The following is a 55,959-nucleotide window of genomic DNA, read 5'->3' on the forward strand; positions in this document are numbered from 1 at the left end:
GAGGAAGTCTTGCGGGCGGGTGACAAAGCGCCGGAGGGTCATCCACACCAGTGTTCGGCCTTGCGCGAAGGTGATGCGTCGCGCGCGCATCGCAACGTACAGCGTCAGCGAGAAGCTCACGGCGAGGTTGGTCAGGCCGATGAGCGCGACGCCGGTGGCGGCGAGGGCCGCGGCTTTCCATCCGAGGGCGAAGTCCAGCCCGACGCCGGCATAGCCCACGTAGGCCGAGGAGAAGGCGATATGGCGGATGTCGAGGGGCAGGCCCAGGAGTACGCCCAGGGCCGTGACGCCGCCGAGGAGGAAGCCGAAGAAGAAGTTGCCCGCGAGGGCACCGAGATTGTTCTCCACATAGGCGGCGATGCGCTCCATGCGCCTGGAGCCCAGGATGCGACGTGCCCAGCGCAGTTGCAGGAGGCGTTCCGGAATGCGGCCGTACGCGCAGAGATTGTCGTAGTACCCGGAGATGAGTCCTGACAGGAAGAGGCAGACCCCGGCGATGGCCGCAAAGATGACGGCGCCGCCGGCGGGGTCGATCTCGTCGAGCAGCGCGCGTGCCTTTTCCGGGGTGACGAAATGCGTCCCGGTGGTGGCGTACACGATCACGCCGAGCGCCGTCGCCACGGGGATCGCGATGCCGATGTTGCCGACGATGGCGGCCAGTTGGCTGCGAATCGTTCGCGCAATCAGTTCGACGAGGTTGTCGAGATCGCGCGTCTTGCCGCGGGTTTCCCCGATCGAGGCGGCGATCGCGTTGGCGGTCATCGCCGGCTGCTTGGTCGCGACCGTGCCGCCGATGACGTGGATGATGACGAATCCGATGCCGTAGTTCAGGCAGAAGGTCAGCGCGGCCGTGAGCGGCGCATGGCCCTGTTTCGCGAGCACGAGCTTGAAGGCGGCCATCAGCGCGATGATGAATCCGCCGAGTGCGGCCGAGCCCAGGATGCCGAAATACTCGCGGCGCGTCGAGGTGATGTAGTGCTCGCCGGTCTTGCTGGCGCTTTCGGTCATGCGCCGCGACAGCAGTTCGACATTTTTGCCGAGGTAGTCGGAAAGCCGGTGCTTGCGACATTCCGCGCGCACCAGTTCCTTGAACAGATCGACGATCTGCGGGGCGACGTCCGCGAGCATGCGGCGTTTGCGCAGGCCGGCAAGCAGTTGTACCAGGCGGCCCATGCGGCGCAGGTGCTGTAGCAGGCGTTCGAGCTTGAACGTCAGGGTGAGGCTGGTACCGAGCTTGGCGGCGCGGCGCCGGATGCGCTGCAGGACTTCCTCGCACTGGTCGAGCATGACCTGGACGTGTTTCTCGTCTTCCACGAGCGTCGACGAGGTTGCCCACCACTGTGCGTAGTGCCTGATGTACGCCACCAGTTCGGCGTTCTGCGCGAGAAAGGCCGATTCGTGCTCCTCGAGGTCGGGATCGATGCGGATGAACTCGGGGTCGAGGCCGATCGCGCTGGCGTGGTAGGAGAGCACGCGCAGAGCCTCCAGGATTTCGGCAATGGCGCCGGGCAGTTCACGGCCGTCGATTTCCGAGACGGGCGTTTCGTCGCCGAGAAGCGTGCGGATCAGCTCGCACCACAGCTCGTCGGAAACGGCGTTGACCCACACTTCGTCGTCGGGCCGCCAGAACAGGACGGCGAGCACGTCCTTCATGTATGCGGTGTCGATGTAGTCGGGCAATAGCCGGCCGGAGATGCGCCGCGCCGTCTCGGAGAAGAATCCCGTCGACGGCAGCAGGCCGGACGACGCGTACAGCGAGACCTGCTTGCGCTCGCGGAACATCCGGCGGAGCGCGTCCGACAGGCGTTGCCGCAGCTCCGGACGCGACTTGAGCGTATCGATCAGTCGCAGCAGCCGGGTTTCCGCGCCCGCCGCGTCGTTCGCCCTGGGCGGGCGCAAGTGTCCGATGAGGGCTTTCCACTGCGCGAGTTCGTCGTATTCCGGGTTCCCCAGTTGTTCAAGCAGTCGATCCATGCAGTTTCGTTTTCCTGTCGCTTTCGTCATGTCATGCTGCGCTGCGCAAGAATCAGCGCGCCCGCCATCTTATCAGCCCGCTAAAATGCGGATCCCGCTTCGCGAGTAACAGTCCAATGCCGCTTCTGTCTGTCGAAAATGCCTGCCTAGCCTTCGGCCACGTCGATCTGCTCGATCACGCCGAATTCCAGCTCGATGGCGGGGAGCGGGTGGCCTTGATCGGACGCAACGGTTCGGGCAAGTCCAGCCTGCTGAAGGCGCTGGCCGGGCAGGCCGCGCTCGATGACGGGTCGGTGTGGCGCCAGTCCGGCCTCAAGGTCGCGTACGTGCCGCAGGAGGCGGATTTCCCGCTCGATCGCGACGTCTTCGCGACGATTGCCGATGGTCTGGGAGACGCTGCGCGCCTGCTCGTCGATTATCACGATGCGATGCATGCGGTGGCCGAGTCCGCGAGCGCGGAGGCGCTGGCACGGCTGGACGCCTTGCAGCATGCGGTCGATGCGGCCGACGCGTGGCGGCTCAACCAGCGCGTGGACGAGGTCATCGTCCGCCTCGCGCTGCCGGGCGAGGCGCTGGTTTCGAGCCTGTCGGGCGGCGGGGTGAAGCGCGTGGCGCTCGCGCGGGCGCTCGTCTCGGAGCCCGATCTGCTGCTGCTCGACGAACCGACCAACCACCTCGACCTCGACGGCATCCTCTGGCTCGAATCGCTGATCCGCGACTTTCGCGGCGCGGTGGTCGTGATCACGCACGACCGGGTGTTTCTCGACAACGTCGCGACGCGCATCGTCGAGCTCGACCGCGGCCGCCTGAGCAGCTACCCGGGCAGATTCAGCGATTACCAGCGCCGCAAGGCGGAGGAGCTCGAGGCCGAGGCCAAGGCCAACGCACGCTTCGACAAGGTCCTCGCGCAGGAGGAAGTGTGGATCCGCAAGGGCGTCGAGGCGCGCCGGACCCGCAACGAGGGGCGCGTCCGGCGGCTCGAGGCGCTGCGGCGCGATCGTGCCGCCCGGCGCGATCGCCTGGGCAACGTGAAGCTTGCGGTGGACAAGGGCGAGCAGAGCGGCCAGATGGTCGCCGAACTGACCGACGTCACCAAGCGTTTCGGCGACCGCGCGGTGGTGCGCGATTTTTCCACCCGCATCATGCGCGGCGACCGCGTCGGCCTGATCGGGCCGAACGGTGCGGGCAAGACCACGCTGCTCAAGCTCATCCTCGGCGAGATCGCGCCCGACGGCGGCACCGTGCGCCGCGGCACGCGCCAGACCGTCGCCTATTTCGATCAGCTGCGTGCCCAACTCGACCCGGAACTGCCGCTGACCGAAGTCATCAGCCCGGGCTCGGATTACGTCGAGATCGGCGGCGAGCGCAAGCATGTCATCGGCTACCTGGGCGACTTCCTGTTCGCCCCGCAGCGCGCGCGTTCGCCGGTGAAATCCCTGTCGGGCGGGGAGCGCAACCGGCTCCTGCTCGCACGCCTGTTTGCGCGGCCGGCGAACGTCATGGTGCTCGACGAGCCGACCAACGACCTCGACATCGAAACGCTCGACCTGCTCGAGGAGTTGCTCGCCGCATACGACGGCACGCTTTTCCTCGTCAGCCACGACCGCGCCTTCCTCGACAACGTCGTGACCCAGGTGATCGCGGCCGAGGGCGACGGGCGCTGGGGCGAGTATGCCGGCGGCTATGCGGACTGGCAGCGGGTGAGGCAGGCCGCCGCCGAACGCGAGGCGGAGGAAACGAAGGTCGCGACGCCGAAGCCCGCCCCCGCCGCCGCCAAGCCCGCGGCGGCGAAAAGCGGGAAGCTCACGTTCAACGAGAAGCGCGAACTCGATGCCTTGCCCGATCGCATTGCCGCGCTCGAGGCCGAACAGACGTCATTGCACGCACGCATGGCCGACCCCGCGTTGTACCAGCAGGCGCCGCAGGAAGTCGCCCGCATCAAGGCGCGCCTGGACGAACTCGAAGGCGAGATCGAAGCGGCGCTTGTCCGCTGGGAGGCACTGGAAAGTCGCGCCGGCTGATGCGACCGCTCAGCCGGTGACGCCGACGATGCCGCCGAGCCAGGACGCCGCGGCGGCGGAGGCGAAGAATACGGCGACGTGATAGGCCGACCACCAGCGGTAGCGCGCCGCGAGGCGGTCGGGATCGAGGTCGGAGATCAGGAACAGCGACTTCGATGCGGGTTTGCGCACGACATGCGCCTCGGGTGCGGACAGGATCTCGTCCCGCAGCTGCGTGACTTCCCGCCGGGCCTGGCTGCGCGCCAGTTCCCATTCGCGCAGGTCGATTTCGCCGTCGCCGTCGAGGTCGAAGCGTTCCAGCAGGGCCTTGCGGTCCGATTTCCAATGGTCGAGCAGTTCGCGCGTCTGTCGCCCGATGTCGAACTCGGGTGCGACGCTGCCGAGCGTCGCAAAGTCGCCCAGCACGTAGAGGCGGTCGCGGTCGATCAGGCACCACTGGGTGTGGCGCGTGTCGCCCCGGGTGTAGGTTTCCTGCCGGCGCACCATCATGTCCGCGCCTTCGGGATCCACCGCGCACGCGCCGCTGCCGTCATCGAGGAGGAAGGAGGCGTCGCTCTCGTCCGTCGCCTCGTGACGCCACTTGCCGTCGCTGTCACGGCGTTCGGTACGCACGCGGTACCACAGCACGGGCAGGCCATTGACCGGTGACAGCAGCGGCGTGCCGTCGAGCGGGCGACCGCGTCCGCGCAGCTCGACGTAGCCCTGCGCGGCGGAGGCGATGCGCGACGTCGGCGTATCGGCGATCACGCGTGCCGCGCGGACCGAGCGCTGCCAGCCGTACAGGCTGCTGGCAGCCAGGAAACCGATACCGAGCCCCCATCCCTTGCCGGGGGCGGTCTTGAACACGAGCGCGATGGTCAGGAGGTGCAGCGTCGGCAGCGTGAGGTTTGCGACGTCGCGGCGCAGGCGGGTCAGCATGCGGCGGTCGGGGGCGCGCCGTGGGACGACGGTGCGATCACGTGCCGAACAGGGCCTTCAGATCGACGTCGGCTTTTTCCGCGCTTGCGAATACGAGCAGCGGCTTCGATTCGAACTGGAACATCTGCGCGACGAAGGCATCGGGGAACTGCTCGATGCGGACGTTGTGCAGATTGACCGATTCGTTGTACCACTCGCGACGGTCCGCGATGCCGTTTTCCAGCGCCGTGATGCGCGTCTGCAACTGCATGAAGTGCTCGTTGGCGCGCAGCTCGGGATACGCCTCGGCAACGGCGAAAATCTGTCCGAGCCCGGTGCGCAGCATTCCTTCCGCCCTGCCCAGCGCGGCGACGTCCTGCTGCTCGCGCGCACTGGCAATCCGTGCGCGTGCTTCCGTCACCCGCTGCAGGGTTTCCTGTTCGAACTGCTTGTATTGCCGGCACACTTCGACCAGCTTGGGCAATTCGTCGTGGCGCTGCTTGAGCAGGACGTCGATGTTCGCCCACGCCTTGGCGACGTTGTGCTTGAGCTGGATCAGGCCGTTGTAGACGACAATCGCATACAGCAGGGCGAGGACCAGTGCCCCGAGCGCGATGGCTGCGGACATGCTCATTGTGATTTCTCCCCTTGTTGCGACGGCATGATATACGCAATCCGGGTCCGTCGAGGACGGACGCGCGGGACTCAGGTCGCGGGCGGGAAGAAGCGGTGGAGTTCTTCGGCCGGGGCGCCGAGTCGCGCAAGCAGCAGCTCGGGGCTCAGATGCACCAGCTCGCTCAGTTCGGCGATGTCGTCGGGGAGGGCGTCGTTGTCCCAGCCCGATTGCAGGTGACGTGCAACAGCGTTCGCGAGCAGCACGTTGCGCACGCGCGGATTGCCCGCCTGGTCCGCATCCATCAGCGTGACGAGCAGCTCGGGCAGCTTCCAGGCGCGTACCAGCCCTGCCTGGATCTCGTGGGCCGTGACGCCGAAGACCGCCCGCTGCGCGTCGGCACGGCGCAACCAGCGGTTCGCGCGCTGCATTTCGAACACCCGCTGCGTCATCGCCGGGGCAAACGTCCAGCACATGATCTCGACGGCGTCCTTCAACAGGGCCGCGACGGTGATCTCGTCCACGTCGAGGTCATGGCGCAGGATCGCCCAGTCGCGCGCGAGGTGGGCGGCACGTCGCGCCCGGCCTATCGTTCCCAGCACCCCGACCAGCGCCTGGGGGTGGGCGGCCAGGCGCTCCTCCACCGTGCCCAGCCCGGAAAAGATCGCGAAGAACGGCGTGACGCCCATCATCATGATGGCCCGTTCTATCGTCGTGATGTCGTGATTCTGCTTCGGTCCGCGTCTGGCCTGAAGCGTGGTCAGCACCTTCAGGGTCATCAGCGGGTCCGCAATCACGACCGCCGCGACCTGCCTGCCGCCGGTCGAGTCGCTGGCGGCAAGCGTCCCGAATTCCTGCACGGTCCGGCGCAGCACGGGTACATCCTGTGCCGACAGGAAATCCACATACGCGTCGGCCGATGCGAACGGGGTATCGATGAAGGTCATGGGCGTCCCCGGGGGGCAGGTATGTCCATTATCGGCAGGAGCAAGGGGGAAATGAAGGGCGGGCAGCGATTGCCGCGGGCGCCCTCGGCTAATTGGCTATAATCGGCGCGAAAAACGCGGCATCGTGCTGCGGACCGGAGAGGAGTAGAGCGCAAGTGAATACACCCTTCAAGGCTTTCCTGATCGACCAGGACGAGAACAAGCAGATCGTCAGCCGCCTGGCCACCCTCGACGCGGCACAACTGGATGCAGGCGAGGTCCTCATCCGCGTTCATTACTCCAGCATCAACTACAAGGACGCGCTCGCGGCGACCGGCGCCGGCAAGATCATCCGCCGCTTCCCGTGTGTCGGCGGCATCGACATGAGCGGCGAGGTCGTCGAGAGCGCCGATGCGCGCTTCAAGCCCGGCGACAAGGTCATTGCGACCAGCTTCGACATCGGCGTGGCGCATCACGGCGGTTACGCCGAGTATGCGCGCGTGCCGGCGGGCTGGGTCGTGCCCTTGCCGCAGGGGCTGGACCTGCTCGACGCGATGGCCCTGGGCACCGCCGGCTTCACGGCGGCGCTGGGCATCGTGCGCATGGAAGACAACGGCCTCGCGCCCGCGAACGGGCCGGTCGTCGTGACCGGTGCCACCGGCGGCGTCGGCGGCCTGGCAATCGACATGCTCGCGCGTCTCGGGTATCACGTGGTCGCCCTCACCGGCAAGGAGGCGGAAGGCGATTACCTCACGATGCTCGGGGCGGCGGAGATCAAGCTGCGCAGCACGATCGACCTCGACAAGGTGCGCCCGCTCGAGGCCGCGCAGTGGGCCGGCGCGGTCGACAACGTTGGCGGGCCGATCCTCCACTGGGTCCTCGCCACGATGAAGCAGGCCGGCACCGTCGCCAGCATCGGCAACGCCGCGAGCTTCAAGCTCGACACCACGGTGTTCCCGTTCATCCTGCGTGGCGTCAGCCTGCTGGGCATCGATTCCGGCTACATGGGCTTCCCCACCCGCCAGCGGGTGTGGGACCGCCTCGCCACCGATCTCAAGCCGCGCCACCTCGCTGCCGTTACCCGGACCATTGCACTCGATGACCTGCCCGAGGCGTTCGACGCCTACATCAAGGGCGCGGTCAAGGGACGTACGGTCGTACGGATCGGCGCCTGAAGCGGGAAAGGATTCATTATGAGCGAGCAGGGTAATCAGCCGCTGCCCAAGGTGTTGATCGTCGACGACTCGCGGATGGTGCGCGCCTCGATCGTCAAGCTGATCAGGGGGCGCTTCGAGTTCCGCGAAGAGGCTGACGGCGAGGCCGGGTGGCAAGCCCTGCTCGTCGATCCGTCGATCCATCTGGTGCTGACCGACATCGGCATGCCCCAGCTCGACGGCTACGGCTTCCTGGAGCGCATCCGCTCTTCGAAGCTGTCGCGCGTCCAGGAGCTTCCCGTCATCGTCATCTCGGGCGAGGAAGACGACGCGGTGCGCGAACGCGCCCGCCAGCTCGGGGCCAACGATTTCATCACCAAGGGCATCGGCGCGGCCGAGCTGCTGGCGCGCCTCGACTCGCTGACGCGGCTGGCCCAGACACGGCGCGAGCTCGAGGAGAGCCGGGCCGCGCTCGCGAAGCAGAGCCCCGTCGATCCCGTCTCGGGCCTCGCGACCGAGTCCTACATGACGTGGCGCGGCGAGCAGGACCTGGCGCTGGCCCGTCGCCATCAGGCCGACTTCAGCACGATGGTCGTCGAGATCGATCGCTACGACCAGCTCATCACCGCCTACGGCGCGCACGTCGCGCAGCTGGTCACGCGCAAGCTGTCCGGCATCCTTGCGACCAAGGTGCGCAAGGAAGACACCGTCACCCAGATTGCGCCGTCGCAGTTCGTGGTCCTGACGCCCGGCACCGATCTCGGCGGCGTCTGTGCGTTCGCCCTGCGCATGCAGCAGACGCTGGAAAAGCTCGTGATGACCTATCGCGAGGACCGCATCCGCATCAGCGTGACCATCGGCGTCGCCAGCTCGTCCGTTGACGGCGCGCAAAGCGTCAGCGAACTGATCGGCGTGGCGATGAAGCGCACGCAGGCCGGCCGGCAGGCGGGTGGCAATCGCGTCGTGAGCGATCAGGGGGAAGTCACGCAGGAAGCGGTCGATCGCCTGGTCAAACAGGTCGTCAGCATCGACCAGGTGCTCGGCCGGATCCGGGAAGGCGCAGGTGCTGCCGAACTCGATGCCCAGCTTCCGGCCGTGGTCGCCGCGCTGATGCCGCTGCTCCAGTTGATGGAAGCGCGTCTCGGCTGCGGGATTCCGCTGGACCGTCTTAGTCACTACAATTTCGGCCCTGGGGCTGGCGCGGAAGGCACGAAGAAGGCCTGAATCGCTGTCCCGACAAACAATAACAACAAATAACAACAAAGCAGTGCAAGGTGGTGCCGTCGTTCCCGTGAGGAAAGGGCGGCGGTGCCGGAACGCTTATTAAAAAGCTGGCAGTACAGGGATACTAGAAGGGAGAGGAAGCTTATGACGATGTACAAGGAGTTTCACCGCCGTTCCATCGACAAGCGCGATGAGTTCTGGGCCGAGCAGGCCGGGCTCATCGACTGGAACAAGCCCGCGGAGCAGATCTGCGACTTTTCCAATCCGCCGTTCGTGAAATGGTTCAAGGGTGGCGAAACCAACCTTTGCTTCAACGCGGTGGACCGTCACGCCGCGCAGCGGCCGAACGACCGCGCGCTGGTCTACATTTCCACCGAGACCGACGAAGAGAAGGTCTACACGTTCGCCGAACTGCAGCGCGAAGTGGAGCGCATGGCGGCGATCTACCAGGACCTCGGCGTCCGGAAGGGTGACCGCGTCCTGATCTACATGCCGATGATCGCCGAGGCGGCCTTCGCGATGCTCGCCTGCGCGCGCATCGGCGCCATCCACTCGGTGGTATTCGGCGGTTTTGCCGCCGGTTCGCTGGCCACCCGCATCGACGATGCCAAGCCCGTCCTGATGGTGAGCTCGGATGCCGGCATGCGCAACGGCAAGCCGGTGCCGTACAAGCACCTCGTCGACGAAGCGTGCAAGCTCGCCGAATTCCCGCCGCAGAAGGTGCTGATCGTCGATCGCGGTCTCGACAAGGGCTTCCCAAAGGTCGCAGGCCGTGACATCGACTACGCCGAGCTGCGCGCGAGGCACATGGACGCCAAGGTGCCGGTGACCTGGCTCGAGTCGTCCGAACCCAGCTACATCCTGTACACGTCGGGCACCACCGGCAAGCCGAAGGGCGTGCAGCGCGACACCGGCGGCTATGCGGTCGCGCTCGCCGCGTCGATGAAGCACATCTTCACCGGCGACGCCGGCGAGACGATGTTCTCGACTTCCGACATCGGCTGGGTGGTCGGCCACAGCTACATCATCTACGGCCCGCTGCTCGCCGGCATGGCGACGGTGATGTACGAAGGCACGCCGCTGCGCCCGGATGCCGGCATCTGGTGGCAGATCGTCGAGAAGTACAAGGTCACGGTGATGTTCTCGGCGCCGACCGCGGTGCGCGTGCTGAAGAAGCAGGATCCGGCCTTCCTCAAGAAGTACGACCTGTCCTCGCTCAAGCACCTGTTCCTCGCCGGCGAGCCGCTCGACGAGACCACGCACAAGTGGATCATGGACGAGCTGGGCATCCCGGTCATCGACAACTACTGGCAGACCGAAACGGGCTGGCCGATGCTCTCGGCGATCCGCGGCATCGAGAAGACGCCGATCAAGTACGGTTCGCCGAGCTTCCCGGTGTATGGCTACGACCTGCGCATCTTCCGCGAGGACGGCACCGAGTGCGGCCCCGACGAGAAGGGCATCGTCGGCGTCGTGCCGCCGCTGCCGCCGGGCTGCCTGTCGACGGTGTGGGGGCAGGACGACCGCTTCGTCAGCACCTATTTCACGCTGTTCAAGGATCCGGTGATCTTCTCGTCGTCCGACTGGGGCATCAAGGATGCGGACGGGTACCACACGATCCTCGGCCGCATGGATGACGTCATCAACGTCGCCGGCCACCGCCTCGGCACGCGTGAAATCGAGGAAGCGATCCAGGCACACGCGGCGATCGCCGAAGTCGCCGTCGTCGGCGTCGCCGACCAGCTCAAGGGCCAGATGCCGATGGCCTTCGCGGTGGTCAAGGACGCCTCGCGCGTCGACAGCGCCGAGAAGCGCATCGAGCTCGAGAAGGAAGTCATGAAGACCGTCGACAACCTCCTCGGCGCGATCGCCCGTCCGGCGCGCGTGCACTTCATCTCGGGCCTGCCGAAGACGCGTTCGGGCAAGATGCTGCGCCGCTCGATCCAGGCACTGGCAGAAGGCCGCGACGCAGGTGACCTGACGACGATCGACGATCCGAGCACGCTGGAGCAGATCCGCAGCGCGCTCGCGAGCTGACGAGAAGTCTCTGTAGGCAGAAAACCGCGCCACGGCGCGGTTTTTTTTGAGCGCGACGAGGAGATCTCCCCGACGGGGCGTCAAGCTTCAGCCACGCCCTCGCATGCGGACTCCATGTCTTCCTGAATCGCCCGCCACATCGGCCTCAGCAGAAAGCGCATGCCCTTGATGATGCCCTGCACGTCCATCATCGACGGAATACGGGTTCCGCGGTGTTCGACCGGACCGCCGATCTGCCGGACATCGACCCCCAGTTTTGCGAAATGCGAGGCGAGGCGGGGTTCGGTCAGCACGAAAAGCGTTTCGATGCCGGCGCGTTCGGCAAGGGCGATCGCCCCCAGATACAGGCCTATGGGAATGTACGGGAAGCGCGGCTGTTGCGTCGTGCCGAAATCCTCGTCGCGGATCGGCGCGACGGCAAGCGACTCGCCGCGACGACGCCTGTAGGCGGCGCGCACGGCCAGCCGGGACACTTCGGCGATCCGGTCGCGGGGCAGGCGCGACGGGTCGACGATCGAGCGGTCCAGGGTCGCCGCGCAGGTCCGCTCGAAGGGAAGGGGGGCGTCGGGCTCGTCCGAACTCGTGAGCACAACGCGGGTGCATCCGACCGGTCTGGCTGGCTCGGAACTCGTGCGCAGCAGGCAATGCATGCTGTGCGCATCGTACTCGTCGGTTTCCCGCCGATCCGGACGCACCGGTTCGAAACCGAGGTCCTCGCAGTACACCTCATGCCGAATGCGGAAGACGGCCTCGCGCAGCGGGTCGTCGGTCGCCGGATGGATCTGGAAATACTTCCTGAAACCGTGGCCGAGATTGAAGCGGTCGAACAGATGCATCTTGCCCCCTGGAGTTCGTTGTCCTTGAAACAAGTAGCGTTGCATTCTATGCAGGCGTTGCCGCCTGCGCAGTGAAGCACTTCCTCTTTTATCGCTATCGAGCGTTTGCGCGGGCATCCGCGCCGGCGCGTGCGAGCCCCGATCGGTCGCGGGGAGTCAGCAGCACGAGGACGCCCGCCGTGGCACCCCCGGCAGGGCGTCGTCGGAGGGAGCCTGGCGGCGAAACGCGCTGTAGTGGTTCAGCACCATCGGCACGTAGGTGACGGTCTCGGCGAATGGCGGTATGGCGTTGCCGTAGCGCTCGACCGCCCCCTCACCCGCGTTGTAGGCGGCCAGCGCCAGCGGCAGCGAGTCGAAGCGGTCGATCAGCTCGCGAAGGTAGCGGGCTCCCCCGGCGAGATTCTGGCGGGGGTCCAGCGGGTCGGTGACGCCGAAGCGTGCGGCCGTCGCCGGCATCAGCTGCATGAGGCCCAGCGCGCCTTTGGGGGAACGCGCCTGGTGGTCGAAGCGGCTTTCGACAAAGGCGACGGCTTTGACCAGCTCGGGGTCCAGCCGATTCTGTCGGGCGACATCGTGAATAAGAGGCGTGAACCGCTCCGGGGGGCGCGGCGGGATCCTTGCCGGCGGTGCGGTGCTGCGCCTGGGCGTGTCGAGGTTGAGAAGCAGGCGGTGGCGCGAGTCGCTGGCTGCGTCGCTGAAGTTGAAGACGCCGCGCTCGTCGGCGAAGCCATACAGCCGATCAGCCCACGACGGGCTGGCGGCCGAGGCGGCGATTGCCGCCACGAGCCACACCGTACCCCGAAAAACGGCACGACGTGCGAGGCACGGCGCGGGCAAGCGGGGAGTGGGGAGCACACCCGGGATTGTCGGCCTTCTCATTGGCCCTCCGTTTGACAGTGCCCGTCGTCTGAGGTCGTATATGACCAGTGTGGCACTTCTGCCGCGAACGCGCCTCAGTATGTAGGAATTTGGTTGCACTTTGTGTGCTAACGTTGGCGTCAATTTCGTGCGAGCAGGACTTTTCACGCTGGGCGGGCATTCTCTGCGCTGCGCTCGAGTATCTCCGGCGGGGGACGCCCGGGGGCTACGATCGATGCCGCGTCGCAGGGCTATACAGGTGATGCATGCGTTATCGCGTCAGGGCGGTGGGATCTGCCGGAGCGGTCGTCGAAACCGAGCTCGAGGCGGGATGTGAGGCGGACGTGCGGGCGCTGGCCGAGGCGCGGGGCCTGTCCGTTCTCTCGCTGAAGGCGCTGGAGCGCAGCGGGGGGCGCAGCCGTTTTCCGCTGCTGCTTTTCAACCAGCAGTTGCTGGCGTTGCTGCATGCCGGCATTCCCCTTGCCGAGGCGATTTCGGCGCTGGTCGAGAAGGAGCGTTGGCCGGCGATCCGGTCCGTGCTCCAGAGCTTGCGCGACGCGCTGCGCGAGGGGCGCAGCCTGTCGAGCGCGTTGGAGTCGGCACCGCAGGTGTTTCCGAACCTTTACGTCGCGCTGATCCGCGCGGCCGAGCGCACCAGCGATCTGGAGCGCGCGATTGCGCGCTTCATCGCCTACCAGGAGGACGGCGAGCGCCTGCGCGACAAGCTGCTCAGCGCGGCCATCTACCCCTTGCTGCTGGTCGGCGTGGGTGGTCTGGTGGTGCTGTTCCTGCTCGGCTACGTCGTGCCGCGCTTCTCGCACATTTACCAGAACGTGGGCAGCAATCTGCCCTGGATGTCGCTGCTGCTGCTCGAGTGGGGGCAGTTCGTGGAGAAACACGCCTTGCTGCTGGGCGTGATCATGCTGGCGATCCTGGGTGGGGGGGCGCTGGTGGTGCGCAATCCGGCCTTGTGGGCGACGGTCGGACGCTACATGTGGAGGATGCCCTTCGTCGGTGAGCGCATGCGGGTGTTCCAGCTCGCACGTTTCTACCGCACGGTGGGAATGCTGCTGTCGGGCGGCATCCCGGTCGTGACGGCGCTCGGGATGGTGTCGGGGCTGCTTTCGCCGCCGCTGCAGGTGAGTCTGGCTGCGGCGATTGCGGCGATTCGCGAGGGGCGCAGTTTCTCGTCTACGCTGGCAATGCGCGGCCTGACGACGCCGGTGGCGCTGCGCATGCTGGAGGTCGGCGAACATGCCGGGAATCTGGGCGAGATGCTGACGCGCGCGGCCGAATTTCACGAAGAGGATACGGCGCGGCAGGTAGAGTGGCTCACACGCCTGTTCGGTCCTCTGCTGATGTTGCTGATCGGTTGTGCGATCGGCCTGATCGTGGTGCTCATGTACATTCCAATCTTCCTGCTGGCAGAGAGCATTCGATGAGCGAATCGCTGACGGCGAAGCTTGCTCCCGCCCCCTTTACCGCGACGGAACTGGCGGCCGCGTCGGCGGGCGGCGAGCGTGTGATCGACGGGCTTGCGAAGCTCGAGCCCGATCCCGCGCTGCGCGTCGTGCGGCTGGCGTGCGCGCTCGGGCTGACGTCCATCGGGCATGGGCGTCTGATGGCGCTCGAGCCGGATTTTTCCGCGATTCCGTTCGAGATGGCGCTGAGTCGCGAGTGCGTCGCGCTGCGGGGCGAGGACGGCGGCTTGCTCGTCGCGATCGCGGATCCCTTCAACTCCGATCTGCTCGATGGCCTGGGAGCCCGCCTCGGCGAGCCCTACGAGCTGGTTCTGGCGGATCGCGACGATCTCGCGGCCTGCCTCGCACGCCACGAGGACGAGGTTCGCCGCGCGGCCGGCGTGATCGAGGCGCAGGACGAGGGGCGTGAGGGCGACGGCGTCGAGGACCTTTCGCTCAAGCGCATCAGCGCCGACGCGAGTCCGGTCGTCAAGCTCGTCAATTCGACGCTTTACGATGCGCTGAAGCAGCTCGCGAGCGACATTCACCTGGAATCGGTGCCGGGCGGACTGGTGATCAAGTACCGTCTCGACGGGGTGCTGGTGCGTGTGGGCGGGGCGCAGGGCGTCGAGCTCGCGGAGCAGGTCATCTCCCGCATCAAGGTCATGGCGGAGCTCGACATTGCCGAGCGCCGGGTGCCGCAGGACGGGCGCTTCAAGGTGCGTTCGGGCGGGCGCGAGATCGATTTCCGCGTGTCGATCATGCCGAGCATCCATGGCGAGGATGCGGTGCTGCGGATTCTCGACAAGGAGCATCTCAGCCGCGAAATGAGCGGATTGACGCTCGAGACTCTGGGGTTCGACGACGACGCGCGGGCGGCGCTGCGCCATCTCGCGAGCGAGCCGTACGGGATGCTGCTGGTCACGGGACCGACCGGATCGGGCAAGACCACGACGCTGTACGCCACCCTGGCGGAGACCAATCAGGGGCTGGACAAGATCGTGACCATCGAGGATCCGGTCGAGTACCAGTTGAACGGGGTGCTGCAGATCCCGGTGAATGAGAAGAAGGGGCTGACGTTTGCGCGCGGCTTGAGGTCGATCCTGCGGCACGACCCGGACAAGATCATGGTGGGCGAGATCCGCGACGGCGAAACGGCCGAAATCGCCGTGCAGGCCGCGCTCACCGGACACCTGGTGTTCACCACCGTGCACGCGAACAATGTCTTCGATGTCATGGGGCGCTTCACCCACATGGGCATCGATCCGTTCAACCTCGTCGCCGCGCTGAACGGCATCGTGGCCCAGCGCCTGTTGCGCATCAACTGCCCGTACTGCACGGAGGATGTGCGGCCGGATGCGCAGCTGATCGCCCGGTCGCGCATCGGCGACGCGAGCGGATACCGGTTCCGGGCGGGGCATGGCTGCGGTCAGTGTCGCGGATCGGGGTTCCGCGGACGGCGGGCGGTGGCCGAGGTCTTGCTCCTCGATGACGAAATCCGCGAACTGATCGTCGCGCGCGCGTCGATCCGCATGGTCAAGGAGGCGGCCCGCCAGAGCGGTTTCCGGGGGCTGCGGGAGGCAGCGCTGGCGCTGGTTGCCGCGGGGGAGACGACGCTGCAGGAGGTGAACCGTGTCACGCTTCTCGGCTGAGTCGCCCCGGGTGTTGATCGAGAAGGACGAGATCCGCGTCGGGCACGGCGCGGCGCAGAAACGGTTCGCCTACGAGTGGTCCCCGGATACTGCGCTGGCGGCTTGGGCGTCGGACCCGCAAGGGGGCGTGCAGCGCGGATCGCGCTGGGACGTGGTGTTCGCCGACGTGCTGGTGCGTTATCTGGTCGTCCAGTGGCCGGCGGGCCTGCGCGGCGGGGCGGAGCGCGAGGCTTACCTCGCACACCGCTTCCGCGAAGTGCATGGGGTGGCGGCGCCTGACTGGCGTATCGTCGTCGAACGCAGCGTGACTGCGGTCCCGGCGATTGCCTGTGCCGTCCCGGCCGTACACGTCGAGGCCGTCGCGGCGTGGGGCCGCGAGCGCCGTCTGCGGCTCGGCAGCGTTACCGGCGAGTTCCTGGCTGTCTACAACCGCGTGCGCCCGGCGTTGGAGCATCCCTTCGGTGCGCTCGCGGTGCAACGCAACGGGCGCATCACGCTGGGGCTGTGGGGGGACGCCCGATGGCAGGCCCTGCGCAGCCAGCCGCTCGGCCCGGCGGGGGATGCCTCGCTCGCCCTGTATCTCGAATCGCTGGCCGTGAGTGCGGAGCGGCAGGGTGAGCCGGGGGTTCTCTACTGCGTGGGCGAGGGGCCGGCCGTGCCGGCCGGATGGCGGAAGGTGGTTCTGGACGCTGAGGGGTGGGTGTGATGCGGCGGGTTCCCCTTCCGGTCGATCTCGACCTGCTGCAGACGCGCCGTCGCGTGAGCATGGCGGGGTGGGGATTGCTCGTGGCCGGGCTCGTGGCATGTGCGGTCGGGATTACGGCCTTCCGCCAGGCGAGTGCCGAAATCGACGAGCGCGAGGTCGCGATGCTGCACGCCCGCGACGCGGCTCGGCGCGCCACCCCCGCGGCGGCCGGCGCAAAGGACCAGGTCGGCGCCGACGAGGCCAAGGCGGCCCTGGGGGTCGCGGCGCGCCTGAATGCCGACTGGGGCGGCATGATCGGGGGTGTTGCGGCGGCGCAGGGTGACGGAGTAACGTGGGTGAGCCTGCAGGCCGATCAGGCGCGCGACGGACTCAATGTCACTGGTGTGGCGCGTTCGCTGGCGGAAGTGTTCGAGTTTCTTGCCAGGCTCGGCGAGGTGCCGGGGGTTCGCGATGCGCGACTCGCGAACTACGAATGGGTGCAGGTCGGCAGCCGGAATGCAGTGCAGTTCACCGCGAACGCGAAATGGAGTGCTCGTCCATGATCGGCGTGAGAGGACTGTGTGCGCGCTTTCGTCCAGTGGGGCCGTCTGCCGTCGTGCCGGCGGACGGGGGGATGTTCGCCACGGACAAGGCTCCGCGGGCTGCGGCGCGGGACCGCTCGGGCGTCGTGCTCGTGAAGGAATACGCCGGGCGTTTCGCCATGAATGCGGGCCTTCCCGGCGCGCTGGGCGTGTTCCTGCTGGTGGCGGCGGTGCTGGGCGCCTACGTCGGGCAGGTGGTGAACGACGGCCGTGCGGCGGCGCTTGACGAGGAGCGGCTTCGACTGGCGCGCAGCGCGAGCGCCCCCGCCGCCGGGCCGGATGAGCGGGCGCAACTGGCTGCGTTCCTCGAACGATTCCCGCCTGCGACGGCACTTCCCGAGAGCCTGCGTCGCCTGAACGAGCACGCCGCCGCGCACGGGATCAACCTGCAGCGCACCGATTACAACAGCAGCGCCGTCGCCGGCACATCGCTGACGCAGGTCAGTCTCGCCATTCCGGTGCAGGCCGACGCGGACGCGATTTACGCGTGGCTGGGGGCGCTGTTGCGGGAGATGCCGGAGATTGCGCTGGATTCGGTGAGCCTCAAGCGCGACTCGACCGAGACCGCGCGCGTCGAGGCCGAGATCCGCCTGCAGCTCTACCTGCGGGGGCGTTCATGAACATGCGCCAGGCGCTGCTCGCAGTCGTGCTCCTGGCGACGCTGGCTGCCAGCTGGTGGGCGCTCGAAGAGGATGGGAGGGATCGCGCCGTCGTGCAGCCCGTCGAACGCGCCACCCGGCAGCCGGCCGGGACTGCGCGGGGCGAGGGCGCCGATGCGCGGTCAACGGTATCGGGGAACGGTCTGGCGCCCCTCGCAGGCGAACGGGCGCCGTGGCCGGAACTGACCGACCGGCTGGCGCGCATCGTGAGCTTTGCGCCCCCACCGCCGCCGGCGTCGACGGTGCGTGCCGAGCCGCAGGCCCCGCCGTTGCCGTTCCGCTACGTCGGGATCATCGAGGATGCGCAGGGCACGGCCGTATTTCTTCTCGATGGCACGCAAGTGCGCATGGCGCGTCCCGGCGAGGAGGTCGCCAGTCGTTACAGGCTCGAACGCATCACTCCCGCTGCCGTTGAATTCACCTATCTGCCGCTCAAGAAAGTGCAGACCCTCGATCGCCTGAACCCATGACCCTCAAGACCTCGATCTTTTCGCGCTCCCTGCTGCCCGTGCTTGCGGCTGTCCTGCTCGCCGGCTGTGCGACGAATGCCGCGCTCGACGAGAGCCGCCGTGATTTTGCGGCCGGTGACCGGGTGGGCGCCCTGCTGCGGCTCGAGCAGGCGGTGAAGAAGGACCCCGAAAACCTCGAACTGCGCAGTTACTTCGTGCGCCAGCGCGAACTGGTCGTGATGGAGCGGCTCGGCGCGGCGGAGAAGGCGCACGGCGTGGGGAAACTGGACGAAGCGGCCGTGCTGTACCGCGACGTGGAGAAGCTGGATCCCGAGAACGCCCGGGCCCGGCTCGGACTCGAGGCCATCGAACGGGCACGCCGCCGCGCGGAACGTCTGGGGCAGGCGAGGGCCGCGCTGGCGGCCGGCGACGCGACCGCGGCCGGGCGCATCGCGCGCGGCGTGTATGCCGAGGCGCCCGACGACCGGGCTGCGCGCCAGCTGGTGATGGACCTGGAGGAGCGTGCCGCGCGCTCCACCAAGCCGCGCGCCGACGCCCTGCAGGGGCCGCTGGCCAAGCCGGTGACGCTGGAGTTTCGCGACTCGCAGCTGCGCGTCGTGTTCGAGGCCCTGTCGCGGGCGAGCGGACTGAATTTCGTTTTCGACCGGGACGTCCGCGCGGATAGCCGCGTCACGCTGTTCGTGCGCGAGAACTCCGTCGATGAGGTGCTGCGCCTGTTGTCGGCGACACAGGGCATCGAGCGCAAGCTGCTCAACGCCAATACGGTCCTCATCTACCCGGCCACGGCCGCCAAGCAGCGCGAGCACCTGGAGCTCGTGACACGCAGCTTCTACCTCGCGAATGCCGACGCCAAGGCGGCACAGACGCTGATCAAGCAGCTGGTGAAGAGTCGCGACGTGTTCATCGACGAGAAGCTGAACCTGCTTGTCATGAAGGACACTCCCGAGGCGGTGCGCATGGCCGAACGGTTGGTGGCGACGCTCGACGTACCCGAGCCGGAAGTGATGCTCGAGCTGGAGGTGCTGGAGGTGAGCCGCAGCAAGCTGCTGGACCTCGGCATCGACTTCCCGGACCAGATCGGCTACGGGCTGCTGACGCCAACCCTCCAGGGGTCGAGCCAGATCATCAACGGGGTGACCATCACCGCCCCGCAGCAACTCGGCGGCAAGCTGCTCGACGGCAACATCGACCTGCGCAACAACCGCGGCGATCTCGTGCCCTTCATCAGCAATCCGGGGGCGGTGTTGCGCTTGAAGAGCGAGGACGGCGATTCGCGCATCCTGGCGAATCCGCGCATCCGCGTGCGCAACCGCGACAAGGCGCGCGTGCATATCGGCGACAAGCTGCCGGTGTTCACGACGACGTCGACGGCGAACGTGGGCGTGTCGGCGTCCGTCTCGTATCTCGACGTCGGCCTCAAGCTCGAGGTCGAGCCCGCCGTGTATCGCGACGACGAGGTCGGCATCAAGCTCAACCTCGAGGTCAGCAGCATCGTCAAGGAAGTACCGGGGCCGTCCAGCTCCCTGGCCTATCAGGTCGGTTCGCGCAGCACCTCGACTTCGCTGCGCCTCAAGAACGGCGAAACGCAGGTGCTCGCCGGGCTGATCAACGACGAGGACCGGTCGGCCGCGCAGCGCCTGCCGGGGCTCGGCAACCTGCCGGTGCTCGGGAGGCTGTTCTCGGCCCAGCGGGACAGCAACAACAAGACCGAGATCGCACTGCTGATCACGCCGCGCATCGTCCGCAACATCCTGCCGCCCGTGTCGTTGCTTGCCGAGACGCCGGCGGGCACCGAGTCGAACGTCGGCGCGGAGCCCTTGCGCATCGGTACCACCGCGCCGCGGAGCCTCGGGCTGACGGGTGACGGACGCGGTGCGGTCGCGGCTCCCGCGGTCGCGAGACCCGTGCCGGAGGAGCGCCCGGCAGGCGCGGAAGCGGCGGAGCCGAAGGAAATGCCGGTGCAGGAGTCGCCCGATGCGGCCCTGATCCTTCCCGATGCGATCCGGCGTGGCGAACCGCTGAATGCCGTCGTGCGTCTGAGCGGCGCCACGGGGGCAAACTCGGCCGATGTCACGATTGCCTACGACGCCGGCCGGCTCGAGGCGGACGGCGCGGTAACGCCCGGCACGCTGGTGCTGCCGGTGACCGTGAACGACGGCAGCGCCGATCTGGCCGTGCGCCTGCGCACCAAGGCCGACGCGTCCGGCGTCGCGACCCTGGCCGTCACCGGCATGCGGCTGCATCGCGAAACGGGTGACCAGGACGTCGCGCTGTCGGCCGGAGGCACGGTGCGGATCGAATGAGGGCAGCGGTGGCGCGCGGATTCACGCTGATCGAGCTGGTCGTGACGGTGGCCATCATCGGCATCCTTGCCGCCGGAGCCATGCCGCTCGCCGAACTGGCGGCCCAGCGCGAGCGGGAATCCGAGCTGCGCACCGCAGTGTGGCAGATTCGCGCCGCCATCGACGCCTACAAGGCGGCCTATGTCGACCAGCGCATCGAGCAGCGCGTCGGCGCATCGGGTTACCCCCCGGATCTGGAAAGCCTCGTGAAGGGGGTCCCGGACGTGCGCGACCCCGAGGGCAAGCGCATGTATTTCCTGCGGCGGCTGCCACGCGACCCCTTCAGTACCGATCCGGGCGTTCCCGCCGAAAAGACCTGGGGTAAGCGCAGCTATGCGAGCCCCCCCGACGAGCCGGCAGAGGGCAAGGACGTGTTCGACATCTACTCGAAATCGCCCGCTACGGGGCTCAATGGCGTGCCGTATCGTGAATGGTAGCGGGGGCATGAGCGCGGGGAGATCCGCGGCGACGCGCGGCTTCACGCTGGTCGAGCTGCTGGTGGTGCTCGCCATCATCGCCACCTTGATGTCGATCGCCGCGCCGCGCTATTTCGAACATCTCGATCGCAGCCGCGAGGCCTCCCTGCGACAGACGCTCGTTGTCGTGCGCGATGCGATCGACAAGTACCACGCGGACATCGGCGCGTGGCCGCCGGACCTCGATGCCCTCGTGACGAAGCGTTATCTGCGCAAGCTGCCGTTCGATCCGATCACCGAGCGCAGTGATTCGTGGCAGTACGTGGCGCCGCCGGGCGGAGACGGCACCGGGGTGTGGGATCTGCACAGCGGTGCCGAAGGAACTGCGAAGGACGGTACGCGCTATGCGGACTGGTGAAATCCGGCGCGGGTGCCGGAGGCTCTCGACCGCGGGCAGGGCGCAGGCGGGCTACACCTACCTGCTGGTGCTGTTCATCGTTGCCGGGCTCGGGCTGCTGGCGGCGCAGACCGGCGTGGTCTGGTATCAGGCCGCACAGCGCGACCGCGAGGCGGACCTGCTGGCGATCGGCGCGGAGTTCGCGCGGGCGCTGGCAAGTTACGCCAAGGCGTCGCACGACCATGCCTTGCCCCAGAACCTGCAACAGCTGGTCGAGGACAAACGTGGTCCGGTGATGGTCAGGCATCTGCGGCGGATCTACCGCGATCCGTTCACCGGGAAGCCCGAATGGGGCCTGGAGAAGGCCGGCGGGCGCATTGCCGGCGTCTATAGCCTGGGCAAGGGGGGGCCGATCCGGCAGCATGACTTGCCCAAGGAGCTGGGGGGCATCACCGGCGAGGTCAAGAGTTATGCTGAATGGATATTCCGGCCGCCGGAAACGGAAGGCGAGGCGGCAGTGACTCCCGCGGCGGCAGGTGCCGCTCCCGCCGCCGGGCTCCCGGCGGGCAATTCCCCGGCGGCCGGGACCGCGCCGGCACCGGCGCGCTAAGCGTCCGCGTTGCCTAGCGCAGCACCATGTTGTCGCGGTGGATCAGCTCCGGCTCGTCGATGTAGCCCAGCAGCTGTTCGATCTCGCTGCTGGGCTTGCGGGCCACGCGGCGGCATTCGGTGCTGCTGTAATTGACCAGGCCGCGGCCGACTTCTTCTCCCGATTGCGTACGGCAGGCGACGGCGGAGCCGCGCTCGAAGTCGCCGCGCACTTCCGTCACGCCCACCGGGAGCAGGCTGCGGCCGCCGCGCAGGGCGGCGACGGCGCCTTCGTCGATGACGAGGTCGCCCGCGAGCTGCAGATGGTCGGCGAGCCATTGCTTGCGCGCCTGCAGCGGCGAACTGGTGGCGTAGAGCAGGGTACCGAGCGCTTCACCCTTGCCGAGGCGCACCAGCGCGTCGGGTTCTTGGCCGCTGGCGATGCAGGTGTGGGCGCCGCTGCGCGCCGCGCGCTGGGCGGCGCGGATCTTGGTGATCATGCCGCCCTTGCTGATGCCGGTGCCGGCGCCGCCCGCCATCGCCTCGTAGGCACGATCCTCGGCCCGTCCTTCGGACACCAGCGTCGCCGTCGGGTCCTGGCGCGGATCGGCGGTGTAGAGGCCCTTCTGGTCGGTGAGGATGATCAGGGCTTCCGCTTCGATCAGGTTGGCGACGAGGGCGCCGAGGGTGTCGTTGTCGCCGAACTTGATCTCGTCGGTGACGATGGTGTCGTTCTCGTTGATGATTGGCACCACCCCGAGTTCGAGCAGCGTCGTCAGGGTCGAGCGCGCGTTGAGGTAGCGCTTGCGGTCGGCGAGGTCGTCGTGGGTCAGCAGGATCTGCGCGGTGCGGATGCCGTGGCCCGAGAACGCATCCTCGTAGGCTTGCACCAGCACCATCTGTCCGACCGCCGCGGCGGCCTGCAGCTTGTGCATCTCGTGCGGGCGCTTCGTCCAGCCCAGCCGCTGGATGCCGGCGGCGATGGCGCCCGACGACACGAGCACGACCTGCTTGCCGGATTCGCGCAGGGCCGCGAACTGCCGGGCCCAGTCCGCCATCGCGGCCTTGTCGAGGCCGCTGCCGTTGTTGGTGACGAGGGCGCTGCCGACCTTGACCACCAGGCGGCGCGCGTTGCGGATCTTGTTTCTCATGATCGGTGACGGCAAGCGTGGGCTAAACGGGGAGAGTTCCGGCGCCTGGCCGGAGCGTGCTTCAACGTCCGGTGTGTTCCGGGCTTTCGTCCTCGTCGAGGTCGTCGTCGGCATCGTCCTCTTCGGCGAGGATGGCCTGCAGGCGCACCTGATAGGCCGCTTCCGCACGGGCTTCGGCTTCCGCGGCGAGGCGGGCTTCCTCGGCGGCGCGGGCGGCGCGCTCGGCTTCGGCCTGCGCACGGTCCGCGTCGAGGAAGTCCTGGATCGCGAAGATCAGCGGGCGGCAGCCATCGCCGGTCAGCGCGGAAATCTCGAAGTGGCGATCCACCGGGCCGTAGGCGTCGAGGAAGGCGGCGACGCGTTCCGCACGTTCGTCCTCGGGGATCAGGTCGAGCTTGTTCAGCGCGAGCCAGCGCGGCTTGACGTAGAGCGACTCGTCGTACTTGCGCAGCTCTTCGACGATCGCCTTCGCGTCATGCACGGGGTCGGCGTCGGGGTCGAAGGGGGCGAGGTCGACGAGGTGCAGCAGCACGCGCGTGCGCTGCAGGTGGCGCAGGAACTGGTGGCCGAGTCCGTGGCCTTCGGCTGCGCCCTCGATCAGGCCGGGGATGTCGGCGATGACGAAGCTGCGGTTCTCGTCGGTGCGCACGACGCCCAGATTGGGCGCGAGCGTCGTGAACGGGTAGTCGGCGACTTTCGGTTTCGCCGCGGAAACGGAGCGGATGAAGGTCGATTTGCCGGCGTTGGGCATGCCCAGCAGGCCGACGTCGGCCAGCACCTTGAGTTCGAGGCGCAGCATGCGGCGTTCGCCTTCCTCGCCGAGCGTGCGTTTGCGCGGGGCGCGGTTCACGCTGGACTTGAAGTGCAGGTTGCCGAGGCCGCCCTTGCCGCCGCGGGCGATCAGCGCGCGCTTGCCATCGACGTCGAGGTCGGCGATGAGCTCGCCCGTCTCGTAGTCGGTGATGATGGTGCCGACCGGCATGCGCAGCGTGATGTCTTCGCCGCTCTTGCCGTAGCAGTCCTTGTTGCCGCCGTTCTCGCCGCGCTGGGCACGATGCATGCGCGTGTAGCGGAAGTCGATCAGCGTGTTGAGGTTGCGGTCGGCGACCGCGAAGATGCTGCCGCCGCGTCCGCCGTCGCCGCCGTCGGGGCCGCCGCGCGGGATGAATTTTTCGCGGCGGAAGGAGGCCGACCCGTTGCCGCCGTCGCCGGCCATGACCTCGATACGCGCTTCGTCAATGAACTTCATGGGTGCTTGTGCTGTGCCTGTGGCTGAAACAAAAAAGCCCTACCGCAAGGATAGGGCTTTTCGAACCTTGACGCCGGAAATCAGGCGGCTTCGGGCACGATCACGACCGTGCGGCGGCGCTGCGCGCCCTTCACGGTGAATTGCACGGTGCCGTCCTTCAGCGCGAACAGGGTGTGGTCCTTGCCGATGCCGACGTTCTCGCCCGGGTGGTATTCGGTGCCGCGCTGGCGAACGATGATGTTGCCGGCGAGCACGAACTGGCCGCCGTAGCGCTTGACGCCGAGTCGTTTCGATTCCGAGTCGCGGCCGTTACGGGAACTACCGCCAGCTTTTTTGTGTGCCATGACGAATTACCTCCTTGGCTAATCAGGCCGAGATCGCTTCGATGCGAAGCTCGGTGTAGTTCTGGCGATGGCCCTGGTGCTTCTGGTAGTGCTTGCGGCGGCGCATCTTGAAAATCTTGACCTTCTCGTGGCGGCCGTGGGAAACCACGGTCGCCTTCACTGCGGCGCCGGAAACCACCGGGGTGCCGATCTTGACCGACTCGCCCTCGCCGACCATGAGAACCTGGTCGATAGTGATTTCGGAGCCCACGTCTGCCGGTATCTGTTCTACCTTGATCTTTTCGCCGGCGACGACGCGATACTGCTTGCCGCCGGTTTTTATCACCGCGTACATGGTGTTGCTCCAGTTGATGGGTTTGCAAAGGAATCGCGCACTTTATATGAAGAGCGCCGGAATAGTCAAGGAAATCAGCGCTTAGGCGAAAGCGCGCTTCCCCCGCCGCGGGGCCGGTGCGGGTATTCCCCAATGCTGACAGCGCACGCAACTGAGCCTATGATTGAAATGTTGTCAGACAAATTGCGGGGCAGGCTGAGTCATATGGTAAACGAAAGGTCACGCCGCGCGCCGCGCCTGAGCGATGTCGTCGCGCGTCAGCTCGAAGCGTGGATCAGCGAGCAGGGGTTGAAGCCCGGAGCCCAGTTGCCGACGGAGAAGGTGTTGTGCGAGCGCTTCGGCGTGAGCCGGGCGGTGATCCGCGAGGCGGTTTCGCGCCTGAAGGCCGACGGCTGCGTGATGACGCGGCAGGGGTCGGGGGCCTACGTGGCGGCGCGACCGGGCCAGGCGAGCTTCCGCCTGCTGCGGGCCTCGGCCGGCGGCGAGGCCCCGGCCGATGGCGCGGTCTCGGATCGCGAGGTGTCGGATATTTTCGAGCTGCGCTACCTCGTCGAGGTCGGTGCGGCGGAGCTAGCGGCCATGCGGCGGTCGCCGGCCGAGCTGGAGCGCATGCGGGCGGCGCTGGACCGGATGGCAGCGGCGCTCGCGACCGGCGCCGACGCGCATACCGACGACGACGCGTTTCACGTCGCCGTCGCGGCCGCGACGCACAACCCGCAGATCGAGCGCTTCCAGGCTTTCATGGGGCAGCAGTTTTCGGATTCGCGCGCGCCGACCTGGAACGCCGAGGGGCACCATTCCGGCCGCGCGCGCGATTCGCAGGCCGAGCACGTGCGCATCTTCGAGGCCATCGCCGCGGGTGACGCGGCGGCGGCGCGCGCGGCGGCGACCGCGCACCTCGCGGGCGCGGTGCAGCGCCTGGGGCTGCACGAGCGGCGCTGGGCCGGCGTGGGGAAGAAGGCTGACGCGCGTGCGACGGACGCGCGCAACGAGGAGCGGCACGAAGTGGAGAACGAACAATGAACATTGCGGCGGACCCGGTGGTCCTGGGCGAGCAGGAGGCGGACTTTTCGTCGATCGACAAAGTCCGCGTGGTCGAGGCGTTGGCGCGGGTGCTGCCGGCGGGGGCGCTGATGTACGACGCGGAGGACCTGCGTCCGTATGAATGCGACGGGCTGTCGGCCTACCGGCAGCTGCCGATGGTCGTGGCGCTGCCGACGACCGAGGCGCAGGTCGTGGCCGTGCTGAAGGTGTGCAGCGAGATGGGGGTGCCCGTCGTCGCGCGCGGTGCCGGCACCGGCCTGTCGGGCGGCGCGCTGCCGCACGAGTTCGGCGTCGTGCTGTCGCTCGCGCGCTTCAACCGCATCCTGCACCTCGATCCCCACGCGCGCACCGCGGTCGTGCAGCCGGGCGTGCGCAACCTCGCGATCTCCGAGGCCGCCGCGCCGCATGGGCTGTATTACGCACCGGATCCGTCGTCGCAGATCGCGTGCACGATCGGTGGCAACGTCGCCGAGAACTCGGGCGGCGTGCATTGCCTGAAATACGGCCTCACCGTGCATAACGTGTTGCGCGTGCGCGGCGTGACCATCGATGGCGAGATCGTCGAGATCGGCAACCACGGCCTGGATGCGCCGGGCTACGACCTGTTGGCGCTGGTGATCGGCTCGGAAGGCATGCTCGCGGTGGTCACCGAAGTGACGGTCAGGCTCACGCCCAAGCCGCAGCTTGCGCAGTGCGTGCTCGCGGCCTTCGACGATGTCATCAAGGCGGGCGAGGCGGTCGCGGAGATCATCGCCGCCGGCATCATCCCGGCCGGTCTCGAGATGATGGACCAGCCCGCCACGGCGGCGGTCGAGCAGTTCGTCCATGCGGGCTACCCGCTGGACGCGAAGGCGATCCTGCTGTGCGAATCGGACGGCACGCCCGAGGAAGTCGCCGAGGAGATCGAACGCGTGCGGGCGGTGCTGGAGGCGAGCGGCGCGACGGAGATCCGCGTCTCGCGCGACGAAACCGAGCGCATGAAGTTCTGGGCCGGGCGCAAGGCCGCCTTCCCCGCGGCGGGGCGCATCTCGCCCGACTACTACTGCATGGACGGCACGATCCCGCGGAAGCGCCTGGGCGAGATGCTCGAGGCCATCCAGCAGATGGAAGGCAAGCACGGGCTGCGCTGCATCAACGTGTTCCATGCCGGCGACGGCAACCTGCATCCGCTGATCCTGTTCGACGCCAACCAGGCAGGCGAGCTCGAACGGGCGGAAGCCTTCGGTGCGGACATCCTGGAGCTGTCGGTGGCGCTGGGCGGCACGATCACCGGCGAGCACGGTGTCGGCATCGAGAAGATCAACCAGATGTGCAGCCAGTTCACGCGGCCCGAGCTGGCGATGTTCTTCCGCGTCAAGGGCGCCTTCGATCCGCGCGGGCTGCTCAACCCGGGCAAGGCGATCCCGACGCTCAACCGCTGCGCCGAATACGGTCGCATGCGCGTGAGCAACGGGCATATCCCGTATCCGGACATCCCCCGCTTCTGATGGACCGGGGCTGGATCCAGTTTCTACTCGTGGTCGTGCCGGTGATGTCGCTGATCGGCTCGTGGCTGGCGCTGCGGGCGATCGCCGAGCGGCGCGACGGCAAGCCGGACGCTCATCGGGCGCCGGACAAGGCAAGGAATAAGGCGGAGAGCGAATGAGCGATTTGACTGAACAGTGGCGCGAGCGGGTGCGCGCCGCGGCGGCGTCGGGTACGGCGCTGCAGGTGCGGGGCGGCGGGACGAAGGCGTTCTACGGCCGCGAGCCCGTCGGCGAGGTGTTCGACACGCGCGGCCATGCGGGCGTCGTCAGCTACGAGCCGACCGAGCTGGTCGTGACCGCTCGTGCGGGCACGCCGCTCGCGGAGCTCGAGGCGCTGGTCGCCGAACGCGGGCAGATGCTGGCCTTCGAGCCGCCGCATTTCGGCGCGGGAGCGACGGTCGGTGGCTGCGTCGCGGCCGGACTGTCGGGGCCACGGCGGGCGACGGCGGGGGCGCTGCGCGACTTCGTGCTCGGCGTGCGCATCCTGGACGGCCGCGGCGAGGCGCTGTCCTTCGGCGGCCAGGTGATGAAGAACGTCGCCGGCTACGACCTGTCGCGCGCGATCGCCGGCAGCCTTGGCACGCTGGGGCTGATCCTCGACGTGTCCCTGAAAGTCCTGCCACGCCCGGTCGCGGAGACCACGCTGCGCTTTGCGATCGACGAGAAGGAGGCGATCGACCGCGTCAACGACTGGGGCGGCCAGCCGCTGCCGATCTCGGCGTCGGCGTGGTGCGACGGGGCGCTGCACCTGCGCCTTTCCGGCGCGGAGGCCGCGGTGCGCGCGGCGGAGCGCAGGCTCGGCGGCGACCTCGTGGAGGCAGTCGGGGCGTCCGCGTTCTGGGCGGGCGTGCGCGAGCAGACAGATGCGTATTTCGCCGACCTGGGGGCGGGCGAGGTCCTGTGGCGCCTGTCGCTGCCGAGTTCGGCGGCGCCGGTGAAGCTGCCCGGGACGCAGTTCATCGAGTGGGGCGGCGCGTTGCGCTGGCTGCGCTCCGATGCGCCGGCCGCGACGATCCGCGAGCGTGTCGCCGCGTTGGGCGGCCACGCGACGGCCTTCCGCGGCTTCGACCGCAGCAGCGACGTCTTCCATCCGCTCGCCGCGCCGGTCATGGCGATCCAGCGCCGGCTCAAGCAGGCCTTCGATCCCGCAGGAATCTTCAATCCCGGTCGTTTCTACGACGGACTCTGAACATGCAGACCCAACTTGCCGATTTCATCAAGAACACGCCCGAAGGGCGCGAGGCCGAAGCGATCCTGCGCAACTGCGTGCACTGTGGTTTCTGCACCGCGACCTGCCCGACCTACCAGCTGCTCGGCGACGAGCTGGACGGGCCGCGCGGCCGCATCTACCTGATCAAGCAGCTGCTCGAAGGCCACGACGTCACCGAGAAGACGCGCCTGCACCTCGACCGCTGCCTGACCTGCCGTTCCTGCGAGTCGACCTGTCCGTCGGGCGTGCATTACAGCCGCCTCGCCGACATCGGCCGCAACATCGTCGAACAGCGCGTGCCGCGGCGCGGTGCCGAGGCGGCGAAACGCTGGGCGCTGCGCGAATTCGTGCCGCGCACGGATGTGTTCGGCATCGCGATGAAGGCGGGGCGCGCCGTGCGCGGGCTGCTGCCCGAGGCGCTGAAGGAAAAGGTGCCCGCCCTGCGCCCCGCCGGCCCGTGGCCCAAGCCGCACCACGCGCGGCGCATGATCGCGCTGGCCGGTTGTGCGCAACCGGCGATGGCGCCGTCGATCAACGCGGCGACCGCGCGCGTGCTCGACGCCGTCGGCATTTCGCTGGTCGAGCAGCCGGGGGCGGGGTGCTGCGGCGCGGTGCGCTTCCATCTGAACGACCAGGAAGGCGGCCGCGACGATGCCCGGCGCAACATCGACGCCTGGTGGCCGGCGGTCGAACGCGGCGAGATCGAGGCCATCGTCATGACCGCCTCGGGCTGCGGCGTGCAGGTGAAGGACTACGGCCACCTGCTCGCGCAGGATCCCGCTTATGCGGAAAAGGCCGCGCGCATTGCGGAGATGACCCGCGACGTCAGCGAGATCGTCGCCGCGGAGGGCTGGAAGCTGCAGGAGCTGCTGAAGACCCGTCGTGGCGACGCCGTCGCGGTGGCGTTCCAGTCTCCCTGCACCTTGCAGCACGGTCAGAAGATCCGCGGCGTCGTCGAGAACCTCCTCACGACCGCGGGCTTCGAGCTCACACCGGTGCGTGACGGCCATCTGTGCTGCGGTTCGGCCGGCACTTACTCGATCCTGCAGCCGGAGCTCTCGAAGCAGCTGCGCACGAACAAGCTGGCGGCGCTGGCCGAGGGCGGGGCGGCGATCATCGCATCGGCCAATATCGGGTGCATGACGCACCTGCAGGGCGGCACCGAGACGCCCGTGCGCCATTGGGTGGAGCTGGTCGACAGCCGCCTCAACGGCCTTCCCCTGTGAGGAATGGGGTGCGGCGTACGTCCGGCCACGGACGCGCGCCGCGCCCTGCACGGGGCCCCATCGGCAAGCGTGAATGACGTCACGACGGGGAAACGGCTGCCCGCCGCATCTCTATCCCAAACTGGGTAGCCGCGGTAATATCGGCGAAAAATTCCATTCCATCGCCAATGGCCATTACCGTCGAAACCTGCGTTGCAAGCCACATCGGCGACCGGCACGAGCAGCAGGACCGCGTGGGCGTGTTCGCGCATCCGCACCAGCCCGGAACGCTCATGGCCGTTCTTGCCGATGGCATGGGCGGGCACACCGGCGGCGCCATGGCCGCCGAGCAGGTGCTTCTGAAAGCGCGGCAGAACTTCGAAGACTACTCCCCGCGCAAGGAGGAGGTCGCCGACCTGCTGCACGGCATCGTCGACGAGGCGCATCTGATCATCCGCCTGACGCGGCTGACCAGCGAAAAGGAGCCTCACAGCACCGCCGTGGTATTCGTGCTGCAACCCGGACAGATACGCTGGGCGCATTGCGGCGATTCGCGCCTATATCACTTTCGTGATAACCGCCTGATCAGCCGCAGCGAAGATCATTCGCTCGTCGGCGACCTGCAGCGCAAGGGGCAACTCAACGATGCCGGCGCACGCGTGCATCCCCAGCGCAACGTCCTGCTGTCCTGCCTCGGCGCCGCGCAGGCGCCCGAGGTGTGCGTCGGCGAGGCGGTTCGTCCTCAGGCGGGGGACAGCTTCCTGCTGTGTTCGGACGGCCTGTGGGGGCTGCTGTCGGATGCGGAGATCGCGGCCGAGGTGTCCGGCCGCCGCGCCCGCGACGCGGCCGAAGCGCTGGTCGACCGGGCGCGCAAGCGCGGCGCGGGGAGCGGCGACAACATCTCGCTGGCACTGATCAAGCTCGTCGACGTCCCCGCGCCCGAGTCAGAGTCTTAGCCAGTTCCGCCGCCAGAACGCGGCCGCCATGGCTCCCGCGACCCCTGCCATCATCGCCAGCGCGATATAGAAGCCTTGGGCGTCGCCCAGCAGCGGCATGTGGCTGAAGTTCATGCCGAAGATGCCGGTGATCAGCGTGGCGGGCAGGAACAGCGTGGTGAGCACCGTGAGGATGCGCACTTCGACGTTCAGCCGGTTGCTGACCGACGAGAGGTACATGTCCATCAGGTCGCCGAGCAGTTCGCGCACGGCGTCGAGCGTCTCGATCACGTGGATGGTGTGGTCGTAGATGTCGCGCAGGTATAGCCGCGTTTCGGGCTGGAAGAAGCGGCTCTCGCCGCGGAGCAGGCCGTTGAGCACTTCGCGCAGCGGCCAGATCGCGCGGCGCAGCAGCTGGGTGTCGTGCTTGACGAGGTTGATCATGCGCAGCAGCGCGGGCGTCGGGCTGGCCAGCGCCTCGTCCTCGAGCTGCTCCGCGGTGTCGCCCAACTGGTCGACGACGACGAAGTACTGGTCGATGACCGTATCGAGCAGCGTGTAGGCGAGATAGTCGGTGCCGTGTTTCAGCAGCGGCGACCCGGCAGCCCGCATGCGCTCGCGGACGGGCTCGAAGAGGCCGGCGCGGCGTTCCTGAAAGGTCAGGATGAAGTTTTCCCCGAGAACGATGCTGAGCTGATCCGAGCTCAGGGTCCGCGATTCGGCGTCGTACGCGAACACGCGCAGGACGCAGAACAGATAGTCGCCGTAGTCCTCGATCTTCGCCCGCTGGTGGGTGTTGAGGATGTCCTCGAGGACCAGCGGATGCAGGCGGAAGCGCCGCCCGATCTCGCCGAGGATCGCTGCATCCTGCAGGCCATGCACATTGAGCCAGAGGCGGCCTCGCGCCGGCACGTACTCGCGCGATTCGGCGATGCTCCCGAAGCGTTTTTCCTCGATGCCGCCGTCGTCGTAGGCGATGAGCGAGATCTGCGGGCGATCGGTTTTCACCGTGCCGACATGGACCAGCGACCCCGGCGGCAGGCCGGCTTTTGCCGCGGTGAGGGCCTTCGTCTTGTGTCGTTTGGTGCCGCTGCGTGCTGTCTTCATCGGAAATTTCTTGCAGGAACAGGTTGCGCTGTCATTGGCAATCGGTATTATCCGTCAAGCGCCCCCTGCAAATTGCATGGATTTGCAGGATGCATGAACACATTAGAACAGGTGGGGGCGCATCCACCTGCAGATTAAATCGCGGATCATCGGAGAGTCGAAAACGGAATAGGCGCTGCGGAGCGTTCGGCCGCGGCTTTGCCCTGTCCGCCGTCGGAGTTGGTCTGCGCAAGCGTTCCCGTTACCAACCCAGTCTGGGAGGACAGCCAATGGCTCTGTTGATCGGAGTGCCAGCGGAAGCAATTGCGGGCGAGCGACGTCTGTCGGTCGTGCCCGACGTAGTGAAGAAATACCTGGGCCTGGGCGCCAAGGTTGTGATGCAGACCGGCGCGGGCAAGCCCGCGCACCTGCGCGATGACATGTTCGCCGACATCGAGGTGGCGGCGAGCGCGATGGAAGTGTGCGCCGCGGCCGACCTCGTGCTGTGCGTGCAGCCGCCGTCGGCCGAGCTGATCGCGGCGATGAAACCGGGCGCGGTGCTGCTCGGGATGCTGCAACCGTGGTCCAGCGCCGAGCGCGCGCAGCAGTTGATGGAAAAGCAGATCACCAGCTTTGCGCTGGAACTCCTGCCGCGCATCACGCGCTCGCAGAGCATGGACGTGCTGTCGAGCCAGGGTGCGGTCGCCGGATACGAGTGCGCACTGATCGCCGCCGACCACAGCCCGAAGTTCTTCCCGATGCTGACCTATGCCGCCGGCACGATCCGTCCGGCCAAGGTGCTCGTGATCGGCGCGGGCGTTGCGGGCCTGCAGGCGATCGCGACCGCACGCCGCATCGGCGCGATGGTCGAGGCCTACGACGTGCGTCCCGAGACGCGCGAGCAGATCGAGTCGCTGGGCGCGAAGTTCGTCGACACCGGCGTGTCGGCAGCAGGCACGGGCGGTTACGCGCGCGAGCTCACCGACGAGGAGAAGGCGAAGCAGGCCGAACGCCTCGCGAAGGCGGTCGCGCAGGCCGACGCCCTGATCACCACCGCGGCGATCCCCGGCAAGAAAGCGCCGAGGATCATCAGCGCCGACATGATCGCGCGCATGAAGCCGGGTGCGGTCGTCGTCGACATGGCGGCCGAATCCGGTGGCAACGTCGAGGGCACGGTCGCCGGCGAGAAGACCTGGATCAACGATGTGCTCCTGATCGGCCCCACCCACATCGCCAGCCGCATGCCGGTGCATGCCTCGGAGATGTACGCCAAGAATCTCTTCAATTTCATTTCGCCCTTCATCAAGGACGGCGCGCTCGCGCTCGACTGGGAAGACGAAGTGGTGGCCGGCTGCTGCCTCACCCATGCGGGCGAGCTGCGGCACGCGGGCGTGAAGCAGGTTCTGGGACTGTAAGGGGGACGCAAACGTGGAAGGCATAACCGCGCTGTACATATTCATGCTGGCCGCATTCACGGGATACGAGGTGATCTCGCGCGTGCCGGTGATCCTGCATACCCCGCTGATGTCGGGGTCGAACTTCGTGCATGGCGTCGTGCTCGTGGGCGCGATGGTCGTGCTCGGCCACGCCGATCCGGCCGACCCGACGCAGCTGGCCATCGGCTTCGTCGCGGTGTTCCTCGGCGCGGCCAACGCCGCCGGCGGCTACGTCGTGACCGAACGCATGCTCGCGATGTTCAAGTCGAAGTCGGGAGGTGCGCAATGAACGGCGTCATCCAGCTGGCGTATTTCGGCGTCGCCGTGGTGTTCATCCTCGGCCTGAAGGCGATGAGCTCGCCGGTCACGGCGCGCAAGGGCATCGTGTGGGCGGGCTACGCGATGATCGCGGCCACCCTTATCACCTTCTACACGCCGGGCATGCAGAACTACGGCCTGATGATCACCGCCATCGTGCTGGGCGGCGGAGTCGCGTGGTGGAGCGGGCGCGTCGTCAAGATGACCGACATGCCGCAGATGGTCGCCATCTACAACGGCATGGGCGGCGGCGCCGCGGCGGCGATCGCGGCGCTCGAGTTCGCGCGCGGCGGCGCGCACGGCGTCACCGCGACGACCCTCGCGGTGCTCGGCGCGCTGATCGGCTCGGTGGCGTTCTCCGGCTCGTGCATCGCCTTCGCCAAGCTGCAGGGCATCATGACCAAGGCATGGCGCCTGCCGCAGCAGAACCTGGTGAACATCGTGCTCGCCGCGGTCGCGGTGCTGCTGGGCCTGGCGATCATCGTCACCGAGACCCCGCCCTCGGCCATCGTCATCGCGTTCTTCGTCGTCGCGCTGGCGCTCGGCGTGATCCTCACCAGCCCGATCGGCGGCGCCGACATGCCGGTGGTGATCTCGCTGCTGAACGCGTTCACCGGCCTCGCGGTCGGCTTCGAGGGCTACGTGCTCGGCAACCCCGCGCTGATCGTCGCAGGCATCGTGGTCGGCGCGTCCGGCACGCTGCTCACCCAGCTGATGGCGAAGGCGATGAACCGCCCGATCAAGAACGTCATCTTCACGCCGATCACCGGTGCGGCGGCGGGCGGCGGCGAGGCGATCGAGGGTTCGATGAAGGAACTCTCGGCGCTGGATGCGGCATCCGTGATGCGCTACGCGTCCAAGGTTGTCATCGTGCCGGGCTACGGCATGGCGGTCGCCGGTGCGCAGCACAAGGTGTGGGAGATGGCGCAGCTGCTGGAAGAGGGCGGCGTCGAGGTGTTGTTCGCGATCCATCCGGTCGCGGGCCGCATGCCGGGCCACATGAACGTGCTGCTGGCGGAGGCGGGCGTGCCCTACGACAAGATCTTCGACATGGAAGAGATCAACTCCGACTTCCCGCAAGTGGACGTGGCCCTCGTGATCGGCGCGAACGACGTCGTGAACCCGGTCGCGCGCACCGACAAGTCGAGCCCGATCTACGGCATGCCGATCCTCAACGTCGACATGGCGCAGAATGTCATCGTCGTGAAGCGCGGCCAGGGCGCGGGCTACTCGGGCATCGAGAACGCGCTGTTCTTCAGGGACAACTGCCGCATGCTGTACGGCAGCGCGCAGCAGATCATCGGCGAAGTCATCACGCACGTGAAGGCGCTGGAGGTCTGAGCGTCGTCCGATGCGGCCCGCCGTCCTGACCGGGGCGGCGGGCCGCTTCAGTTTGCGGCGGGACGTGCCGTAATATCGGGAGCCGGTGTTCGAGGAGGACTGGCCGATGTTGCTGCGTGCCCTGTTTGCGAGTCTTATCCTGCTGCTGCCCGCGGTCCCGTCGGCGCAGTCGTTGCCGCGCCAGGCGGACGCGCCGCCGCTTGCCGCCGCGGATGCGAAATCGGATGCGAAACCGGATCGCTCGTTCCGCGACACCTCCGGCTATCGTCATCCGGCCCTGTCGCGCACCCAGCGCGATCTCCAGAACCTCGCCTATGCGCTGCAGCTGCGCGACTACTGCGCGGACGATCGCGTCTCCGACGCCTTCGTGAAGGAGCAGCTCGCGCGCTTCAGCCGCATCACCGGACGCAAGGAAACCTGCCGCACGCTGCTCGCGTACTGAGCGGCCGGTGGCGGACCGCTACGCGAGAAAGGCGCGGAACGCGTCCACGGCCATCGGCCGGCCGAAGAGCGGGCCTTGCTGCAGGTGGCAATCGAGCGCCGACAGGAAGGCCTCCTGCGCTTCCGTTTCGACGCCACGCGCAACCACCTCCAGCTGCAGGATGCCGGCCATGCCGGCGATTGCCTCGACGATGGCCGCGCTGTCCTCGCGGATGCCGACTTCGCGGACGAGGAAGGGGTCGAGTTTCAGGGCGTTGAGCGGGTAGCGCTTGAGCCGCGGGATCGAGGAAAGGCCGCGGCCGTAGTCGTCGATCGCGAGCCGCACGCCCGTCCCGGCGATCGCCTGCAGCACGCCGATCAGGCGGCTGTGCTCGTCGTTGAGCACGCGTTCGTCGAGGTCCAGTTCCAGCTGCGCCGGCTCCAGCCCGGACGCCCCCAGCGCATGGTGGACGCGTTCGGCGAGGTCGCCGTGCAGCAGTTGTTCCAGCGCCACATTCACGATGAGGCGCGGCGCTCGCCCTTCGCGCTGCGGCCACCCCGCCGCTGCCTTGCAGGCCGCGTGCAACACCCAGTCGCCCATGCGCGCGAGCTGTCCCGAATCGCGCGCGACGCCTCCGAAGTGCTGGAAGGGGATCAGCCCGAGCTCCGGGTGATGCCAGCGCAACAGGGCCTCGCCGGCCTCCACGGTGCCGTCCCGGACGTCAACGAGCGGCTGGAAATGCACGTCGAGCTGGCCGAGATCGATCGCCTGGCGCAGGCGCGTCTCGAACGTCAGCAGCGGCGCTTCGGGCAGGTCGTGCATGACGACGACCAGGCCGGGGCGGGCGGCGGAGTCGAGCGCATAGGTGACGATGTCGACATCGAAGGTGCTGCCGTCGCGCCGCCGGTGCTGCCAGATCCCCGGCTCGGACGGCAGCCTGCCGTCACCGGGGGTCGTGCGCAGCGCGGCGATTTCCATCGTGCCCAGAGTCTCGCGCGAATAGCCATACACCCGCGCCGCTGCCGTGTTCGCGGCGAGGATGCGCATCTCGGGCCCCTCGCACAGCAGGGTCGGCAGCGGGCTGTCGGTGAAGATGCGCTCGAGGATGCTCTCGCCGAGTGGCGCCGCCGAAGGCACCGCGCCGGTGGCCGGTGGCCGGCCGGGTGATGCCGGCGGGAGAATGAGCAGGCGCCAGTCGGGCTTGGGTCCGGCGAGTACGCGCGCGCCGAGTTCGCCGGCCTGCCCGGGCACGCGCAGCCTGGCGATCTGGGCGGCGTCGGCGGCCGGCCATTCGATCTCCATGCAGTCGCGGACGGCCTGTCCGATCAGGCTGCCGCGCGCGAGGCCCAGCGCGGCGAGGGCGACGGCGTTCGCCGCGGCGATGCGGTCGCGCTCGTCGATGACGATGACGGGTTGCTCGAGGGCCGCTGCCAGCCGGGGCCAGAGCGCGTCGACCGCGGGCGTCTCGGCGAACGTGCTGTCGGCGTAGGCTTCGGCGATCACGTCCGGGCTCAGGATCAGGGCGTGGATGCCCGGCCGGATGCGCGCGGCCGCGACGAAGCGCAGGTCGCGATGCCGGTCGCCGGGAAGCGACACCCGCAGGCTGCCGCGCATCTCGCCCTGGATGAAGAGGCGTGCGCGCGCGTCGAGGAAGTCGCGTTCCGAGGGGAAGAGGTCGGCGAGGGGCTTTCCGGCGATCTGCCGGTAATCCCGCTCGAGCAGGCGGCAGGCCGCGCTGTTGACCTCGAGGACGACCTCGTCGCCGGTGATGATCAGGCCCTCGTCGAGCAGTTCGAACAGCGCGAGGTAGAGGCCCGTTTCCGCCCCTTCGGAGAAGTCGGGGATGAAGGGCTCTTCGGGGTTTTCGTTGCCCTGCGGGCGACGGGCTGCGTTCATGGGGGCGACCATTCCACGTATTCGGGCGATGTTTCGGCGTAGTCCAGAATACGCGAACGTGCCGTAACGATTGCGCCGAATAGGCGGGGAGGGCGGCCCCAATTCCGCCCGATTGCCGCGCCCCGGCGCGGGGGCAGTTACTTGCGGCCCAGTCCGCCGAGCAGGACGGCGATGGGGCGTGCCGGACGCCGCGGCGCGATGCCCCGCTTGTCGATCGCCGGCTCCGTCGCCTGCAGGCTGGTGCCGGCCGCCGCCGCGATCGGCTGGGTCGGCTCGTAGGGCTTGCTGAAGTCGAATCCGTCCGCTGCGATCATCGACTTGCGGCGGCGCGCGTCGTTGTTGCGGGCCGGTGCGGCGGCGGCTCGGCTGCCGTTCGCCGGCTCGCGCGACGGTTCGGCGCCCTTGGCCGCCGGGGTTCGCCGGCCCCTGCGGGCGCCGGATTCATGGAAATCGGGTTCGGGATCGAAGCCCGGCACGGCTTCCTGCGGAATCTGCAGCTTGATGAGCTTCTCGATCTCGACGAGGAGATGCTTCTCCTCGGCGCTCACCAGCGACACCGCATGGCCCTGGCGGCCGGCGCGGCCGGTGCGGCCGATGCGGTGAACATAGTCCTCGGCGGTATGCGGCAGTTCGAAGTTGATCACCGAGGGCAGGTCGTCGATGTCCAGGCCGCGCGCGGCGACGTCGGTGGCGACGAGGACGCGCAGCTTGCCGGACTTGAATGCTTCCAGCGTCTCGGTGCGCTGTGCCTGGCCCTTGTCGCCGTGGATCGCGTCGGCAGCGATCTCGTGGCGTTCCAGAAAGTGGGCGAGGCGGCCGCAGGCGAGCTTGGTCGCGACGAACACCAGCGCCTGCGTGTCCGGCTCGTGCCGCAGCAGATGCACGAGCAGGTTGCGCTTGAGACCGGCGGAGACCGGATGCACGCGGTGCGTGATCGTCTCCGACACCGCGTTGCGGCGGGCGACTTCGATCAGCTGCGGTTCCTTGAGCATCTGGTCGGCGAGCTTCTTGATCTCGTCCGAGAAGGTCGCGGAGAACAGCAGGCTCTGGCGCGACGCCGGCAGCAGGTCGAGGATGCGCCGGATGTCGGGGATGAAGCCCATGTCCAGCATGCGGTCGGCTTCGTCCAGCACGAGCATCTCGACCTGGTTCAGCGCGATCGTCTTCTGCTGCACGTGGTCGAGCAGGCGGCCCGGCGTGGCGATGACGATCTCGATGCCGTTGCGCAGTTCCTGAATCTGCGGCTTCATGTCGACGCCGCCGTAGATGCAGGTGCTGCGCAGCGGGATGTGCTTGCTGTAGGTTTTCACCGACTCGAACACCTGCATCGCCAGCTCGCGCGTCGGCGCGAGGATCAGCGCGCGCACCGGGTGGCGGGCGGGGCTGGTCGAAGTGCTGGCGTGGCGGGAAAGCCGCTGCAGCAGTGGCAACGTGAAGCCGGCCGTCTTGCCGGTGCCGGTCTGCGCGCCGCCCATCACGTCGCGGCCGGCCAACACGACAGGGATGGCCTGCTGCTGGATCGGAGTGGGGGCGGTGTAACCGGTATCGGCTACAGCGCGTAGCAGCTCGGGGATCAGCCCGAGGTCGGCGAAGCTCATAGGCGCCTATCTTCCATGGAGGCCTGTCGCGTCGGGCGCGACGCCAGGAAAGGCGACTGAGGGAACGGAAACCGGAACGTTCGGGTTCCGGCAGGGGCTCGCGCCAACCGGCAGGCCGGGTGCTGTAAAAACATCATTATACATGCACGATCCGGCCGGTTTGTTGCATCACGGTGGCAAAATCGCCGGGCGCGGTCGCGTCGATCAGCTGGCGCCCGGATTCTGCAGCGCGAGATAGCAGGTGATCTCCTCGCGGTCGTGGTACAGGTGCTTCATGCGCAGTACGAACGGCCCCGCGTGCGCGAGCCGCTTGGTGATGATGGCGCGGCACTGCTCGACCGCGTCGAGGCGCTTCTTCATCGGCAGCTTGAGGTTGAAGATCGCCCGGCGGCAGCGGCCCATGGCGAGCCAGTCGGCGACGAGGGCCGAGACGCGCGTCGGCTGCTCCACCATGTCGCACACCAGCCATTCGACCGGGCGCGGCGGCCGCCACGTGAATCCGTCCGCGCGCACATGCTCGACCATTTCGGTCGCCATCACCGAGGGCGCCATCGGTCCGTTGTCGACCGCGGTGACGCGCAGGCCCCGGTGGGCCAGCTGCCAGGTCCATCCGCCGGGGGCGGCGCCGAGGTCGACCGCGCGCAGGCCGGCGCGCAGGCTCGCGTTGCGTTCCTCTTCGGTGAGCAGCGTGAAGAAGGCCTCGGCGAGCTTCAGCGTCGAGCGGCTTCCGGCCTCGCGCAGCATGCGAAGCCGCGGGATGCCCATCGGCCAGAGTGCGGCGCGTCCCGGCAGGGCGGCGCACAGCCACGCCGTGTTGGCGTCGGCGAACAGGACGTGCAGCGCGGGCAGTCCCTTGGCGCGTTCGCGGAAAGTGTTCGCCTTGTCGAGTTCGCGCTGCAGCGGCGCGGTGAAACGCTTGCAGAAGCCGGACTGCTGCTTGGCTTCGTCGGTGTCCGGGGTCTCCAGCAGCAGGTCGGCGAAGCGCTGGCCGCTCGCACGGACCGCCGCGACGATGGGCGTCGCGCGGTCGCGCTCGGGCAGGTCGTCGACGCGCGCGAACCAGGGCAGGAGCTGGCGCGCGAAGATCAGGCTGCGCCAGTCGCAGCGCTCCAGCTCGGCGAAGGGGACCGGTTCGGGGGTCTCGAAGACGACGAAGGCCTTGCCCGGCTGGGCGCGCACGAATCCCATCAGGCCGAGTCCGGCGGCAAATTCGTCGAGTTCGGCGGCGGTTTCCTTTTCGAAGCCGGCGCGACAGAGGGCAAGCAGGCCGTTCGCGGCAAAGCCGGGACGCTGCGGCGGAGGGAAGGACATGGGATGGGCTCGCTGCGGCGACGGCCGCGCTGTGTGCGGTTACTGGAACGCCGCGGATGATAAGCCGCAGCGCCGAAGCCGCAAAGCGTCGGCGCGGGTCACCGGGACGCGCGCTTCGCCGCGCGTTCGTCCTGCGGCGCCGCCGCGACGGTGTCCGGCGCCTTCGGGGCGCTCGCGGTCGATTGCGCTGCCGCCGGGATCGGCGCCTGCGGATGCGCAACCACCGAGGGCACGTTCTGCAGGTTGTTCTGCATCATGTAGTCGTTCATTTCGCGCCAGCCCGCGAATATCGCCGCTTTCTGCGCCTTCGCATTGAGCGCGTAGCAGTCCTCGATCGAGCGGCCGGCGTGCCGGCACGCGCCGCCGATCGCCTTTCCCTCGGCCTCGGCCAGCGCCGCCGTCTTCTGCGGGTTGGGCAGATCGAGCGCATTGCTCAACTGTTCGCAGCCGCTCAGGCCGAGGAGCAGGAAGAGGGGGATCAGGCGTTGCGCGAACATGGCGAAGGCTACCTTTGACGGGGGCTGAAGGCTTTAACGTCAAGACGGGAAAAATCTTGACGCAATGTCGCGGCGCGGGCGGAAGCGGCCTGTGACGAAGCGACTTATAATGAAAAACTTGGCATTTTACGGTCGTGAAGGAAGCAGGAATGAAGCCTTTGGCTCGAATGTTGCGCAATGGTGTCGTGGCGGGTGTCGCCGCGGTGGTGTGTATTGGCGTCCCGGTCGCTACGCATGCTGCGAAGCCGAAGGCACCGAAGGCGGCGGCCGCTGCCGAGCCGGCGGGGCCGCGCGAAATCCGGCTGGTGCACCAGCTGAGCCCCGAGCGCGAGGAAGTGCTGCAGAAGCTCGTCGCTCGCTTCAACGAGGGCAACAAGGACTATCGCCTCGTCGTCCAGTCCGGCACGTGGAGCGACACCGACGCGCCGCACATGGCGATCCTGCAGGGCAGCGCCGAAGACGATTTCCTCGCCGCGGGCAAGCCGCGTTACAAGGCCCTGTCCGGGGTGATGCGCGAAGCCGGCGTGCCGCTGCAGACGCTCAAGCCGCCCGCGATGATGGATCGTGCGCTCACCGACGCCAAGGGCCAGCTGCTGGCGCTACCGGTCGGGCTGTCGACCCCCGTCATGTACATCAACCGCAAGGAATTCCAGCGCGCCGGGCTCAATCCGGATGCGCCGCCCAAGACCTGGTTCGATCTGCAGCAGGCCCTGGGCCAGCTCTTCGACGCAGGCTCCCAGTGCCCGTACACGGTGTCCCAGCCGGGGCGCGTGATGATCGAGAACACCAGCGCCTGGCACAACGAGCCGGTCGCCGCACGGCAGGGCAAGGGCGAGCGTCCCGCGTTCAACGGCATGCTGCAGGTCAAGCACGTCGCCATGATGGCGAGCTGGCATCGGGCGCGCTACCTCCGCACCTTCGATGCCGAGTCCGAGGCCGAGCAGCGTTTCGCGTCGGGCGAATGCGCCGTCATCGCGGCACCCTCGTCGAGCTGGACCGACTTCCGCCGCAAGGCGGGCTTCGACATCGGCATCGCGCCGCTGCCGTATCACGACGACTTCCCCGGCGCGCCGCAGAACACGCTCGCCGACGGGGCGGCGATGTGGGTCGCCGCGGGCAAGAACGCGGCCGAGTACAAGGGGGTCGCGCGCTTCGTCGCCTTCTGGCTGCAACCCGAGAACCAGGTCGCATGGCAGCGCGAGTCGGGCTACCTCCCGCTCAACCGTGCCGGCGTGTTTGCGGCCCAGAGCGACGTGCTCGGCGCCGATCTGGAGAACGTCAAGGTCGCCGTCGCGCAGCTCAGCCACAAGCCCGCGACCGCGGAGTCGAGTTCTTCTAGCTTCATCGCCCGGGCGCGTGTGCAGGGCATCCTCGACGAGGAGCTGAGCGCGGTGTGGGCCGATCGCAAGCCCGCCAAGGAAGCGCTGGACACGGCAGTGACCCGCGTCCAGGCGATGTTCCCGGTTCCTCGCTGAGCGCATGACGCACCGCCCGGAGTTCCCACTCCCCGCGGTGCTTGCACACCGCTGCGGCGGCAGGCTCGCGCCGGAGAACACCCTGGCCGGCCTTGCCGCGACCGCAGAAACCGGCTGCGGGGGCGTCGAATTCGACGTGATGCTCAGCGGCAGCGGTTCCCCCGTACTGATTCACGACGAAACGCTCGAGCGCACGACCGACGGTCTCGGGCGCGTCGCCCACACGCCGGACGACGTCCTGTTCGCGCTCGATGCCGGTACCTGGTTCGATCCACGCTTTGCCGGTGAACCCGTCCCGTGCCTCGATCTCGCCGCGGCCCGTTGCCAGGCGCTCGGGCTGGCGGTCAATCTGGAGATCAAGCCGTCGCACGGAACCGACACCGAGACGGCCGAGCGCGTCGTGCGGCGGGCGCGAATGCTGTGGGCGGCCGCACCCGCCTCCGTCCTCCTGTCCTCGTTCTCCGAGCGGGCGCTCGAAGTCGCGGCGTCCGTGGCGCCCGCCTTGCGCCGGGGCCTGCTCGTCGGCGCCGTGCCGGCGGACTGGCTGGCGCGCTGCCGCAGGCTCCGCGCCGCGGCCCTGCACGTCGACTACCGCCACCTGGATGCGGATCGCATTGCCGCGGTGCGCGAAGCCGGCCTGTGGGTCGTCACCTACACGGTCAACGACCCGGAGCGGGCCGCAAGGCTGTTCGAGTGGGGTGTCGACTGCGTGATCACCGACCGACCGGACGTCATCCGTCCGCCGTCGCCGTGAGTGCGCGATTCCGGTTCGCGTGCGATTCTTGACGGCACGCGGCCGGGACCCCTACCATCTTCTTTTTGTTCCAGCCGGGCGCTTCATCTTGTCAACCAAGCAGCTCTATGCGCCGATCGCCGCCGACATGCAGGCGGTCGATGCCGTCATCCGCCAGCGTCTGCATTCCGACGTCGTCCTCATCCGCCAGGTGGCGGAATACATCATCCACAGTGGCGGCAAGCGCATCCGTCCGGCGCTGGTGCTGTTCGCCGCGGGTGCGATGGGGTACGAAGGGACGAACCACCACCAACTCGCCGCGGTGGTCGAGTTCATCCACACGGCGACCCTGCTGCACGACGACGTTGTGGACGAATCCGAGCTGCGCCGCGGCAACAAGACCGCGAACGAGATGTTCGGCAACGCCGCGTCGGTGCTGGTCGGCGACTTCCTGTACACACGCGCCTTCCAGATGATGGTCGGTGTCGACAACATGCGCGTCATGCAGGTGCTGGCCGACGCGACCAACATCATCGCCGAAGGCGAGGTGCTGCAGCTCCTCAACTGCCACAACGCCGACGTCGAGATCGACGACTACCTGCGCGTCATCCGCTACAAGACCGCCAAGCTGTTCGAGGCGTCGACGCGCCTCGGCGCGATCCTGGGCGGCGCGGACGAACGCACCGAGCACAGCATCGCGGCCTACGGCATGCACCTCGGCACGGCGTTCCAGCTGATCGACGACGTGCTGGACTATTCGTCTGACGAGGCGGCGACGGGCAAGCATCTCGGTGACGACCTCGCGGAAGGCAAACCGACGCTGCCGCTCATCCACACGATGAAGCACGGCACGGCGGAGCAGGCCGCTCTCGTGCGCCGCGCGATCGAGACGGGCGGGCGCGACGATTTCGCGGCGATCCTCGTGGCGATCCGCGAGTGCGGCGCGCTGGACGAGACGCGTCGCTACGCGCGCGCCGAGGCAAAACTCGCCGCGGACGCACTCGGTGTATTGCCCCCTTCCATTTTCAAGGATGCCCTGCTACAATTATCGGACTTTGCAGTTGGTAGAGATCACTGACCTCTGCAAAGCGTCGGGGAATAGCTCAGCCTGGTAGAGCACTGCGTTCGGGACGCAGGGGCCGGAGGTTCGAATCCTCTTTCCCCGACCAAGAATTCCCGCAAAAAAGCCTTCAAGTTCAAGACTTGGAGGCTTTTTTGTTTTCCAGGCTCCATGCCGAGTGCCTGCAAGCCCATCTTTTCGATCACATCCAGTGTGATCGCGCACAGGCAGTCTTCCCCGGCGGCTACCGGCCCGAACGGCTGGGGTCGCGGGTGTTCCCCAGGATCTGACGGCGCAGAGATGCGCTTGCCCGAAGTGGGCCGGGGCGGGCGGTCATTCAGACTTTGACATCGCAGCCCGAAACCTCGGCATCCGGGGCGTTCGGCCATGCTGCGGGACCCTGCGGCCTCCGAAGACGTTCAAGCACTCCGCCCTGACGGCGCGCAGGCGATCTGCGCCGCCGATCGGCCGACGATATGTTCCCCGACGACGAAGGTGCGCGTCCGGCGCCGCGAGGCGTTGGCCGGTTGACATTTATTGAATTCAGAATACACTCAGCCTGTGTCAAGCGAATTCTGAATACAAAGCCAACTCGAGATTGCGCACACAGAATGTCGTTGCTCGATCCGGTTGCAGCATCCGCTGCGCCCCATCTCAAACGGAGGAGACAAACATGGCCCATATCACCCGCAGACAGTTTCTGACCGCCGCCGCAATCGTCGGTGCCGCCGCAGTGAGTCGTACGGCTCTGGCCCAGGCGGCCGCAGGGAAGTCGGCGGAGTTCAAGCTCAAGCTGGGAACCGATCTTCCGATGACCCATTCGGTCAACGTGAGGCTGCAGGAAGCCATCGACGCGATCGCTGCCGACACGGGCGGCCGCGTGGCGATCCAGCTGTTCCCGAACAATCAGCTGGGCAGCGATTCGGACATGATGTCGCAGATCCGCGCCGGGGCGCTGGAGTTGGCGACCTTCCCGGGCACCGTGATGTCGACGCTGATCCCGGCGACGTCGATCACCGGCGTCGGGTTCGCGTTCAACGGCTACAAGGAGGTGTGGTCGGCGATGGACGGGGAAGTCGGCAACCACATCCGTCGCGCGATCGAGAAGGTGAACCTCGTGCCGTTCGACACGGTGTGGGACAACGGTTTCCGCCAGATCACGAGCAGCACCCGCCCGATCCGCACGCCGGAGGATCTGCGCAACTTCAAGATCCGCGTTCCGGTCGTGCCGCTGTGGGTCTCCATGTTCAAGGCCATCGATGCCGCACCGGTGAGCCTGCCGTTGAGCGAGGCCTACCAGGCGCTGCAGACCAAGGTTGCCGACGGCCAGGAAAACCCGCTGGCGCTGATCGATTCGGCCAAGTTCTTCGAGGTGCAGAAGTACTGCTCGCTGACGAACCACTCGTGGGACGGCTTCTGGTTCATCGCCAATGCGCGCGTGTGGAAGTCGCTGCCGGCCGATGTGCAGCAGGTGATGACGAAGCACATCAACGCGGCCGCGCGCAAGCAGCGCGAGGATATCGCACGGGCGAACGTGGATCTGCAGAAGACACTGGAAGCGAAGGGCCTCGCCTTCAACCAGGTCGACGGCACGGCCTTCCGCCAGTTGCTGAGCAAGAACGGGTTCTATGCGCAGTGGCGCGAGAAGTTCGGCGCCGAGACCTGGAGCCTGCTGCAGAAATACGCCGGCGATATCGCCTGATCGCGCGGGGTCGACATGAACACGATCGCCCATTCGCTGGGCGCGGCCCCGGCCGCGCCCGAATCCGGACAAGGTAGTGCGAAAAGCCGCAGGTTGCAGCTCGCGCATGTGGCCGACCGGGTCTTCGCCTCGGCTGTCGAAGCGCTGGCCGCAGCGCTCATCGTGGCCGAGATCTGCATCCTCTTCGCCGGCGTGGTCTCGCGCTACTTCCTCCATTCGCCGCTGGTGTGGACGGACGAGGCGGCGTCCATCCTGTTCCTGTGGCTCGCGAGCCTCGGGGCGGTGGTCGCGTTCCGCCGCGGCGAGCACATGCGCATGACGGCCCTGGTTGCGAAGGCGGCTCCGCATCAGCAGGCCTTCCTCGACACGATCGCGGTCGCGGCGGCACTCGCCTTCCTCATGTTCATTCTCGGGCCGGCGTACGAATACGCCGCGGAAGAGGCGTATATCACGACCCCCGCGCTGGAGCTGTCCAACGCGTGGCGGGCGGCCGCGCTGCCGGTGGGCCTCGCGCTGATGTGCGTGATGGGGATCATCCGCCTGATGCGGGTCGGCAACTGGCGCCTGGTGGGCTCCGCCGTCGCCACCGTCGCGACGATCTGCGCGGCGTTCTGCCTGGTCGGACCGGTGCTGCGCGAACTCGGCAACATCAACCTGCTGATCTTCTTCGTCGGCGTGACGGCCGCGACGGTGCTGATCGGGGTGCCGATCGCGGTCGCCTTCGGGCTCGCGACCTTCGGCTTCCTCTCCCTGACGACCAGCATGCCGGTGATGGTGCTGGTGGGGCGCATGGACGAGGGCATGTCGCACCTGATCCTGCTGTCGGTGCCACTGTTCGTGTTCCTCGGCCTGCTGATCGAGATGACCGGCATGGCGCGCGCGATGGTCGCCTTCCTCGCGAGCCTGCTGGGGCACGTGCGCGGCGGGCTGTCCTACGTGCTGCTCGGCGCGATGTACCTGGTGTCGGGCATCTCGGGCTCCAAGGTCGCGGACATGGCGGCGGTGGCGCCGGTGCTGTTCCCCGAGATGAAGGAGCGCGGCGCGAAGCCGGGCGACCTGATCGCGCTGCTGTCGGCGACGGGGGCGCAGACCGAAACGATCCCGCCGAGCCTGGTGCTGATCACGATCGGTTCGGTCACCGGCGTGTCGATCGCGGCGCTCTTCACCGGCGGCCTGCTGCCGGGCGTGGTGCTGGGCACGGCGCTGTGCTTCGTGGTGTGGCTGCGCTACCGCAACGAGGATCTGTCGAAGGTGCGCAAGGCAAGCCGCAGCGAGATCTGGCGCGCGTTCCGCTTTGCGCTGCCGGCCCTCGCGCTGCCCTTCGTGATCCGCGCTGCGGTGGTCGAGGGCGTCGCGACCGCGACCGAAGTGTCGACGCTGGGCATTGCCTACGCGCTGCTCGTCGGGCTGCTGCTGCACCGCGATGCGAAGTGGTCGCGGCTCTTCCCGATGCTGGTCGAAACCGCGGCGTTGTCGGGCGCGATCCTGCTGATCATCGGCACTGCCACCGGCATGGCGTGGTCGCTGACGCAGTCCGGCTTCTCGACCAGCCTCGCGCAGGCGATGGCCGCGCTGCCGGGCGGTGCGCCGATGTTCCTCGCGGTGTCGATCGTCGCGTTCATCATCCTCGGCAGCGTGCTCGAGGGCATTCCGGCGATCGTGCTGTTCGGGCCGCTGCTGTTCCCGATCGCCCGCGCGATGGGTGTGCATGAGGTGCATTACGCGATGGTCGTGGTGCTGTCGATGGGCGTGGGCCTGTTCGCGCCGCCCTTCGGCGTCGGCTACTACGCGGCCTGCGCGATCGGCAAGGTGAAGCCGGAGGAGGGCGTGCGGCCGATCATCGGCTATGTCCTGGCCCTGCTGACGGGCCTCGCGATCGTCGCGGCGGTGCCGTGGATCTCGACCGGACTGCTGTAGTCCCACCCGGCGATACATCAGCGGCGGCGGTCGCTGCAGGCTCCGCCGCAGACCAATAACCAGTCCAGGAAAACGCAAAGGAGCAGGTATGGATTTCTCCCTAAGTCCCGCGCTGCAGGAGCTGCAGCAACGCGTGCGCCAATTCATCGCCGACGAGGTGATCCCGCTCGAGAAGGATCCGCGCCAGACCATGCACGGCCCGAGCGAGGCGCTGCGCAACGAACTCGTCGCCAGGGCGCGCGCCGCCGGATTGCTGACGCCGCATGCGTCGCGCGAGATGGGGGGGCTGGGCCTGTCGCACGTCGAGAAGGCGGTGGTGTTCGAGGAGGCCGGCTATTCGACGCTGGGCCCGACGGCGCTGAACATCCACGCGCCGGACGAAGGCAACATCCACCTGATGGAAGTCGTCGCGTCCGAGGCGCAGAAGGACCGCTGGCTGCGTCCGCTGGTGCAGGGCAAGACGCGCTCGGCCTTCGCGATGACCGAGCCGCCCCCGGGCGCCGGGGCCGACCCGTCGATGCTAACGACGACGGCGGTGCGCGACGGCGACGAGTACGTCATCAACGGCGTGAAGTGGTTCATCACCGGCGCGGAAGGCGCGTCCTTCGCGATCATCATGGCGAAGATGGAGGACGGCTCGGCGACGATGTTCCTGTCCGACATGGACCGTCCCGGCATCAAGCACGTGCGCACGATGGACGCGCTCGACAGCTGCTTCACCGGTGGTCATGGCGTGCTGCGCTTCAAGGACCTGCGCGTGCCGGCGACCGACGTGCTGGGCGAACTGGGCAAGGGCTTCCGCTACGCGCAGGTGCGCCTCGCGCCGGCACGTCTCACGCACTGCATGCGCTGGCTCGGCCAGGCGCGCCGCGCGCACGACGTGGCGCTCGCGCACGCGCGCAACCGCCAGGCCTTTGGCCGCATGCTGGGCGAACACGAGGGCGTGAGCTTCATGCTCGCCGACAACGAGATCGACCTGCAGACCGCGCGCCTGCATATCTGGCACACCGCGTGGCTGCTCGACCAGGGCGAGCGCTGCAACTTCGAGTCGAGCCGCGCGAAGGTCGCGTGCTCGGAGGCCGAATGGCGCATCGTCGATCGCAGCGTGCAGATCCTCGGCGGGCAGGGGGTCACGCACGAGACCATCGTCGCGCGCATCTTCTCCGACATGCGCGCGTTCCGCGTCTATGACGGCCCGAGCGAGGTGCACCGCTTCAGCATGGGCAAGAAGATCGTCGCCGGCCGTGGGGATGCGAGCCTGAAGCCGGGGGAGCCGCGCTGATGGACAAGGACTTTCTTGCCGGGATGTTCGCGCTCGATGGAGAGGTTGCCCTGGTCACCGGCGCGTCGAGCGGGCTAGGGCGGCACTTCGCGGCGCTGCTCGCGCGCGCCGGCGCCACGGTCGTCGTCACCGCGCGCCGCAGCGACAAGCTGCAGGAACTCGTCGCCGAGATCGAGGCGGCAGGCGGGCGGGCGCACGCGGTGGCGATGGACGTGACCGATGCGTCGAGCATCGCCGGCGCGTTCGACCGGGCCGCGGCGCTGGCCGGTGTGCCCGGCATCGTCATCAACAACGCCGGCCAGACGATCACCAAGCCGCTGTTGCAGCAGAGCGAGGCCGACTGGGACAACGTCATCGACCCGAACCTCAAGGGCTGCTTCCTCGTCGCCACGGAGGCGGCGCGGCGCATGGTCGATGCGGGCAAGGGCGGCAGCATCGTCAATATCGCGTCCATCCTCGGCGAGCGGGTGGGCGGCGGGGTCGCGCCCTACACGATCTCGAAGGCCGGCGTGCTGCAGGCGACCAAGGCGATGGCGCTGGAACTCGCGCGCCACGGCATCCGCGTCAATGCGCTGATGCCGGGTTACGTGATCACCGACCTGAACCGTGATTTCCTCACGAGCGAGGTCGGCGACAAGCTGCGCATGCGCATCCCGAGCCGCCAGTTCTGCGAGATGACGGACCTCGACGGCCCGCTGCTGCTGCTCGCCTCCAGGGCCGGCAGCGCGATGTCGGGCGCGTGCGTGGCGGTCGATCGCGGCCATCTCGTCAGCGGACTTTGAGCAATCGGCCGGAGAGCCGAATGCCCTGCAGGCTGAGCCCTTCGACGGGCTCAGGGCGAACCTGCGCATTTGATTGTGCCCTCAACAAGGAAACGGATATGGATCAGACTACACGGGCCGCCGTCGAGCGTTTCGTCCGCGATGCGGCGGCTGCCTCGTCGGTGGCGATCGCCGACGCCAGGCTGCTGTCGGGCGGCGCGGTGCAGGAGAACTGGGCGCTCGAGCTCGACATCGCAGGCGGGCCGCAGGCCGGGCGCCTGAGCGGCGTGCTGCGCTGCGACTCGCCGACCGCGGGCGTCGCGATCAGCCACGGCCGCGCGCAGGAGTTCGCGCTGCTGAAGACCGTCTTCGACGCCGGCGTCACGGTGCCGGAACCGTTGTGGCTGTGCGAGGACGCCGCGGTGATGGGGCGCCCGTTCTTCCTGATGCGCCGCATCGGCGGCACGGCCGCCGGGCACCTGATGGTCAAGGACGCGAGCCTCGGCGGCGACCGCGTGCAGCTTGCCGAACGGCTGGGCCGCGAGCTCGCGCGTATCCACTCGGTGCGTGCGCCGCAGCCCGCACTGGATTTTCTGGCGTGGTACGACGAGGCGCCGGCGCTGCATCGCGTGCGCGAGCAACGCGCCTTTCTCGACCGCCACCACACCGCCTACCCCGCGCTCGAATGGGGGCTGCGCTGGCTCGAACGGCACGCGCCGCCGCGTGGCCTGGTCACGCTGTGCCATGGCGACTTCCGCACCGGCAACTACATGGCCGACGGGGAGGGCCTCACCGGCGTGCTCGACTGGGAGTTCGCGCACTGGAGCGATCCGCTCGAGGACATCGGCTGGTTCTGTGCAAAATGCTGGCGCTTCGGTAATGTCGCTGCAGAAGCCGGCGGCATCGGCGCGCGCGAGGACTTCTACCGCGGCTACGAACAGGAGTCGGGGCGCGTCATCGATCGCGGCGCGATTCGCTACTGGGAGGTGATGGCGCACCTGAACTGGGCGATCATCGCGGTGCAGCAGGCCGAGCGCCACTGCTCGGGCCAGGAGAATTCGCTCCTGCTCGCGCTCACGGGGCATATCGTGCCCGAGCTCGAATGGGAGATCCTCGACATGACGGAGAACGACTGATGCGTGAACAACCGAAAGGCGAGGCGCTGCTCGCATGTGCGCGGCAGCTCCTGCGCGAGGAAGTGCTGCCCGTGCTCCCTGCGGAGCGCAAGCATGCGCTGCTGATGGCGCTCAACGCGATGTCGATCGCCGAGCGCCAGCTGCAGAACGGCGACGCACCGGAGGCCGCGGAGCTCGCGAGCCTGCGCAACCTGCTCGATGACGGGAAGGTCGCGCTCGCGGACGGCAACCGCCGGCTCGCGCGGGCGCTGCGCGAGGGCGCCGGCGACCCCGGCAGCCCGCGTCGCGATGCGCTCTTCGCGCACCTGCGCGTCGCCGGCCGTCAGCGGCTGGCCGAAAGCAATCCCAAGGCGCTGGCGAAGTCCCGATGAGTGTCCTGACCCTGATGCGCCACGGCCAGGCTTCGTTCGGCGAGGCGCGCTACGACACCCTGTCGCCGCTCGGTCGCCAGCAGGCCCAGGCCACCGGGCGCTGGCTGCGGGAATGCGGCGATCCGGTGACCGACATCCGCCATGGTCCGAGGTCGCGCCAGACCGATACGGCAGGCCTGGTGTGCGAGGCCGCCGCCTTTGGACGCGCGCCGGAACGGACGCCGGGCCTCGACGAGTTCGCGGAGGGGGAAGAGGTACTCGCCGCCGCCGCCGTGCTGTTCGGGCGGCCGATGAGCGGCGCCGAGGCGCCCGCGCGCGCCGAGCAGTTGCGCTGCTACGACGCCGCGTACGAGGCGTGGTCGCACGGGAAGCTGGACATCCCGGGGCGGGCGGGCTTCGTCGAATTCCGGCGCAACGTGACGCAATGGCTGCGCGCAACCGTCGCCGCGCCCGACGCGCCGAGCGGCGAAAGCATCCTCGCGGTGACCTCGGGCGGCGTCATCGCGGCGGTCGTGTGCGACCTCCTCGGCCTCCCCGACGGTCAGTGGTGCCCGCTCGTGCGTCAGGTCCGGAACGGATCGCTGACCGAGATCGTGTTCTCCCGGGGGCGCGTGAGCCTGCGCTCGTTCAACGGCGTCGGCCATTTGCCGCGCGGGCTGAGGACTTCGATCTGAGCGGCGCGCCGGCCGCAGCGCCGGTGCGGCGTGCGCGCCTTACCCTGCAGGGATTGCCGGTTTGAACGCTGCACCTGATGCCTTCGGGGGCCGGCGGCCGAAGCGGCCTGCCCCCGAAGGCACGGATCAGACGATCGCCTGTTCTTCGTCCGGGGCGCTGCCGCTTTCCAGCAAGCGCTCGATCATGAAGTCGGCGGCCTGCGAGATGTGCTGGCGACCGAGCATCTCGGCCGTCTGCGCATCGCCGGCCGCGATGGCGTCGAGCATGGCTTCGTGCTGGCCCCAGACGTTACGCGGCTGCTCGTCGTTGGTCAGCACTTCCCCCATGACCCGTTGCGTGTTCGTCCAGTGCGCCTCCATCGCGGGGGCGATGAAGGGGTTTTCGGACAGCGCGTAGATGAAATGGTGGAAGGCCATGTCCGCGGAGATCATGTCGTTGTACGAGCCCGCCGCGACCGCCTTGCGCCCGGCGCGGATCAGCGCCGGTCCCTTGGCCTTGGCCTTCTTCGCGTTCAGCTCCGCGGCGCGGCGGCAGGCGAGGCCTTCGATGACGGCCCGCATGTCGTACATGTTGCGGACGTACCTGACGTCGAGCGGGGCGACCAGCAGTCCGCGGCCGGGCGCGTCGCGCAGCACGCCCTGGCTGCGCAGCAGCGCCAGGGCCTGCTGCACGGGCTGGCGCGACACGCCCAGTTCCTTCGCGATCTGCTCCTGGATGATCCGCGAGCCCGGGCGGAGCCTGCCGCCCGAAATTTCCTCGAGGATCGCCTTGTGTACTTGTTCGACAAGCTTGGGTTGGGTTTCAAGGATTTTCATGGCGCATAACTGTATCGCGTGAAGGGGATTTCAAGCTAGGGCCTATGCCTCGGTGTTGCCGTCGCGCCAGCGGCGCTCCGCGTCGTTCCACGCGGCGAGCGGCTGCAGGTCGGGCACCCAGGCGAGGCCGGACTTGGCATCGGACGAGACGGCGTCCGGCGTCACGAGCACGTCGAGCAGGGCAGGGCGGTTCGCGAGTGCGCGCTGGATCGCCGCAGGCAGATCTTCCGCCTTTTCGACGCGTTCTGCGTGCATTCCGAATGCGCGGGCCATCGCCGCATGGTCCGAGAACTGCAGTCGGGTTCCGCACACCTTGCCGTGCGTTTCCTGCTGGTCGCGCACCTCGATCGCCCATGCGCCGTTGTTGGCTACGACAACGAGCACGGGCGCTTTGTGCCGTACGGCAGAGTCGAGCTCCATCGCGTTGAAGCCGAAGGCGCCGTCGCCGGTCGCTACGACGACGGTGCGGTCCGGGCAGGCCAGGCTCGCGGCGACGCCGAACGGGGTGCCGACGCCGATGCAGCCCAGCGAACCGGGATCGAGGTAGGTCGTGGCGGGCAGGCCGACGCGCGCGAAGCTCAGGAAGTCGCCGCCGTCAGCGACGACGACGGCGTCCTCGGGCAGCGCGTCGCGCAGCGCCGCGAGGACGCGGTTGGGATGCATGAGCCCGTCCTGGCCGGCCGGGGCGTTGCGCATCGCGGTCACGAGCTTGTCGGCGCGTTCGCAGTGCTTCGCGCGCAGTGCGCGCGTCCACGCGACGTCGGTCGCCGGGACGCGGTCGCCGGCCGCTTCCAGGATCGCCTCCAGGGCCAGAGCGGGAGTCGCCAGCAGCTCCACCGCGCCGCGGCGGTTGTCGCGCAGCTCGGCCGCGCAGTCGGCGATGCGCAGGAAGCGCGCGTCGCCGAAGACCGCGGGGGAGCCATAGGCGAGCTGGAAGTCCAGGCGTCGCCCGAGCGTGATCACGAGATCTGCCTGCCCCATCACCGAGCCGCGCATCGCCGCGACCACCGAGGGATGATCCTCGGGAACGAGGCCGCGGCTCTCGCCGGTGTCGAGATAGGCGGCATCGAGGCGCGAGAGCAGCCGGCACAGGGCCGGCCCGGCCCCTTGCGCACCGCGCCCGGAGATCACGAGCGGGCGCTTGGCCGACCACAGCAGCTCGACCGCGGCCTGCACGGCGGCGGCGTCGGGGGCGAGCGTCGGCGCGGGCTTGGGGGCGAAGTGCTCGGGCAGCTGTACCGCGCGGGGGACTTCGGCGCGCAGCGTGTCGACGGGGAAGTCGAGGTACACCGGACCGGGCTCGCCGCCCTGGCCCGTCGCGCGGGCGACGGCCTCGTCGAGTTCCTGCAGCACGAGTTCCGGTTGGCGCACGGTGCGGGCGTAGCGGGTGATCGAGCGCACGAGGTCGGTATGCACGACGTCCTGCAGCGCGCCGCGGTTTTCCTGCGGGCGCGGCGGCAGGCCGGAGAGCACCAGCACCGGCACGCGCGCGACGTGTGCGTTGGCGATGCCGGTCATCGCGTTGGTGACGCCGGGGCCGGCGGTGACCATCGCGACGCCGAAGCCGCCGTTGAGCTGCGCCTCGGCGTGGGCCATGTACACCGCCGCGCGTTCGTCGCGCACGTCGACGATCTGGATGCCTTCGGCGTCGAGCCGCATCCAGATCGGCATGATGTGGCCGCCGCACAGGCTGTAGACGCGCTTGACGCCGCGCGCCTTGAGGAAGCGGGCGATGACCGCCGCCGACGACTGTTCCGAAATTGCCATGGTGCTCATGTGTCTCCTCCTGTTGTTCGTGCCTGCGCCGCCCGGGGTTTCGGGGGATCGGGTCCGGGGTGTCGCAAGGCAGTGTTGCAAATGGCCTCGTTTCGCTTAGAATCCTATCGCATTCTGAATTCAGAAGTCCATAAATTCTTCGGTGTTCAGAATTCAGAGAACCCGACGACACCCCAAGGAGACACCCCATGAGCCACCTGCTGACCATTTCCGACGCCGTTTCGACCCACGCCAGACTCACGCCCGACAAGCTCGGCTCCCGCGATTCGCGCCGTTCGCTGACTTACGCGCAGTGGGACGAACGCGCCAGCCGGCTGGCGGCGGGGATGCTCGGCCTGGGCCTGGCGAAGGGCGACCGCGTGGCGGTGCTGGCGTACAACTGCGTCGAGTGGATGGAGATCTACGTTGCGCTGGCGCGGGCGGGGCTGGTGGCGGTGCCGCTCAACTTCCGCCTGACGGCGCCCGAGATCGCCTACATCCTCGGCAACTGCGAGGCGGGCGCGCTGATCGCCGGCGCCGAGTTCGTCGACACGGTCGATGCGATCGGCGCCGAGCTGGGCGTGGTGCGCGGGCGTTGCGTCGTCGTGGGCGACGCGGCGGGCGCGGGCTGGATCCGCTACGAGGATCTGGTCGCGCAGGCGCGCGTGGCGGGCGAATTCCCGCGCGTGAATCCCGAGGAGATGTGCGCGCTGCTCTACACCTCGGGCACCACGGGCAAGCCGAAGGGAGCGATCCGCGCGCATGCCGGCAGCACCCTGATCGCGCTCGCGACCGCGCTGGAGATGGGCTTCACGCGCGAGGACACGGGCCTGCTGGTGATGCCGATGTGCCACGCCAACTCGCTGTACTTCGGCACGACCTTCATCCACATCGGCGCGACCTGCATCATCGATGATCGCCGCAGCTTCGACCCGGAAGGTCTGGTCGCGACGCTGGCGCAGGAGAGGGTCACGTTCACCTCGCTCGTGCCCACGCACTACATCATGATCCTGGCGCTGCCCGACGAGGTGAAGAAGCGCTACGACGTGAGCAGCGTCGGCAAGCTGATGATCTCGTCCGCGCCCGCGCGCAAGGACACCAAGCTCGCGATCCTCGAATACTTCTCCAACGGCAGGCTGTACGAGCTCTACGGCTCGACCGAGGCGGGCTGGGTCACGCTGCTGCGGCCGGAGGAGCAGATCGTGAAGCTCGGCTCGGTGGGGCGCGAATGGGCGGGCAGCGGCGCGATCCGCCTGCTCGACGAGAACGGGCAGGAGGTGGCGGACGGCGAGGTCGGCGAGCTCTTCTCGCGCACGTCCTACGTGTTCGACGGCTACTGGAAGAACCCCGAGAAGACCGCCGAAGCCTTCCGCGGCGAATGGTGCTCGGTCGGCGACATGGCGCGTCGCGACGCCGACGGCTACATCTGGCTCGTCGATCGCAAGAGCAACATGATCATCAGCGGCGGCGAGAACATCTACCCGTCGGAAGTCGAGGGCGTGCTCGGCGGCCACCCGAAGATCAAGGACGTCGCCGTGATCGGCATCCCGCACGACAAGTGGGG

Annotated in this window: 52 protein-coding genes and 1 tRNA gene (1 of these 53 only partly in view); 36 read left to right on the forward strand and 17 right to left on the reverse strand. The window is 68.1% G+C overall.

Going from position 1 to position 55,959, the window contains the following annotated elements:
* Positions 1-1,974, reverse strand: a 1,974-nt coding sequence (locus GPA22_RS16085) for a site-specific recombinase (protein ID WP_169257074.1), incomplete at its 3' end; no start/stop codon positions are given.
* Between the two features lie 116 nt (positions 1,975-2,090).
* Here GPA22_RS16085 and GPA22_RS16090 point away from each other — a divergent pair.
* Positions 2,091-3,995, forward strand: coding sequence for an ATP-binding cassette domain-containing protein (locus GPA22_RS16090; RefSeq protein ID WP_169257075.1), 1,905 nt, complete (start codon positions 2,091-2,093; stop codon positions 3,993-3,995).
* 9 nt (positions 3,996-4,004) lie between these two features.
* On the opposite strand, the gene GPA22_RS16095 is transcribed toward GPA22_RS16090, so the two are convergent.
* From GPA22_RS16095 to GPA22_RS16105, 3 genes are all read right to left on the reverse strand, one after another.
* Complete coding sequence (locus GPA22_RS16095; RefSeq protein WP_169257076.1) at positions 4,005-4,913, reverse strand: hypothetical protein; 909 nt, start codon at positions 4,911-4,913, stop codon at positions 4,005-4,007.
* 37 nt (positions 4,914-4,950) lie between these two features.
* A complete protein-coding gene (locus tag GPA22_RS16100; protein ID WP_169257077.1) occupies positions 4,951-5,526 on the reverse strand; it encodes a LemA family protein in 576 nt (191 codons plus the stop codon).
* A 71-nt stretch (positions 5,527-5,597) separates the two neighbouring features.
* A complete protein-coding gene (locus GPA22_RS16105; RefSeq protein ID WP_169257078.1) occupies positions 5,598-6,452 on the reverse strand; it encodes an HDOD domain-containing protein in 855 nt (284 codons plus the stop codon).
* Positions 6,453-6,607: 155 nt separating this feature from the next.
* On the opposite strand from GPA22_RS16105, the gene GPA22_RS16110 reads away from it, so the two are divergent.
* The 3 genes from GPA22_RS16110 (at position 6,608) to GPA22_RS16120 (ending at position 10,846) form a co-directional block, all read left to right on the forward strand.
* Positions 6,608-7,606, forward strand: coding sequence for an acrylyl-CoA reductase family protein (locus tag GPA22_RS16110; protein WP_169257079.1), 999 nt, complete (start codon positions 6,608-6,610; stop codon positions 7,604-7,606).
* A gap of 18 nt (positions 7,607-7,624) precedes the next feature.
* Positions 7,625-8,809 (forward strand): GGDEF domain-containing response regulator, encoded by a 1,185-nt coding sequence (locus tag GPA22_RS16115; protein ID WP_169257080.1) that lies wholly within the window; start codon positions 7,625-7,627, stop codon positions 8,807-8,809.
* A gap of 144 nt (positions 8,810-8,953) precedes the next feature.
* Positions 8,954-10,846 carry a propionate--CoA ligase gene (locus tag GPA22_RS16120; RefSeq protein WP_169257081.1) on the forward strand — a complete coding sequence of 631 codons (1,893 nt, stop codon included), beginning with the start codon at positions 8,954-8,956 and terminating at the stop codon, positions 10,844-10,846.
* A gap of 80 nt (positions 10,847-10,926) precedes the next feature.
* Here the strand turns inward: GPA22_RS16120 and GPA22_RS16125 are convergent, their stop codons facing one another.
* Both GPA22_RS16125 and GPA22_RS16130 read right to left on the reverse strand, forming a co-directional pair.
* Positions 10,927-11,682: a PEP-CTERM/exosortase system-associated acyltransferase gene (locus GPA22_RS16125; protein ID WP_169257133.1), complete on the reverse strand. Its 756-nt coding sequence runs from the start codon at positions 11,680-11,682 to the stop codon at positions 10,927-10,929.
* A 156-nt stretch (positions 11,683-11,838) separates the two neighbouring features.
* Positions 11,839-12,465: a lytic transglycosylase domain-containing protein gene (locus GPA22_RS16130; protein WP_343036069.1), complete on the reverse strand. Its 627-nt coding sequence runs from the start codon at positions 12,463-12,465 to the stop codon at positions 11,839-11,841.
* Between the two features lie 341 nt (positions 12,466-12,806).
* On the opposite strand from GPA22_RS16130, the gene GPA22_RS16135 reads away from it, so the two are divergent.
* The 10 genes from GPA22_RS16135 to GPA22_RS16180 all read left to right on the forward strand — a co-directional run bounded on the left by GPA22_RS16135 (position 12,807) and on the right by GPA22_RS16180 (position 21,833).
* On the forward strand, positions 12,807-13,982 hold the full coding sequence (locus tag GPA22_RS16135) for a type II secretion system F family protein (protein ID WP_169257083.1): 1,176 nt from the start codon (positions 12,807-12,809) through the stop codon (positions 13,980-13,982).
* Positions 13,979-15,652 (forward strand): GspE/PulE family protein, encoded by a 1,674-nt coding sequence (locus GPA22_RS16140; RefSeq protein ID WP_169257084.1) that lies wholly within the window; start codon positions 13,979-13,981, stop codon positions 15,650-15,652. The genes GPA22_RS16135 and GPA22_RS16140 overlap by 4 nt, the downstream gene beginning before the upstream one ends.
* Entirely contained in the window at positions 15,633-16,358 is a 726-nt protein-coding gene (locus GPA22_RS16145; RefSeq protein ID WP_169257085.1) for a hypothetical protein, read from the forward strand. Before GPA22_RS16140 ends, GPA22_RS16145 begins: the two co-directional genes overlap by 20 nt.
* Positions 16,358-16,900, forward strand: a complete 543-nt coding sequence (locus tag GPA22_RS16150) for a PilN domain-containing protein (RefSeq protein WP_169257086.1) — start codon at positions 16,358-16,360, stop codon at positions 16,898-16,900. The genes GPA22_RS16145 and GPA22_RS16150 overlap by 1 nt, the downstream gene beginning before the upstream one ends.
* Positions 16,901-16,971: 71 nt before the next feature.
* Positions 16,972-17,559: a GspMb/PilO family protein gene (locus GPA22_RS16155; RefSeq protein ID WP_169257087.1), complete on the forward strand. Its 588-nt coding sequence runs from the start codon at positions 16,972-16,974 to the stop codon at positions 17,557-17,559.
* Positions 17,556-18,068 (forward strand): hypothetical protein, encoded by a 513-nt coding sequence (locus GPA22_RS16160; protein ID WP_169257088.1) that lies wholly within the window; start codon positions 17,556-17,558, stop codon positions 18,066-18,068. Before GPA22_RS16155 ends, GPA22_RS16160 begins: the two co-directional genes overlap by 4 nt.
* Complete coding sequence (locus GPA22_RS16165) at positions 18,065-20,371, forward strand: secretin N-terminal domain-containing protein (protein ID WP_169257089.1); 2,307 nt, start codon at positions 18,065-18,067, stop codon at positions 20,369-20,371. The genes GPA22_RS16160 and GPA22_RS16165 overlap by 4 nt, the downstream gene beginning before the upstream one ends.
* Positions 20,368-20,847, forward strand: a complete 480-nt coding sequence (locus GPA22_RS16170) for a type II secretion system protein (RefSeq protein WP_169257090.1) — start codon at positions 20,368-20,370, stop codon at positions 20,845-20,847. Before GPA22_RS16165 ends, GPA22_RS16170 begins: the two co-directional genes overlap by 4 nt.
* A 7-nt stretch (positions 20,848-20,854) precedes the next feature.
* Complete coding sequence (locus GPA22_RS16175; protein WP_169257091.1) at positions 20,855-21,244, forward strand: type II secretion system protein; 390 nt, start codon at positions 20,855-20,857, stop codon at positions 21,242-21,244.
* Entirely contained in the window at positions 21,231-21,833 is a 603-nt protein-coding gene (locus GPA22_RS16180; protein ID WP_211169169.1) for a type II secretion system GspH family protein, read from the forward strand. Before GPA22_RS16175 ends, GPA22_RS16180 begins: the two co-directional genes overlap by 14 nt.
* A 13-nt stretch (positions 21,834-21,846) precedes the next feature.
* Here the strand turns inward: GPA22_RS16180 and proB are convergent, their stop codons facing one another.
* The 4 genes from proB to rplU form a co-directional block, all read right to left on the reverse strand.
* Positions 21,847-22,962, reverse strand: a complete 1,116-nt coding sequence (gene proB / locus GPA22_RS16185) for a glutamate 5-kinase (RefSeq protein ID WP_169257092.1) — start codon at positions 22,960-22,962, stop codon at positions 21,847-21,849.
* Positions 22,963-23,023: 61 nt separating this feature from the next.
* Positions 23,024-24,211 carry an Obg family GTPase CgtA gene (gene cgtA, locus GPA22_RS16190; protein ID WP_169257093.1) on the reverse strand — a complete coding sequence of 396 codons (1,188 nt, stop codon included), beginning with the start codon at positions 24,209-24,211 and terminating at the stop codon, positions 23,024-23,026.
* A gap of 80 nt (positions 24,212-24,291) precedes the next feature.
* Positions 24,292-24,555, reverse strand: a complete 264-nt coding sequence (gene rpmA, locus GPA22_RS16195) for a 50S ribosomal protein L27 (protein WP_026296071.1) — start codon at positions 24,553-24,555, stop codon at positions 24,292-24,294.
* A 22-nt stretch (positions 24,556-24,577) separates the two neighbouring features.
* Positions 24,578-24,889, reverse strand: a complete 312-nt coding sequence (gene rplU, locus GPA22_RS16200) for a 50S ribosomal protein L21 (RefSeq protein WP_169205235.1) — start codon at positions 24,887-24,889, stop codon at positions 24,578-24,580.
* Between the two features lie 204 nt (positions 24,890-25,093).
* Here rplU and GPA22_RS16205 point away from each other — a divergent pair, with 204 nt between their 5' ends.
* The 6 genes from GPA22_RS16205 (at position 25,094) to GPA22_RS16230 (ending at position 30,830) form a co-directional block, all read left to right on the forward strand.
* Positions 25,094-25,912, forward strand: a complete 819-nt coding sequence (locus GPA22_RS16205; RefSeq protein ID WP_169257094.1) for a FadR/GntR family transcriptional regulator — start codon at positions 25,094-25,096, stop codon at positions 25,910-25,912.
* Positions 25,909-27,420, forward strand: coding sequence for an FAD-linked oxidase C-terminal domain-containing protein (locus GPA22_RS16210; protein ID WP_169257095.1), 1,512 nt, complete (start codon positions 25,909-25,911; stop codon positions 27,418-27,420). Before GPA22_RS16205 ends, GPA22_RS16210 begins: the two co-directional genes overlap by 4 nt.
* Positions 27,420-27,578, forward strand: a complete 159-nt coding sequence (locus GPA22_RS16215) for a hypothetical protein (protein ID WP_169257096.1) — start codon at positions 27,420-27,422, stop codon at positions 27,576-27,578. Before GPA22_RS16210 ends, GPA22_RS16215 begins: the two co-directional genes overlap by 1 nt.
* The gene (gene glcE / locus GPA22_RS16220) at positions 27,575-28,648 is read left to right on the forward strand and encodes a glycolate oxidase subunit GlcE (RefSeq protein ID WP_169257097.1); all 1,074 of its coding nucleotides are present in this window, start codon (positions 27,575-27,577) and stop codon (positions 28,646-28,648) included. The genes GPA22_RS16215 and glcE overlap by 4 nt, the downstream gene beginning before the upstream one ends.
* 2 nt (positions 28,649-28,650) lie before the next feature.
* On the forward strand, positions 28,651-29,895 hold the full coding sequence (gene glcF / locus GPA22_RS16225; protein ID WP_169257098.1) for a glycolate oxidase subunit GlcF: 1,245 nt from the start codon (positions 28,651-28,653) through the stop codon (positions 29,893-29,895).
* Between the two features lie 167 nt (positions 29,896-30,062).
* Positions 30,063-30,830 (forward strand): PP2C family protein-serine/threonine phosphatase, encoded by a 768-nt coding sequence (locus GPA22_RS16230; RefSeq protein WP_169257099.1) that lies wholly within the window; start codon positions 30,063-30,065, stop codon positions 30,828-30,830.
* On the opposite strand, the gene corA is transcribed toward GPA22_RS16230, so the two are convergent.
* Positions 30,819-31,916: a magnesium/cobalt transporter CorA gene (gene corA / locus GPA22_RS16235; RefSeq protein ID WP_169257100.1), complete on the reverse strand. Its 1,098-nt coding sequence runs from the start codon at positions 31,914-31,916 to the stop codon at positions 30,819-30,821. The two genes, GPA22_RS16230 and corA, sit on opposite strands and share 12 nt — an antisense overlap.
* Positions 31,917-32,185: 269 nt before the next feature.
* Between corA and GPA22_RS16240 the strand changes: the two genes are divergently transcribed.
* The 4 genes from GPA22_RS16240 to GPA22_RS16255 all read left to right on the forward strand — a co-directional run bounded on the left by GPA22_RS16240 (position 32,186) and on the right by GPA22_RS16255 (position 35,432).
* On the forward strand, positions 32,186-33,310 hold the full coding sequence (locus GPA22_RS16240; protein ID WP_169257101.1) for an NAD(P) transhydrogenase subunit alpha: 1,125 nt from the start codon (positions 32,186-32,188) through the stop codon (positions 33,308-33,310).
* Between the two features lie 13 nt (positions 33,311-33,323).
* Positions 33,324-33,620 carry a proton-translocating transhydrogenase family protein gene (locus tag GPA22_RS16245; protein ID WP_169257102.1) on the forward strand — a complete coding sequence of 99 codons (297 nt, stop codon included), beginning with the start codon at positions 33,324-33,326 and terminating at the stop codon, positions 33,618-33,620.
* Positions 33,617-34,990, forward strand: coding sequence for an NAD(P)(+) transhydrogenase (Re/Si-specific) subunit beta (locus tag GPA22_RS16250; protein WP_169257103.1), 1,374 nt, complete (start codon positions 33,617-33,619; stop codon positions 34,988-34,990). The genes GPA22_RS16245 and GPA22_RS16250 overlap by 4 nt, the downstream gene beginning before the upstream one ends.
* Before the next feature lie 106 nt (positions 34,991-35,096).
* A complete protein-coding gene (locus GPA22_RS16255) occupies positions 35,097-35,432 on the forward strand; it encodes a hypothetical protein (RefSeq protein WP_169257104.1) in 336 nt (111 codons plus the stop codon).
* Positions 35,433-35,450: 18 nt separating this feature from the next.
* Here GPA22_RS16255 and GPA22_RS16260 read toward each other — a convergent pair whose 3' ends face one another.
* From GPA22_RS16260 to GPA22_RS16275, 4 genes are all read right to left on the reverse strand, one after another.
* Positions 35,451-37,319, reverse strand: coding sequence for an EAL domain-containing protein (locus tag GPA22_RS16260; protein WP_169257105.1), 1,869 nt, complete (start codon positions 37,317-37,319; stop codon positions 35,451-35,453).
* Between the two features lie 125 nt (positions 37,320-37,444).
* Positions 37,445-38,905: a DEAD/DEAH box helicase gene (locus GPA22_RS16265; protein WP_169257106.1), complete on the reverse strand. Its 1,461-nt coding sequence runs from the start codon at positions 38,903-38,905 to the stop codon at positions 37,445-37,447.
* Positions 38,906-39,109: 204 nt separating this feature from the next.
* Positions 39,110-40,216, reverse strand: coding sequence for a 23S rRNA (cytidine(2498)-2'-O)-methyltransferase RlmM (gene rlmM, locus GPA22_RS16270; protein ID WP_169257107.1), 1,107 nt, complete (start codon positions 40,214-40,216; stop codon positions 39,110-39,112).
* A gap of 98 nt (positions 40,217-40,314) precedes the next feature.
* Entirely contained in the window at positions 40,315-40,713 is a 399-nt protein-coding gene (locus GPA22_RS16275) for a hypothetical protein (protein WP_246264452.1), read from the reverse strand.
* Positions 40,714-40,862: 149 nt separating this feature from the next.
* On the opposite strand from GPA22_RS16275, the gene GPA22_RS16280 reads away from it, so the two are divergent.
* From GPA22_RS16280 to GPA22_RS16330, 11 genes are all read left to right on the forward strand, one after another.
* Complete coding sequence (locus tag GPA22_RS16280) at positions 40,863-42,188, forward strand: extracellular solute-binding protein (protein ID WP_169257108.1); 1,326 nt, start codon at positions 40,863-40,865, stop codon at positions 42,186-42,188.
* A 4-nt stretch (positions 42,189-42,192) separates the two neighbouring features.
* On the forward strand, positions 42,193-42,942 hold the full coding sequence (gene ugpQ, locus GPA22_RS16285) for a glycerophosphodiester phosphodiesterase (protein WP_169257109.1): 750 nt from the start codon (positions 42,193-42,195) through the stop codon (positions 42,940-42,942).
* An 88-nt stretch (positions 42,943-43,030) separates the two neighbouring features.
* Positions 43,031-43,999: an octaprenyl diphosphate synthase gene (gene ispB / locus GPA22_RS16290; protein WP_169257110.1), complete on the forward strand. Its 969-nt coding sequence runs from the start codon at positions 43,031-43,033 to the stop codon at positions 43,997-43,999.
* A gap of 14 nt (positions 44,000-44,013) precedes the next feature.
* Positions 44,014-44,090, forward strand: a tRNA-Pro gene (locus tag GPA22_RS16295).
* A gap of 564 nt (positions 44,091-44,654) precedes the next feature.
* Positions 44,655-45,683 carry a TRAP transporter substrate-binding protein gene (locus GPA22_RS16300; RefSeq protein WP_169257111.1) on the forward strand — a complete coding sequence of 343 codons (1,029 nt, stop codon included), beginning with the start codon at positions 44,655-44,657 and terminating at the stop codon, positions 45,681-45,683.
* Positions 45,684-45,698: 15 nt separating this feature from the next.
* Positions 45,699-47,600, forward strand: coding sequence for a TRAP transporter large permease (locus tag GPA22_RS16305; RefSeq protein ID WP_169257112.1), 1,902 nt, complete (start codon positions 45,699-45,701; stop codon positions 47,598-47,600).
* Positions 47,601-47,688: 88 nt separating this feature from the next.
* On the forward strand, positions 47,689-48,882 hold the full coding sequence (locus tag GPA22_RS16310) for an acyl-CoA dehydrogenase family protein (protein ID WP_169257113.1): 1,194 nt from the start codon (positions 47,689-47,691) through the stop codon (positions 48,880-48,882).
* The gene (locus tag GPA22_RS16315; RefSeq protein ID WP_169257114.1) at positions 48,882-49,664 is read left to right on the forward strand and encodes an SDR family NAD(P)-dependent oxidoreductase; all 783 of its coding nucleotides are present in this window, start codon (positions 48,882-48,884) and stop codon (positions 49,662-49,664) included. Before GPA22_RS16310 ends, GPA22_RS16315 begins: the two co-directional genes overlap by 1 nt.
* A gap of 98 nt (positions 49,665-49,762) precedes the next feature.
* Positions 49,763-50,779, forward strand: a complete 1,017-nt coding sequence (locus GPA22_RS16320; protein WP_169257115.1) for a phosphotransferase family protein — start codon at positions 49,763-49,765, stop codon at positions 50,777-50,779.
* Entirely contained in the window at positions 50,779-51,150 is a 372-nt protein-coding gene (locus tag GPA22_RS16325; protein ID WP_169257116.1) for a DUF6285 domain-containing protein, read from the forward strand. Before GPA22_RS16320 ends, GPA22_RS16325 begins: the two co-directional genes overlap by 1 nt.
* A complete protein-coding gene (locus GPA22_RS16330) occupies positions 51,147-51,824 on the forward strand; it encodes a histidine phosphatase family protein (protein WP_169257117.1) in 678 nt (225 codons plus the stop codon). The genes GPA22_RS16325 and GPA22_RS16330 overlap by 4 nt, the downstream gene beginning before the upstream one ends.
* 126 nt (positions 51,825-51,950) lie before the next feature.
* Here the strand turns inward: GPA22_RS16330 and GPA22_RS16335 are convergent, their stop codons facing one another.
* Together GPA22_RS16335 and GPA22_RS16340 are read right to left on the reverse strand one after the other, a co-directional pair.
* Positions 51,951-52,640: a GntR family transcriptional regulator gene (locus GPA22_RS16335; RefSeq protein ID WP_169257118.1), complete on the reverse strand. Its 690-nt coding sequence runs from the start codon at positions 52,638-52,640 to the stop codon at positions 51,951-51,953.
* Positions 52,641-52,682: 42 nt separating this feature from the next.
* Positions 52,683-54,416: a thiamine pyrophosphate-binding protein gene (locus tag GPA22_RS16340; RefSeq protein ID WP_211169170.1), complete on the reverse strand. Its 1,734-nt coding sequence runs from the start codon at positions 54,414-54,416 to the stop codon at positions 52,683-52,685.
* A 188-nt stretch (positions 54,417-54,604) separates the two neighbouring features.
* Here GPA22_RS16340 and GPA22_RS16345 point away from each other — a divergent pair, with 188 nt between their 5' ends.
* Positions 54,605-55,959, forward strand: partial view of a class I adenylate-forming enzyme family protein gene (locus GPA22_RS16345; RefSeq protein ID WP_169257119.1) — the 5' portion only. Its footprint extends 214 nt past the window's final position; only the first 1,355 of its 1,569 coding nucleotides appear in the window; it begins with the start codon at positions 54,605-54,607; its stop codon lies beyond the right edge, outside the window.

The sequence above is a fragment of the Aromatoleum toluvorans genome, from assembly GCF_012910905.1.
GTDB lineage: Bacteria > Pseudomonadota > Gammaproteobacteria > Burkholderiales > Rhodocyclaceae > Aromatoleum > Aromatoleum toluvorans.

Coding starts and splice junctions, on each gene's coding strand:
- GPA22_RS16090 (WP_169257075.1), top strand. CDS start 2,091: ATGCCGCTTCTGTCTGTCGAAAATGCCTGCCTAGCCTTCGGCCACGTC.
- GPA22_RS16095 (WP_169257076.1), bottom strand. CDS start 4,913: ATGCTGACCCGCCTGCGCCGCGACGTCGCAAACCTCACGCTGCCGACG.
- GPA22_RS16100 (WP_169257077.1), bottom strand. CDS start 5,526: ATGAGCATGTCCGCAGCCATCGCGCTCGGGGCACTGGTCCTCGCCCTG.
- GPA22_RS16105 (WP_169257078.1), bottom strand. CDS start 6,452: ATGACCTTCATCGATACCCCGTTCGCATCGGCCGACGCGTATGTGGAT.
- GPA22_RS16115 (WP_169257080.1), top strand. CDS start 7,625: ATGAGCGAGCAGGGTAATCAGCCGCTGCCCAAGGTGTTGATCGTCGAC.
- GPA22_RS16120 (WP_169257081.1), top strand. CDS start 8,954: ATGACGATGTACAAGGAGTTTCACCGCCGTTCCATCGACAAGCGCGAT.
- GPA22_RS16125 (WP_169257133.1), bottom strand. CDS start 11,682: ATGCATCTGTTCGACCGCTTCAATCTCGGCCACGGTTTCAGGAAGTAT.
- GPA22_RS16135 (WP_169257083.1), top strand. CDS start 12,807: ATGCGTTATCGCGTCAGGGCGGTGGGATCTGCCGGAGCGGTCGTCGAA.
- GPA22_RS16140 (WP_169257084.1), top strand. CDS start 13,979: ATGAGCGAATCGCTGACGGCGAAGCTTGCTCCCGCCCCCTTTACCGCG.
- GPA22_RS16150 (WP_169257086.1), top strand. CDS start 16,358: ATGCGGCGGGTTCCCCTTCCGGTCGATCTCGACCTGCTGCAGACGCGC.
- GPA22_RS16155 (WP_169257087.1), top strand. CDS start 16,972: ATGTTCGCCACGGACAAGGCTCCGCGGGCTGCGGCGCGGGACCGCTCG.
- GPA22_RS16160 (WP_169257088.1), top strand. CDS start 17,556: ATGAACATGCGCCAGGCGCTGCTCGCAGTCGTGCTCCTGGCGACGCTG.
- GPA22_RS16165 (WP_169257089.1), top strand. CDS start 18,065: ATGACCCTCAAGACCTCGATCTTTTCGCGCTCCCTGCTGCCCGTGCTT.
- GPA22_RS16170 (WP_169257090.1), top strand. CDS start 20,368: ATGAGGGCAGCGGTGGCGCGCGGATTCACGCTGATCGAGCTGGTCGTG.
- GPA22_RS16175 (WP_169257091.1), top strand. CDS start 20,855: ATGAGCGCGGGGAGATCCGCGGCGACGCGCGGCTTCACGCTGGTCGAG.
- GPA22_RS16180 (WP_211169169.1), top strand. CDS start 21,231: ATGCGGACTGGTGAAATCCGGCGCGGGTGCCGGAGGCTCTCGACCGCG.
- proB (WP_169257092.1), bottom strand. CDS start 22,962: ATGAGAAACAAGATCCGCAACGCGCGCCGCCTGGTGGTCAAGGTCGGC.
- cgtA (WP_169257093.1), bottom strand. CDS start 24,211: ATGAAGTTCATTGACGAAGCGCGTATCGAGGTCATGGCCGGCGACGGC.
- rpmA (WP_026296071.1), bottom strand. CDS start 24,555: ATGGCACACAAAAAAGCTGGCGGTAGTTCCCGTAACGGCCGCGACTCG.
- rplU (WP_169205235.1), bottom strand. CDS start 24,889: ATGTACGCGGTGATAAAAACCGGCGGCAAGCAGTATCGCGTCGTCGCC.
- GPA22_RS16205 (WP_169257094.1), top strand. CDS start 25,094: ATGGTAAACGAAAGGTCACGCCGCGCGCCGCGCCTGAGCGATGTCGTC.
- GPA22_RS16210 (WP_169257095.1), top strand. CDS start 25,909: ATGAACATTGCGGCGGACCCGGTGGTCCTGGGCGAGCAGGAGGCGGAC.
- GPA22_RS16215 (WP_169257096.1), top strand. CDS start 27,420: ATGGACCGGGGCTGGATCCAGTTTCTACTCGTGGTCGTGCCGGTGATG.
- glcE (WP_169257097.1), top strand. CDS start 27,575: ATGAGCGATTTGACTGAACAGTGGCGCGAGCGGGTGCGCGCCGCGGCG.
- glcF (WP_169257098.1), top strand. CDS start 28,651: ATGCAGACCCAACTTGCCGATTTCATCAAGAACACGCCCGAAGGGCGC.
- GPA22_RS16230 (WP_169257099.1), top strand. CDS start 30,063: ATGGCCATTACCGTCGAAACCTGCGTTGCAAGCCACATCGGCGACCGG.
- corA (WP_169257100.1), bottom strand. CDS start 31,916: ATGAAGACAGCACGCAGCGGCACCAAACGACACAAGACGAAGGCCCTC.
- GPA22_RS16240 (WP_169257101.1), top strand. CDS start 32,186: ATGGCTCTGTTGATCGGAGTGCCAGCGGAAGCAATTGCGGGCGAGCGA.
- GPA22_RS16250 (WP_169257103.1), top strand. CDS start 33,617: ATGAACGGCGTCATCCAGCTGGCGTATTTCGGCGTCGCCGTGGTGTTC.
- GPA22_RS16255 (WP_169257104.1), top strand. CDS start 35,097: ATGTTGCTGCGTGCCCTGTTTGCGAGTCTTATCCTGCTGCTGCCCGCG.
- GPA22_RS16260 (WP_169257105.1), bottom strand. CDS start 37,319: ATGGTCGCCCCCATGAACGCAGCCCGTCGCCCGCAGGGCAACGAAAAC.
- GPA22_RS16265 (WP_169257106.1), bottom strand. CDS start 38,905: ATGAGCTTCGCCGACCTCGGGCTGATCCCCGAGCTGCTACGCGCTGTA.
- rlmM (WP_169257107.1), bottom strand. CDS start 40,216: ATGTCCTTCCCTCCGCCGCAGCGTCCCGGCTTTGCCGCGAACGGCCTG.
- GPA22_RS16275 (WP_246264452.1), bottom strand. CDS start 40,713: ATGTTCGCGCAACGCCTGATCCCCCTCTTCCTGCTCCTCGGCCTGAGC.
- GPA22_RS16280 (WP_169257108.1), top strand. CDS start 40,863: ATGAAGCCTTTGGCTCGAATGTTGCGCAATGGTGTCGTGGCGGGTGTC.
- ugpQ (WP_169257109.1), top strand. CDS start 42,193: ATGACGCACCGCCCGGAGTTCCCACTCCCCGCGGTGCTTGCACACCGC.
- GPA22_RS16300 (WP_169257111.1), top strand. CDS start 44,655: ATGGCCCATATCACCCGCAGACAGTTTCTGACCGCCGCCGCAATCGTC.
- GPA22_RS16305 (WP_169257112.1), top strand. CDS start 45,699: ATGAACACGATCGCCCATTCGCTGGGCGCGGCCCCGGCCGCGCCCGAA.
- GPA22_RS16310 (WP_169257113.1), top strand. CDS start 47,689: ATGGATTTCTCCCTAAGTCCCGCGCTGCAGGAGCTGCAGCAACGCGTG.
- GPA22_RS16315 (WP_169257114.1), top strand. CDS start 48,882: ATGGACAAGGACTTTCTTGCCGGGATGTTCGCGCTCGATGGAGAGGTT.
- GPA22_RS16320 (WP_169257115.1), top strand. CDS start 49,763: ATGGATCAGACTACACGGGCCGCCGTCGAGCGTTTCGTCCGCGATGCG.
- GPA22_RS16325 (WP_169257116.1), top strand. CDS start 50,779: ATGCGTGAACAACCGAAAGGCGAGGCGCTGCTCGCATGTGCGCGGCAG.
- GPA22_RS16330 (WP_169257117.1), top strand. CDS start 51,147: ATGAGTGTCCTGACCCTGATGCGCCACGGCCAGGCTTCGTTCGGCGAG.
- GPA22_RS16335 (WP_169257118.1), bottom strand. CDS start 52,640: ATGAAAATCCTTGAAACCCAACCCAAGCTTGTCGAACAAGTACACAAG.
- GPA22_RS16340 (WP_211169170.1), bottom strand. CDS start 54,416: ATGAGCACCATGGCAATTTCGGAACAGTCGTCGGCGGCGGTCATCGCC.